The organism is Bradyrhizobium nitroreducens (genome assembly GCF_002776695.1).
GTDB lineage: Bacteria > Pseudomonadota > Alphaproteobacteria > Rhizobiales > Xanthobacteraceae > Bradyrhizobium > Bradyrhizobium nitroreducens.
This window is the reverse complement of the sequence record NZ_LFJC01000003.1, coordinates 7,802,467-7,858,430: the sequence shown is the minus strand read 5'-3', so window position 1 is coordinate 7,858,430 and position 55,964 is coordinate 7,802,467. Positions and strand designations below refer to the sequence as shown.

Genomic DNA, 55,964 nt, shown 5'->3' with positions numbered 1-55,964 from the left:
TGCCGCCGCGGTCGGCCTGCCGCTGCGGCCGACCGATCTCATCATCTTCGGCAACGCCAAGGGCGGCACGCCGTTGATGCAGCAGGCGCAAACCGCCGGCATCGACCTGCCGCTGAAGGCGCTGGTCTGGCAGGACGAGCAGGGTGCGACCTGGCTGTCCTACAACGATCCCGCCTATCTCGCGGAGCGTCATGGCGTCGGCGAGCCGGCGAAGGCTGCCGTCACGGCGATGACCGGCGCTCTGCATGCGATCGCGACCAAGGCCACAGCGCCCTAAGCGTGAGGTGACGGCCGCGCGAGGAGAGGTTCATGAACGACACTGACGGACAACCGGCGTCATCCACGCCGCAAGGTGGCAAACTCACCAGATGGCTGGTCGTTGGGGGGCTATGCGCGATGCTCGTCGCAGCGAGCGTTCTCGGTTATCTCGGCTGGACCAGCACCGATACCAGCGTGCCCGCATCGGGCTATGTCGCGCTGGTGCTCGGCGTCGTGTTCTCGCTGGTCGTCGGCGTCGGCCTGATGGCGCTGGTGTTCTACAGCAGCCGCAAAGGCTATGACGAGCCCGCCGTGCTGATCGAGGAGCCGGAGAGCGATCCGGACGATGGCCAGGCCCGCTCGCGCTGACGGGGAAGTCTACGCAGCTGTGAACAACTGAGTCCCTCGTAACCGCGTCGCGGTGGTTTCGCCGCTCAAGCCGTCTCTCGTTGCCGCAGGCGTCCGATCCAGATCGTGAGCCGGCCGCAGTCCGGGTCTTCCACCACATGGTCGACGACGTCAAAACCATTGCTGTCGAGCAATTGGCGATATTCCGCCGGGGCGAGGCTGGCATGGTAGAGCGGCTCACTCTCGAACGTTCCGATGGCCTCTCCGGCTGATGGACCGCTCGTGAACATCAGCGCTGCACCATCGGCGGCGTGCCGACCAAAGATCGGAAACATCTGGCGCTGTTGCTCGGGAGCCAGATGGAAAAAGCTGTTCCAGGCGAGCAGGCCATCGAACGTTTCGTTCAGTTCCAGGGATCGCATGTCAGATACACGCCAGGTCGCGCCGGGGAATTGCCTCTTTGCGATGTCGATCATTTCCGGAGCGGCATCGATGCCGGTGACGTCGCATCTGGCCTCGAGCAGGTAGCGCGCGATTGGCTCTCCGGTGCCGCAACCGATATCGAGCACCCTGGCCCTCGCAGGCAAATGCGCGATGAAACGGTCGAGCCATTTTCGTTCCGTCAGATCTCGCCCGCGCAGGCGCGCCCACGCAGTGGCGTGTCGGCGATACAGTCCAACGATGTTGTCCGCATCAGAGTTCATTTTCGTTCCGCCTGACGCAGCCGCTCGCGACACAGGCAGCTGTCGCTCGCGGGCCGTCGTCGCTGTTTTGGGTGATGGGTCAATCGGGTTGCCGTCAACGCCCCCCGCAAGCCATTGATTTTACAAGCCCCGTCTACTGTGCATGGGGTTGTTTTCGCATTTTTTGTTGTGGGAGGGCCGCTAGCCGGCGCCGAGCGCCACCGCGACATTGTAGGTGAGCAGGCTCGCGGCATAGGCCAGCACCAGCATGTAGGTGAAGGTCACGGCCATCCAGGTCCAGCTGCCGGTCTCGCGCCGGATCACGGCCAGCGTCGAGGCGCATTGCGGGGCGAAGATGTACCAGGCCAGCATCGACAAGGCGGTGGCGAGCGACCATTTCGTCGCCAGCACCTGGCCGATCTGCTCGGCCGCTTCCTTGCCGCCCTCGATCGCGTAGACGGTGCCGAGCGCTGCGACCGCGACCTCGCGCGCCGCCATGCCCGGGATCAGCGCGACCGCGATCTGCCAGTTGAAGCCGACGGGCGCGAGCAGCGGCTCCAGCGCCTTGCCGATGATGGCGGCGAGGCTGAAGTCGATGGCGGGCTCGGTGGCACCCGCCGGCGGCTGCGGGAACGAGGCCAGGAACCAGATCAGCACCATCATCGAGAAGATCGTGGTGCCGGCGCGCACCAGGAACATCTTGGCCCGGGTGTAGATGCCGATCACGATCGATTTCAGCCGCGGCATCTTGTAGTCCGGCAGCTCCAGCATGAACGGCGCCGGCGCATAGTCGCGCAGCATGAAGAACTTGATCAGGAACGAGACGGCAAGCGCGCTGATGATGCCGGCGGCGTAGAGGCCGAACATCACGAGGCCCTGCAAATTGATGAAGCCCCAGACGTCCTTGGCCGGAATGAAGGCGGAGATGATCAGCGTGTAGACCGGAATGCGCGCCGAGCAGGTCATCAGCGGCGCGATCAGGATCGTGGTGAGCCGGTCGCGCTTGTTGTCGATCACGCGCGTCGCCATGATGCCGGGAATGGCGCAGGCGAAGCTCGACAGCAGCGGAATGAAGGCGCGGCCGTGCAGACCGGCGCCGCCCATGATGCGGTCCATCAGGAACGCGGCGCGCGCCATGTAGCCGAAATCTTCCAGCAGCAGGATGAACAGGAAGATGATGATGATTTGCGGCAGGAACACGATGACGCTGCCGACGCCCGAGATCACCCCGTTCTGCAGGAAGCTCTGCATCAGGCCGGCGGGCAGGGTGGCGTGCACGAACTCGCCGAGCATATCGAAGCCGGAGTTGAGCAGCTCCATCAGCGGCTGCGCCCAGGCGAACACCGCCTGGAACATCACGAACAGGATCAGCGCCAGCACGACGAGGCCGCCGACGGGATGCAGCACGACCGCGTCGATCCGCGCGGTCCAGGTGTCCGGACGGCTCGGCAGGCTGACGCAATCTGCAATGATGCGATCGGCCTCGCGCTGGGTCGCGCGCAGTTCGGCGACGCTGAGCGCGCGCCAGCTGTTCGCCTCCGCCTCGGCGGCGAGCTTGGCCGAGATCTCATCGGTCAGCTTCAGGAGGTCGGCGGTGCCGCCCTTGCGCACCGCGATCGAGGTGACCACCGGCAGGCCGAGCTCCTTGGCGAGCCGGTCGACATCGACCGTGATGCCGCGGCGGGCGGCGATGTCGAACATGTTGAGCACCAGCACCATCGGTCGTCCGGTGCGCTTGAGCTCGAGCAGCAGGCGGATGGTCAGCCGCAGATTGGTGGAATCGGCCACGCACAGCACGAGATCGGGCACGGCCTCGCCGGAGGCCTTGCCGAGCACGAAGTCGCGGGTGATCTCCTCGTCCGGGCTGCGGCCACGCAGCGAATAGGTGCCGGGCAGGTCGACCACCGAGACCTGGCGTCCCAGGGGCGTGACGAAGAAGCCCTCCTTGCGCTCGACGGTGACGCCGGGATAGTTCGCGACCTTCTGCCGGCTGCCGGTCAGGGCGTTGAACAGCGAGGTCTTGCCGCTGTTGGGCGTACCGACCAGGGCGAGATGCAGCAGGGGTAATTCCATGTGATCAAAGGCCTGGCAACGGCTTGGCAAGGGACTCGGGATGAGGCGTCCGGTCGCGATCTTAAGCGACGATGATGGCCATGGCTTCGCGGCGGCGGACGGCGATCGTGATGCTGTCGACCCGCACGGCGATCGGGTCGCGCCCGACCAGCCCCTCATGCAGGACCTCGACCCGCGCGCCCTCGACGAAGCCGAGCTCGATCAGGCGGCTTTCGAGCTCGATGTCCGAGAGCGCCGAGCCCGCCTGGCGAGCCGAAAGTTGTTGGATGACGCCGGTATAGCCTCGCTGGGCCAGACCCAGCGGCATGTGCGGGCGCGTGTCATTGGTGTCGGTCATGCCCTGTATTTTCAACGCAAGGCAGTGAGGTCAAGCGCGCGCGCTCGCTGAAACCGCACCTTAGAGCGATTTTAAAGTACGGGTGGCGGAGCGCCGTCGAAGGCGTCCCCCGCGTTTGGGTTGGCTACTGGGCCGGGACCTTGTCCGGCTGGGGGGCCATGGCCCGGCTCTTGAAGTAGTCCAGGACGAACAGGCGGATCGCCGACGACAGATTGCCCTGCTGGCGGTTGTTGTCGATCTCGCCGACCAGCTCGGACAACGTCATGTTGCGCAGGCCGGAAATCTCCTTCATGCCGTTCCAGAACGCCTCTTCCAGGCTGACGCTGGTCTTGTGCCCGGCGACGACGATCGACCGCTTCACGACGGGCGACTTCATGGCTGCTCCTCGCGATCGATCTGATGCTGATCCAGGTGCGCCTTCGCCTTGTCCGCGCGCGTCTCCTCCGCCGACCGTTCCGCCTTCGTGCGACCGAACTTCGTCCGGTTGGCGTCCGCCTGTTTCGCCGAGGCTTCCCGCTCGGCGCGCTTCCTGAAACGATTCAGGTTGATGACGTTCCCCATGCCGCGTCTCCATCATCCGATCCTCTTCAGGCTGGACGAAACATTCCGAAACAGGGTGCCGCGTTGCACCCCAAAAGACTTGATCGCCATTCGCTCGTCCTCGTCAATCGGGCCCTAAGGCCATCAAACGATGAATTTGACCCCCGTCGAGGGGCGGAATGACTGCGTAGCACGCCGTTCCGCCGGAACATTGACGGTAATCAAATCCCGCCCCCAAAGCCGCACATTTCTGGGGCGCCTGGCGTCCGTATCATTACGGATGGCAATCGGAATTCGGAATTTTATCCCGGGCTGGTCATCTTTTCAGGGCGCACCAGGCGATCGAACTCCTCGGCCGAGACGAAGCCGAGCCGCAGCGCCTCCTCCTTCAACGTGGTGCCGTTGGCATGGGCCGTCTTGGCCACCTTGGCGGCGTTGTCGTAGCCGATCTTCGGGGCGAGCGCCGTCACCAGCATCAGCGAGCGCTGCATCAGCTCGTTGATGCGCTTTTCGTCGGCGCGGATGCCGCTGACGCAATGCTCGGTGAAGGATCGCGCGGCGTCCGCCAGCAGGCGGATCGAGTGCAGCATGTTGTAGGCCAGGACGGGCTTGTAGACGTTGAGCTCGAAATGGCCCTGGCTGCCGGCGACCGTGATCGCCGTGTGATTGCCGAACACCTGGCAGCACACCATGGTCATTGCCTCGCACTGCGTCGGGTTGACCTTGCCCGGCATGATCGAGGAGCCCGGCTCGTTCTCCGGCAGGATCAATTCGCCGAGGCCCGAGCGCGGGCCCGAACCGAGCAGGCGGATGTCGTTGGCGATCTTGAACAGGCCCGTCGCCACCGAATTGATGGCGCCGTGGGCCAGCACATAGGCGTCGTTCGAGGCCAGCGCCTCGAATTTGTTGGCGGCGCTGGTGAAGGGCAGTTTCGTGATTGCGGCAACGTGCTTTGCGAACAGTTTTGCAAAGCGCGGCTTCGAGTTGAGCCCGGTGCCGACGGCGGTGCCGCCCTGCGCCAGCGGATGGAGGTCCTTCACCGCAATCTTGAGCCGGGCGATGCCGCTTTCGACCTGCGCGGCATAGCCGGAAAATTCCTGGCCGAGCGTCAGCGGCGTCGCATCCTGGGTATGGGTGCGGCCGATCTTGACGATCCCAGCGAACGCCTTCTCCTTCTTGCGCAGCGCGCCAAGCAGCTCACCGAGGGCGGGAACGAGATCGGCATGGATGCGGCTTGCGGCTGCGATATGCATCGCGGTCGGGAACGAATCGTTCGACGACTGGCTCATGTTGACGTGGTCGTTGGGATGCACCGGCTTCTTGGCGCCGAGCTCGCCACCCAGGAGCTCGTTGGCGCGGTTGGCGATCACCTCGTTGAGGTTCATGTTGCTCTGCGTGCCGGAGCCGGTCTGCCACACCACGAGCGGAAAATGATCGTCGAGCTTGCCCTCGATCACCTCGCGCGCGGCGCGAATGATGGCGCCGGCGCGGCGCCGGTCGAGCAGGCCGAGCTCGAGGTTGGTCTGTGCGGCGGCGAGCTTGACGATGCCGAGCGCGTGCACGAGGGAGATCGGCATGCGATCGGTCCCGATGCGGAAATTCTGGCGCGAGCGTTCGGTCTGCGCGCCCCAATAGCGATCGGCGGGGACCTCGATGGGACCGAAACTGTCGGTCTCGGTGCGGGTCGCGGGGCGGGCGGTCTTTGAGGTCGTGGGCTTGGAGCGGGAAGCTTTGGCCATGAGCACATCCATTCCGCCGCGCGAGGTGCCGCGCGGCCTCTTCATGTGCTCTTCTATATAGTCAGTCTGGCCGGGCGCGACCGTTTCGCGGCCAACCTAGATCATTTCTTGCGGAAACGATCGAGCCGCACCACTTCGGCGCCGCCCTGGTTCGGCGGGGTCGGCTCTTCCGCAGTCTCCGCCTTTTCAGCGGCAGCGGCGGGCACCGATACGGCCGAAGGGGCAGGGGCCGCCGGCAAATTCTCCGGCGCGACCTCGGCGACATCGGACGTGTCGAACTGGAGGCCGAACTTCACGGACGGATCGAGGAAGCTCTTGATGGCGCTGAACGGCACCACCAGCCGTTCCGGAATGCCGCCGAAGGACAGGCCGACCTCGAAGCGGTCCTCGAGCACGGTCAGATCCCAGAATTGATGCTGGAGGATGATGGTCATCTCTTCCGGATACTGCGCGAGCAGCCGCGACGACAGCTTCACGCCCTCGGCCTTCGACACGAAGGTGATGAAGAAATGGTGCTCCCCCGGCAGGCCATGGGCCGCGGCATCGGTCAGCACCTTCCGCAGCACGCCGCGCAGCGCGTCGCGGGCCAGCACATCGTATCGGATATGATCGGTCGCCATGGTGGTCCTGTTGCATCCCCGAAGCCGAACCAGCCGGCTCGACTCGCCAAGCCGCAATAATATCGCGCCTGACGGGTGAGCAGGAGTCCCCGCCGGGGAAGAAATGAAGCTAAGTGGAGGCTTCTGTTGCCAGGTGCCTCCGAACCCCGCCTAGCGGAGCTTAACCCGCTAGGACTTTAGAGTGGTCTTTCAAACTGCGTTACGCAGCCTGAGCAACCGGAGCAAAGTTGTCGTTGGCAACTATTGCAGTAGCCCGATAACGGCGGAACAATACCGGGAAAAAGTTCGCCCTTTACGCCCTCGTCGATCCTATTTCGCCCCCGCCAAAACCCGCTTTGGGCTAGCCCACACATGGGCTTTGGTGGAGGCGCCGGGTACCGCCCCCGGGTCCGAATGGTTTATTGCGACGACCGTTTATTTCCATAGCCGGCGAACCGGCATCCTCAATATAGGGGGCAAAGGTTTAGAAAAACAGAGGTTTCGAGCGGGGAAGTCCCGGTTCCCTTTGGATAGGTTCGACGTGGGCCTGCGCCCGACCTTGGCCGCACCGCAGGCCACGTTCTAAGCTCCTGACATGTCCCCGGATTCCGCACCGGCCGCCCAAGAGCCGGATATCCCCACCGCGCACGCCGCTCCGCCCGGCCTGCTGGACCTGTTTCTGGCCTTCGCCCGGATGTCGCTGGCCGGTTTCGGCGGGGTTTTGGTGTTTGCCCGGCGGGCCATCGTCGAGCAGCACCGCTGGATGACGGCGGACGAGTTCAACGAGACCTTCGCGCTCTGTCATTTCCTGCCCGGGCCCAACATCGTCAACCTGTCGGTGGTGTTCGGGTCGAGGCTGCGCGGCATTGCCGGCGGGGTTGCCGCTTTTGCCGGACTGCTGCTGCCGCCGACGCTGATCATGACGGTGCTCGCGATCGCCTACGCCCGTTTCGGCGACCTCGACGTGCTGCGCCGCAGCCTCGCCGGCATCTCCTGCGCGGCGGTGGGGCTGTTGATCGCGGTGGTCTTCCGCATGATGACGCCGCTGCTGAAGCGGATGGATCCCCTCGCACTGATCCTGATGCTCGGTGTTTTCCTCGCCATCGGCGTGCTTCGCCTGCCGCTTCCGGCGGTGCTGCTGGTTGCGATCCCCGTCAGTATCGGCGCCACTTATTTCCTGCGGCGGAAAGTAGCAGCATGAATGCCGAGAACCCGATCTGGGCGCTGATCTCCACCTTTGGACTGATGTCGCTCTTTGCGGTCGGCGGCGCTGCGGCGGCGGTGCCCGAGATGCACCGCATCGCGGTCGAGGTCCATCACTGGATGACCGACAAGCAGTTCTCCGATGCCTATGCGATTGCGCAGCTCTCGCCAGGTCCAAACGTGCTTATCGTGACGTTAATCGGCTATGCGGTCGCCGGAATTCCCGGCGCGCTGGCAGCAACGCTGGCGATGTGCCTGCCGACGGCGCTGCTTGCCTATTATGTCAGCCGGCTGCTGAACAGGCCCAGCCAATCGCGCTGGCCCGGCCTGATTCAGGCTGCACTGGTTCCGCTCTCGATCGGATTGATGGCCGCGAGTGCTCTGATCCTGGTCCAGTCGACCGATCGTACGATTGCTGCACTGCTTCTGACCGCAATGGTTGCGGTGATCGCATCCGTCTCGCGCATCAATCCACTCTGGCTCCTGCTCGCCGGCGGGCTGTTTGGTTTTGCTGGCATTGTGTGATGAAAATGGCTAGGCAGTGATCGGGCGGGGGATCCATTTCCAGCCGATTTAGAACAACAGTGCTCGTGACTTACAGGTCGCGGAGGAGACATGCATGGCCGATACGATGGGCCACTCGGCGACTGCCACTCGAAACACATCGGTGGCACTCGGCTTCTGTCTGCTGGCGATAGCGCCGCAGATTTTCGAATTCATCTGGTCGATAGGGACGATTTTCGGCTGGGGCGCGGGCCGCGGCCCGGCCGCGGTGGTGGTTGCCCACGCCACGGCGCTGTTCGCCGGTGCGCCCGGCGCGCTGATCGGCGCGGCCAGCGGTGACACCAAGAAGGCGTCGTCCGAGGTGCTGCTTGCGCTGATCTACTCCTATCCGCTCCTTGCGGTGGCGATCGTCACGCTGTTCATGACCATCAGGTCGGCCCAGGACTATGTCGGCGGCGTCATCCTGATGGCGCTGGCCCTGTTCGCGCTCTGGGCTTCCAGCGATCTGCAGGGCATGCGCGGCTTCTCCTTCGGCGCCGGCACCGCACCGCGGATGTTCGGCGGACTGCTGGTCGCCTTGTCCGCGGGCATTGCCCTGACCGGTCTTCTGACCGACGGGCCGGGGATGTCCCATTATGCCTGGCGCGGACCGCTGTTCGTGATGGCCGCGATCCTGTTCTTCGCGCTGTCGATCCGCTCGCTCGGCCTCGTGGTCACGGCCTTTGCGAGCTTCATGATCGCGGCGACGGGATCGAACGAGACGCGTTGGGTGGAGGCTGCCATCGTCGGCGCCTGCCTGACGATCGGCTGCGCCATCCTCTTTCCCTACGTGCTCGGGTTGCCGATGCCGATGTTTCCGCGCTTCCTGAACCAGTGAGGGTGTAATGGATATCTTTGCCAACCTCGCTCACGGTTTCGTCGTCGCGCTCTCCCCGATCAACCTCCTGATGTGCCTGATCGGTGCGCTGGTCGGCACGCTGGTCGGCGTGCTCCCGGGCATTGGCACCATCGCCACGGTCGCGATGCTGCTTCCGATCACCTTCGGACTGCCGCCGGTCGGTGCGCTGATCATGCTCGCCGGCATCTATTACGGTGCACAGTATGGTGGTTCGACCACCTCGATCCTGGTCAATATTCCAGGTGAGGCGACATCGGTCGTCACCGCCATCGACGGTCACCAGATGGCCAAGCAGGGCCGCGCCGGCCCGGCGCTGGCGATTGCGGCGATCGGCTCGTTCTTCGCCGGCTGCGTCGCGACGATTTTGATTGCAGTTCTCGGTGCGCCGCTGACCAAGCTCGCGCTGGCGTTCGGTCCGGCCGAGTATTTCTCGCTGATGGTGCTGGGCCTGATCTTCGCGGTCGTGCTGGCCAAGGGCTCGGTGCTGAAGGCGATCGCGATGATCGTGTTCGGCCTGTTGCTCTCCATGGTCGGCTCGGACATCGAGACCGGCGCCTCGCGCATGGCCTTCAACATTCCGGAGCTCGCCGACGGTCTCGGCTTCGCGACGGTGGCGATGGGTGTGTTCGGCTTCGCCGAGATCATCCGCAATCTCGACGCCGGCGCCGAGATGAACCGCGACCTCGTGCAGCAGAAGATCACCGGCCTGATGCCGACCAAGAAGGATCTGATCGACTCGGCGCCGCCGATTCTGCGCGGCACCGTGCTCGGCTCGATCCTCGGCATCCTGCCCGGCGGCGGCGCGGTCATCGCCTCGTTCGCGGCCTACACGCTCGAGAAGAAGCTGGCGAAGGACCCGAAGCGGTTCGGTCGCGGCGCGATCGAAGGCGTGGCGGCACCGGAAAGCGCCAACAACGCCGCGGCGCAGACCTCCTTCATCCCGCTGCTGACGCTCGGTATCCCGCCGAACGCGGTGATGGCGCTGATGGTGGGCGCGATGACCATCCACGGCATCGTGCCGGGCCCGCAGGTGATGCAGAAGCAGCCCGACCTCGTCTGGGGCATGATCGCCTCGATGTGGATCGGCAACCTGATGCTGATCATCATCAACCTGCCGCTGGTCGGAATCTGGGTCCGCCTGCTCCGCGTGCCGTACCGGCTGATGTTCCCCTCGATCGTGATCTTCTGTGCGATCGGCATCTACTCGGTGAACAACGCACCGGTCGACGTCATCCTCGCCGGCGTGTTCGGTCTCGTCGGCTATTGGCTGATCAAGCACGATTTCGAGCCGGCGCCGCTGCTGCTCGGCATGGTGCTGGGACCGCTGATGGAAGAGAACCTGCGCCGTGCGCTGCTGATCTCGCGCGGCGACTGGAGCGTGTTCCTGACGCGGCCGCTGTCGGCGGTGCTGCTCGCGATCGCGGCAGGCCTGCTGCTGCTCACGGTGCTGCCGGCGCTCCGGTCGAAGCGCGACGAGGTGTTCACCGAATCCGAGAACTGAGCGACGCGCCCAGCGTCGTCGCCGCGCCCTGCGTCGTCGCCGCGCCCTGCGTCGGCGCGCCGCATCCGGAAGTCGGATCGACTCGTGTTACGGCTTCGTGAAATGAAAATGCCGGCCTTTGGGCCGGCATTTGTTTTTGTCCAAGGGGATCGACATGACCTTGATTCGCGCGCTCACGGGCGCATGTGCGGCAGCGCTCGCATCGCTGGGCATCCTCATTGCGCCGGCCGAGGCGCAGACCTATCCGACGCGCAGCATCACCATGATCGTGCCATTCGCGGCCGGCGGGCCGACCGACGTGGTCGCGCGCATCGTCACCGGGCACATGGCGCAGACGCTCGGACAGAGCATCATCATCGAGAACGTGGTCGGCGCCGGCGGCACCACCGCGACCACGCGCGCCGCGCGGGCGGCCAATGACGGCTACACGCTGATCACCGGGCATATGGGCACCCATGCTGCCTCCGTGCCGCTCTATCCGAAGCTCGCCTATCACCCCGAGAAGGATTTCGAGCCGATCGCGCTGCTCGCGGGCACCCCGATCCTGATTCTGGCGCGCAAGGACTTTCCGCCGAAGGACCTGAAGGAGTTCGTCGCGTATGTGAAAGCCAACGCCGAGAAGGTGAACGCTGCCCATGCGGGCGTCGGCTCGGTCTCGCACGTCTCGTGCGAACTGCTGCACTCGATCCTCGACATCAAGCCGGTCGGTGTGCCCTTCAACGGCACGGGCCCCGCGATGAACGCGCTGGTGGCGGGGCAGGTCGACTACATGTGCGACCAGATCGTCAACGCCGTGCCGCAGATCAATGCCGGCACCATCAAGGCCTATGCGATCGCGACGCCGGAGCGCAATCCGTCGCTGCCCAACGTGCCGACCACCGCGGAAGCCGGTCTGCCGAAATTCCAGGCCCAGGCCTGGAATGCGATGTTCGCGCCGAAGGGAACTTCGCCTGCGATTGTCGCCAGCCTGAACGCCGCCGCCAGCAAGGCGCTCGACGACGAGACGGTGAAGAAGCGCCTGCTCGAGCTCGGCAGCGTCATCCCCACCCCCGCGGAACGCACGCCGGAGGCGCTGGCCACCCTCGTCAGGAACGAGATCGCGAAGTGGACCCCGGTGCTCAAGCCGGCAACTTAACCAGCACTTTCAAGTCGATAGGTGAGGGGTGGGACGCAAGTTCCGCCCCTTGTCGTTTGCGCCGGGATGCTCATTTTTCAGGGTATAATCGGTGCGGACAGCGAATCGCCGCTGTCGCAGCGCGGGGGTGGCCGCTAAGTTCGCCGCCTCCCCAAAGGCTCAGTCGCACATGCACCAGTATCAGGACCTGCTCGAGCGGATTCTTTCAGACGGCGCCGAGAAGACCGATCGGACCGGTACCGGCACGCTCTCGGTGTTCGGCCATCAGATGCGCTTCAATCTGTCGGTCGGCTTCCCGATGCTGACCACCAAGCGGCTGCCGCTGAAGGCGATCGTGCATGAGCTGTTGTGGTTCCTGAAGGGCGACACCAACATCAAATATCTGCGCGACAACGGCGTCACCATCTGGGACGAGTGGGCCGACGCCAATGGTGATCTCGGCCCCGTCTACGGGCATCAATGGCGCTCGTGGCCAACGCCTGATGGCGGCAGCATCGACCAGATCGCCAAGGTCATCGACATGATCAAGCGCACCCCGGATTCGCGCCGGCTGATCGTCACCGCCTGGAATCCGGCCGACGTCGACAAGATGGCGCTGCCGCCGTGCCATCTGCTGTTCCAGTTCTATGTCGCGAACGGCAAGCTGTCGTGCCAGCTCTATCAGCGCTCGGCCGACGTCTTCCTCGGCGTGCCCTTCAATATCGCGTCCTATGCATTGCTCACCATGATGGTGGCGCAGGTCACCGGCCTGAAGCCCGGCGACTTCGTGCATTCGTTCGGCGACGCCCATCTCTATTCCAACCATCTGGAGCAGGCCCGGCTTCAGCTCAGCCGCGCGCCGCGTGCGCTGCCGGTGATGCGGATCAATCCTGAGGTGAAGGACATCTTCTCCTTCCGCTATGAGGATTTCGAGCTCGTCGGTTACGATCCGCATCCGCACATCAAGGCGGAAGTCGCGGTCTAGCGCATGATCCGGAAAAGTTTGCAGCGGTTTTCCGATAAGATCATGCGGGCACTTTAAACGATGTCGCTCAACATCCGCCGTGCGCAGCCGGGAGAAGCCGGGCTCGTTCTGTCCTTTGTCCGCGAGCTCGCCGACTACGAAAAGCTCGCGCACGAGGTGGAGGCGACCGAGGCTGACATCGCGGACGCACTGTTCGGCGAAAGGCCGCGGCTCTATTGCGCGATCGCCGAGTGGAACGGTGAGGCCGTCGGCTTCGCGGTCTGGTTTGCGAATTTCTCCACCTTCAGCGGCCGCCACGGCATCTATCTCGAGGACCTCTATGTGCGGCCCTCACATCGCGGCAAAGGTCTCGGCAAGGCGCTGCTGGTCTATCTCGCGAAGGAGTGCGTCGACAACGGCTGGGCGCGCCTGCAATGGGCGGTGCTCGACTGGAATGCGCCGTCGATCGCGTTCTACAAATCGCTCGGCGCCGTCATGATGGACGACTGGACGCTGTGCCGCGTCACCGGGCCTGCGCTGACGCGGCTTGCCGGGAGCTCTGCCTGATGGAGATCGTCTTCGTCGTCGCGATTGCGGAGAACGGCGTCATCGGCGCGGGCAATGCGATGCCGTGGCGATTGAAGGCCGATATGGCGCGCTTCAAGGCGCTGACCATCGGCAAGCCCGTGATCATGGGTCGCAAGACCTTCGAATCCCTGCCCCGCCGTCCGCTGCCGGCCCGCACCAATATCGTCATCACGCGCGATGCGGCCTATCGCGCCAATGGGGCCATCGTCACGACATCGGCCGCGGATGCGGCCGCGGTTGCGCGCGGCGATGCCCTGCGGCGTTCCGTCACCGAGATCGCCGTGATCGGAGGCGCCGAGATCTTCCGGCAATGGCTCGATCGCGCCGATCGCCTCGAGATCACCGAAGTGCATGCGCGGCCCGAAGGCGATACGCATTTCGACATCGACAGGGCGGAGTGGGACGAGGTGGAACGTATCCGCCATCCCGCCGGCCCCGACGACAGCGCCGACTACTCCTATGTGACATATCGTCGGCGGCGCGGCCATTAACCGCTTTCGCCAATGTTTACATTGACTTTTTCGTGCCCGAGCATAGCTCGGAAGACGACGAAGGCTGCGTTGTAAGGGACCTGCCTGTCCCCTATAAAGCGGACCGGACAAAGCGGGCGGGGGCAATTCCACCCTGCCGAGGAGAGCGTCGAATGCCGTGGAAGAATCAGGGCGGTGGCCCATGGGGCTCGGGTCCAAAGGGACCATGGGGCTCAGGCCCGCAACCGGTCGGGCCGAGGCCGCCGGATCTGGAAGACCTTCTGCGGCGTGGCCAGGATCGCCTCCAGCAGATCATGCCGGGCGGCTATTTCTCCGGCATCGGCATCACGCTGATCGTGCTGCTGATCGTCGCGTTCTGGCTGCTGTCGGGCTTCTTCCGCGTGCAGTCCGAAGAGCTCGGCGTCGTGCTGCGCTTCGGCAAGCATGTCCGCACCGTGCAGCCGGGCCTGAACTATCATCTGCCCTATCCGATCGAGACCGTGCTGCTGCCCAAGGCGCTGCGCGTCAACACCATCTCCATCGGCATGACGCTGATCGACGATCCGGCGCGGCGCGGCCGCTCCATTCGTGACGTGCCGGAAGAGAGCCTGATGCTGACCGGCGACGAGAACATCGTCGACGTCGATTTCACCGTGCTGTGGCGCATCAAGCCTGATGGCGTCGGCGACTTCCTCTTCAACATCCAGAATCCCGAAGGTACCGTGAAGGCGGTCGCCGAGAGCTCGATGCGCGAGGTGATCGGCCGCTCGCAGATCCAGCCGATCCTCACCGGTGCGCGCAACGTCACCGAACAGGGCGTGCAGGAACTGATCCAGAAGACCCTGGACAGCTACGGCGCCGGCATTCAGATCAGCCAGGTGCAGATGCAGAAGGTCGATCCGCCGGCGCAGGTGATCGACGCCTTCCGCGACGTCCAGGCGGCGCGCGCCAATCTCGAGCAGTTGCAGAACGAGGCACAGACCTACGCCAACCAGGTGGTGCCGCAGGCGCGCGGACGTGCGGCGCAGATCATGCAGGCCGCCGAAGGCTACAAGGAGCAGGCGGTTGCCGAGGCCAAGGGCCAGAGCTCGCGCTTCCTGAAGGTTTACGAGGAATACAAGAAGGCGCCTGACGTGACGCGTGAACGGATCTATCTGGAGACGATGGAGCGCGTGCTCGGCGGCGCGGACAAGCTCGTCTATGACGGCGGGCCCTCGGGCCAGGGCATCGTGCCTTACCTGCCCCTCGGCGAACTGACGACCAAGCGGCCGCCTGCCACCGGTCCGCAGTCGAGCGGAGGCAACCGATGAGGTCTCCGGTCACAGGTATCGTCACGCTGCTCGGGCTCCTGCTCGTCGTGATCGTCGGCTACATGTCGTTGTTCACGGTTGCGCAGACCGAGCAGACCATCGTGCTGCAGTTCGGCCGCCCCGTCGACGTCGTCACCGCGCCCGGCCTGCACTTCAAGGCGCCGTGGAACTCGGTGATCAACATCGACAAGCGGATCCTCGATCTGGAGAACCCGTCGCAGGAAGCGATCGCGTCCGACCAGAAGCGGCTCGTGGTCGACGCCTTCGCACGCTATCGCATCAAGGACGCGCTGCGCTTCTATCAGAGCGTCGGCTCGATCCAGGCTGCGAACATCCAGCTCACCACGCTCCTGAACGCGGCGCTGCGCCGCGTGCTCGGCGAGGTCACCTTCATCAACGTGGTGCGCGACGACCGCGAGAAGCTGATGCAGCGCATCCGCGACCAGCTCGATCGTGAGGCCGACGGTTACGGCATCCAGGTCGTCGACGTCCGGATCCGCCGCGCCGACCTGCCGGAGCAGAACAGCCAGGCGGTCTATCAGCGCATGAAGACGGAGCGCGAGCGTGAAGCGGCCGAGTTCCGGGCACAGGGCGGCCAGAAGGCGCAGGAGATCCGCTCCAAGGCTGACCGCGAGGCGACCGTGATCGAGGCGGAAGCCAGGTCGCAGGCCGAGCAGACGCGCGGCGTCGGCGACGCCGAACGCAACCGCCTGTTCGCCGAAGCCTACGGCAAGGATGCCGACTTCTTCGCCTTCTACCGGTCGATGACGGCCTACGAGAACGGGCTGAAGTCGAACGATACCCGCTTCCTGCTGCGGCCGGACTCGGATTTCTTCCGGTACTTTAGCAACCCGTCCGGCAAGACGCCGGCGAAACCTTAAGCTAGACAACGGGCGGCGAATCTCGCCGCCCTTTGTTCAGACAAGAACACCACAAACGGGAGGTTCCCATCCGATGAGGTCCATTGCGTTCGCCGACTTCCTCATCGGCCTGGGCATCCTGTTCGTGCTGGAAGGCCTGATGTTCGCAGCCAGTCCGAACTGGATGCGCAAGGCCATGAAGAGCGCCATCGCCACGCCCGACAACGTCCTGCGGGTGGTCGGGATCGGTTCGGCCGTCGCCGGCCTCGTCCTGATCTGGGTTATGCGGCGTCCGGTCTAAATCTTGCGCCAACGTCAAAGTGAAGGCGAAAGACCGGTTTTCGCCGTATTGTCGGGGTGTTGAGACCCGTTAAGCTCCGCGCTTGCGCCGTCCCCCCGTTCGAGCGCAGTCTGGACGGCGAATCCTTATTCTCTGGAGATACCAATGACCGCTGCCACCATTGCCCCGACCCGCTTGCGTTTAGGGCTGGCTGCGCTCGCCGTCGGTGCTTTCGCTGCGCTTGGCACGCCGGCACAGGCGCGCGGACCGGAGGGCATCGCCGACGTCGCCGAGAAGGTGATCGACGCGGTCGTCAACATCTCGACCTCGCAGACCGTCGAAGCCAAGGGCGGCGGCGGCAACGCCATGCCGCAATTGCCGCCCGGCTCGCCCTTCGAGGAGTTCTTCGACGACTTCTTCAAGAACCGCAAGGGTCCCGGCGGCGGCAGCAAGGGCGGCGATAACAACCCGCCGCGCAAGACCAACTCGCTCGGAAGCGGCTTCATCATCGACACGTCAGGCGTCGTCGTCACCAACAACCACGTCATCGCGGACGCCGACGAGATCAACGTCATCCTCAACGACGGCACCAAGATCAAGGCCGAGCTGGTCGGCGTCGACAAGAAGACCGACCTTGCCGTGCTGAAGTTCAAGCCGACCAAGCCGCTGATCGCGGTGAAGTTCGGCGATAGCGACAAGCTGCGTCTCGGCGACTGGGTGGTCGCGATCGGCAACCCGTTCAGCCTGGGCGGCACGGTGACGGCCGGCATCGTCTCGGCCAAGAACCGCGACATTTCCTCGGGTCCCTATGACAGCTACATCCAGACCGACGCCTCCATCAACCGCGGCAATTCCGGTGGTCCGCTGTTCAACCTCGATGGCGACGTCATCGGCGTCAACACGCTGATCATCTCGCCCTCGGGCGGCTCGATCGGCATCGGCTTCGCCGTGCCGTCGAAGACGGTCGCGGGCGTCGTCGACCAGCTCCGTCAGTTCGGCGAGCTGCGCCGGGGCTGGCTGGGCGTGCGCATCCAGAGCGTCACCGACGAGATCGCCGAGAGCCTCAACATCAAGCCGCCGCGCGGCGCGCTGGTTGCCGGCGTCGACGACAAGGGCCCGGCCAAGCCCGCCGGCATCGAGCCCGGCGACGTCGTCGTCAAGTTCGACGGCAAGGACGTCAAGGATCCCAAGGATCTGTCCCGCGTCGTCGCCGACACGGCGGTCGGCAAGGAGGTCGACGTCGTCATCATCCGCAAGGGCCAGGAAGAGACCAAGAAGGTCACGCTCGGCCGCCTGCAGGATCCCGACAAGGTACAGACCGCGGCGAAGACCGACGAGCCGGCGCCGGAGAAGCCGGTGACGCAGAAGGCGCTCGGCCTCGATCTCGCCGCGCTGAACAAGGATCTGCGCACGCGCTACAAGATCAAGGAGAGCGTCAAGGGTGTCGTCGTCACCAATGTCGATGCCAACTCCGACGCCGCCGAGAAGCGCCTCTCCGCTGGCGACGTCATCGTCGAGGTCGCGCAGGAGGCGGTGTCGAGCGGCGCCGATATCCAGAAGCGGGTCGACCAGCTCAAGAAGGACGGCAAGAAGTCGGTGCTGTTGCTGGTCTCGAACGGCGACGGCGAGCTGCGCTTCGTGGCGCTGAGCGTGCAGTAGAGGCCGCACGGTCCCGCAGCGCGGCACGGTCTCGTAGGGCGGGCAAAGCGACTTGTCCGCCGTAGCTCGAAGAGCGAAGGCGGAAGCGTGCCCACGCCTTTCCATCGTTGCGACAAACAGTGGTGGGCACGGCGCAAATCCGCCTCCGCCCACCTGACCGCTGCGGAGTGTGCAGCGAGAGGTTAAGCCTCCACGAACTCGGCCCGCCGATAGCCCTGCGCATAGAGCAGCGCGGTAAGATCGCCGTGGTCGATCCGTGCAGCCGCCGCCGCGGCCACCGCCGGCTTGGCGTGATAGGCGACGCCGAGGCCCGCCGCCTGGATCATCGCGAGATCATTGGCGCCGTCGCCGACTACGACGGAGTCGATGTCGTCGAGATCGAACGACTCCATCAGATCCACCAGCGTCGCGAGCTTCGCCGCGCGTCCCAGGATCGGCTCCTTCACCTCGCCGGTGAACTTGCCGTCGCGCACGACGAGCTGGTTGGCGCGGTTCTCCTGGAAGCCGAGCTTGGCGGCGACCGCGCTGGTGAACAGCGTGAAGCCGCCGGAGACGAGGCAGGTATAGGCGCCGTGGGCGCGCATGGTCGCGACCAGTTCACGGCCGCCCGGGGTGAGCGTGATGCGCTTGGCCAGGACTTCGTCGACCACGCTGGCGGGCAAATCCTTCAGCAGCGCGACGCGCTCGCGCAGTGCCGGCTCGAACTCGATCTCGCCGCGCATCGCACGCTCGGTGATGGCCGCGACATGGGCCTTCATCCCGACCAGGTCGGCGAGCTCGTCGATGCATTCCTGGCCGATCATGGTCGAATCCATGTCTGCCAGAAAAAGCTTCTTGCGCCGGGCCTCGACTGGTTGCACGACGATGTCGATAGGCAGGTCGCCGCGAAGCTCGCGCAGCCGCTGCTCGATGGCGTGGCGGTCGGCTTCGAGGTTATTGTCGGCGCCGAAGGGGATATCGACCGCAACCCCGTCGAACAGCCAGTGCGCGGGAGCGGCCTGCGGCAGCACCGCGCGGGCGCCGTCGACGATGGTGGTGTCGAGCGCGGGATTGTCGGGATTGCAGATCAGCGTGGCGACGAGGGACATTTGAGGTTTTCGTGAGCGAGAGGCAAGTCGGCAGAAGGCCTGTTGGCGAGGCCGTGCTTATCGCAGGCCCGACCGCCAGCGGCAAGTCGGCCCTGGCGCTCGAGCTGGCCCTCAGCGCGGGCGGCGTCGTCATCAATGCCGATTCCATGCAGGTCTACCGCGATCTGCGCATCATCACGGCACGGCCGACACATGACGAGGAAGCCCGCGCTCCACACCGTCTCTACGGCCACGTCGATGCGGCCGTGAACTTCTCGGCGGGCGCCTGGGTGGCTGACGCGGCAAAGGCGCTCGACGAGGCAAAGGCGGAAGGCCGCCTGCCGATCTTCATCGGCGGCACCGGATTGTATTTCAAGGCGCTGACGGCGGGGCTCTCCGTGGTGCCGCCCATTCCTGCCGAGGTGCGAGAGGCCGTGCGCACGCGGCTGGAGCGGAATGGCCCGGAGGCGCTGCATGCGGAACTCGCACGCCGCGATCCGCGCGCGGCCGAGCGACTGAACCTGCGTGACCGCCCCCGGATCGCGCGCGCGCTCGAAGTGGTCGAGGCGACCGGCCGCTCGCTGCTCGACTGGCATCGGGAGGGCCAGCCGCCGCTGCTGCCGAATGGCAGTTTTCGCGCGGTGTTTCTCGCCCCCGACCGCGACGCGCTTTATGCGCGGATCGATGCCCGTTTCGATGCCATGCTCGGCGCTGGCGCCTTGAGGGAGGTCGAGCACCTCGCCGCGAGACACCTCGATCCGCTCCTGCCGGCCATGAAGGCCCACGGCGTGCCGGCCCTGATCCGGCATTTGCGCGGCGAACTCAGCCTGGACGAGGCGGCCACCATCGGTCGCGCCGATACCCGCCACTACGCCAAGCGCCAATTCACCTGGTTCCGGCACCAATTGCCGGAGTTCGAATGGGTCAAGCCGGCCGAGGCGAAGGGATGGCTGGCGGCCGTCGTGAGTGCGGCGCGGGACCGGGGATGACAACCTCCCTCCGTCGTCAGTCCGGGGCGCGCGTAGCGCGCGCCCGGAATCCATAACCCCAGGCGCCCGTGTGGCGACGGCTTTTGGGCCACCATCTCACGAGCCAACGCGTCCTATGGCGATGGATTCCGGGCTCGATGCTTCGCATCGGCCCGGAATGACGGTGGGCTGACCCGCTTTTCTGTCCGGGTTCCCGAATTTACCTCTCGCCGAACCCGGGGAACACCGCTACACTGCCAAAATCGCGCGGGAACGGCCGCATTGCCTTGACATCCGGGCTTTGGCCGCTATGTTTCGCGCAACCTTTGGGAAGCCGAGCGCCTGCCATGCGTAACATTATTACCAAACCCCTTATCGCCGTCGTACCCAGGCACACCGCCGGGGGTGGCTAGCTGCCATCCACATGACAGGCGGTGTGCATGGGCCCTCTTCGGGGCCTTTTTTATTTCCCGAACCCGACACGTACGAAGCCGCTGACAACAGCGCATCCGGAGCAAGCCAATGAGCGACAAGAGCCACGATCCGAACCAGATGACCGGCGCCGCGATGATCGTCCGCGCGCTCATCGATCACGGCGTGACCGACATTTTCGGCTATCCCGGCGGCGCGGTGCTTCCGATCTATGACGAGATCTTCCAGCAGAGCGAGGTCCAGCACATCCTGGTCCGCCACGAGCAGGGCGCGGGCCATGCCGCCGAGGGCTATGCGCGCTCGACCGGCAAGCCGGGCGTCGCGCTGGTGACCTCCGGCCCCGGCGCCACCAACATGGTGACGCCGCTGACCGATGCGCTGATGGACTCGATCCCGCTGGTCTGCATCTCCGGCCAGGTGCCGACGCATCTGATCGGCAACGACGCCTTCCAGGAATGCGACACCGTCGGCATCACGCGTCCCTGCACCAAGCACAACTGGCTGGTGCGCGACGTCAACGATCTCGCTAAAGTCCTGCACGAGGCTTTCTACGTCGCCACCTCCGGCCGTCCGGGCCCGGTGCTGGTCGACGTGCCCAAGGACGTGCAGTTCGCGACCGGCACCTATCATCCGCCGCGCAAATCCGACGTGCACCGCTCCTATGCGCCTCGCGTGAAGGGCGATGCGACGCAGATCCGCAAGGCCGTCTCGCTGCTGGCAAACGCAAAGCGCCCCGTGATCTACAGCGGCGGCGGCGTCATCAACTCCGGCCCCGAGGCGACGAAGCTGCTGCGCGAGCTGGTCGAGTTCACCGGCTTCCCGATCACGTCGACGCTGATGGGCCTCGGCGCCTATCCGGCATCGGGCAAGAACTGGCTCGGCATGCTCGGCATGCACGGCACCTACGAGGCCAACATGACCATGCATGATTGCGACGTCATGCTGTGCGTCGGCGCGCGTTTCGACGACCGCATCACCGGCCGCGTCGATGCGTTCTCGCCGAACTCGAAGAAGATCCACATCGACATCGATCCGTCCTCGATCAACAAGAACATCCGCGTCGACGTGCCGATCATCGGCGATTGCGGCAACATCCTCGGCGACATCCTGCAGGTGTTCAAGGCGGAGGCGAAGAAGCCCGACATCAAGTCGTGGTGGCAGCAGATCGCGCAGTGGCGCGCCCGCAACTCGCTCTATTACAAGAAGAGCAACGACGTCATCCTGCCGCAGCATGCGATCCAGAGCCTGTTCGAGGCGACGCGCGGCAGGGACACCTACATCACGACCGAAGTCGGCCAGCACCAGATGTGGGCGGCGCAGTTCTACGGCTTCGAGGAGCCGCATCGCTGGATGACCTCGGGCGGTCTCGGTACCATGGGCTACGGCCTGCCGGCGGCGGTCGGCGTGCAGGTGGCCCATCCCGACAGCCTCGTCATCGACATCGCGGGCGATGCCTCGGTGCAGATGACGATGCAGGAGATGTCGACGGCGGTGCAGTACGAACTGCCGATCAAGATCTTCATCCTGAACAACCAGTACATGGGGATGGTGCGGCAGTGGCAGCAGCTGCTGCACGGCAACCGCCTGTCGCATTCCTATTCGGAGGCGCTGCCGGATTTCGTCAAGCTCGCGGAAGCCTATGGCGCCGTCGGCCTTCAGGTGCACAAGCCCGGCGATCTCGACGGCGCCATCAAGGAGATGATCTCGGTCAAGCGTCCGGTGCTGTTCGACTGCCGCGTCGCGGCGCTCGAAAACTGCTTCCCGATGATCCCGTCCGGCAAGGCGCACAACGAAATGCTGTTGCCGGAGCAGGCCAATGACGAGGCGACCGCGAAGGCGTTCGCCGGCGGCAAGGCGCTGGTGTGACGAGAGAGATTTGAGGGGACGACAATGAACCAGCCCGCTTCCGCCTACTTCATCGAAGAGCGCCACGACCCGAACGAGACGCACACGCTTGCGGTGCTCGTGCAGAACGAGCCCGGCGTGCTCGCGCGCGTCATCGGCCTGTTCTCGGGCCGCGGCTACAACATCGAAAGCCTCACCGTCTCGGAGACCGAGGCCCAGAAGCATCTGTCGCGCATCACCATCGTCACCACGGGCACGCCGATGGTGATCGCGCAGATCAAGAACCAGCTCGACCGCATGATCCCGGTCTACCAGGTCGTCGACATGACCCAGACCCGGCGTTCGATCGAACGCGAGCTCGCGATGGTGAAGGTGCGCGGGCAGGGCGAGCACCGGGTCGAAGCACTGCGGCTCGCGGATGCGTTCCGCGCCAGGGTGATCGACGCCACCACCGAGAGCTTTGTGTTCGAGATCACAGGCAACACCGACAAGATCAATCAGTTTATCGACCTGATGCGCCCGCTCGGCCTCGTCGAGGTGTCGCGCACCGGCGTTGCCGCGATCGGCCGCGGGCCTGAAGGGATGTGAACCATGCTGGCGCGCGACTGGTATTACAACGAGCGGAACCGGATGGGGATCGGGCCCGCCGTGGCCTCGATCTACGACGCCCATGACGATGCCGATCTGCGGGCGCGCGCCGCACTGAAGATGCTGGGAGTCCAGCGCGGCTGGCGCATCGCCGACATCGGCTGCGGCAACGGCGTGCTGGCGACCGAAGCGGCGCTGATGGGTGCCGAGGTCGATGCCATCGACATCTCGCCGGCGATGCTGGCGCTCGCCGAGATCTACGCGCGCGATCGCAAGGCGCCCGTGCGCACCCAGTCCGCCGGCCTGCTCAGCTTCGCCTATCGGCCGGAATCCTACGATCTGATCGTCAGCGAGTTCACGCTGCACCATTTGCCGGATTTCTGGAAGGCGGTGGCGATGTCGCGGATCTTTCGCGCACTCAAGCCGGGGGCGACGTTTTACCTGCGCGACATCGTCTACGCGTCGATGCCGGATGCGATCGAGCGCGACGTCGAGCAATGGGCCGACTTCCAGATCAAGAACCACGATTTCGCACGCGAGAGCGTGGTGACGCATATGCGCGACGAATATTCCACCTTCGGCTGGGTGATGGAGCGGATGCTGACCGACGTCGGCTTCACGCTGGTCTCGGCCGATTACCACGCGCCGATGCACGGCACCTATCTGCTACGGAAACCGAGAGCCGGCGAGCAAGGCTAGACCAACAACAACAGGGCTGTCCGGCAGGGCAGAACCGGGAACAACAATGAAGCCGGCCGATATCCTCATCGCCATCCTGGTGGCGATCATCTGGGGACTTGCCTTCGTGGCGAGCCGGATCGCGCTCGACGAGTTTTCGCCGGAGCTGATGACGGCGATGCGCTTCGGCATTGCGGCGGTGCCGTGCCTGTTCATTCCCAAGCCGAAAGTCGCCTGGTCGCTTCTGATCGCGATCAGCCTCACGCTGTTCCTCGGCCAGTTCCTGAGCCAGGCCTACGGCATCGCCCATGGCGTGCCGGTCGGGCTGACCAGCGTCGTCGTGCAGAGCCAGGCGCTCTTCACCATCGGATTCGCCGCGATCGCCTTCGGCGAACGGCCGACGCCGGTGCAGACGCTCGGCGTCGTCATCGCGGCCGCGGGCCTGCTCATGATCTGCGGCACGGTCGGTTATGATTTCAGCGTCGGTGCGTTCGCGGTGCTGATGATCGCCCCGATCTGCTTTGCCGTCGGCAATCTTCTGCTGCGCGGGGCTCGCGGCGCGCCGATGTTCGACCTGTTTGCCTGGCTCTGTCTCACGGCCGCAGTGCCGTTGTTTGCACTCACGCTGGTTGTCAACGGACCGGTGCCGACTGTGCAGTCGCTGATCCACATGTCGCTCAAAGGTCTCGTCTGTCTGCTGACGATCGGCGCGATCTCGACCAGCATCGCTTATTGGCTCTGGGGCCGGTTGTTGCGCGACTATCCCGCCGCGCAAGTGGTGCCGTTCGCGCTGCTGGTCCCGTTCATCGGCTCGGCCGCTTCCAGCATCGTGTTCGGCGAGCGGTTCGGACCCTTGCGGCTCGCCGGCATGCTGACCGTGATCGGTGGTATCGCGGTGATGGTGCTGGCGCGGCGCCCGCAAGTCCTGCCCAAGGCAGCGCGAAAGGCCGCGTGAGGTGAACATGTCCCAGTCGCTGTTCTATGCCTTCCTCATCTTCATGGTCGTGATGTATTTCACGCCCGGGCCGAACAACATCATGCTGCTGTCCTCGGGCCTGACTTACGGCTTCCGGCGCACCATCCCGCACATTGTCGGCATCGTCCTCGGCTTCGCCTTCATGGTCGCCGCCGTCGGCCTTGGGCTCGGCTCGGTATTCCTGGCCTATCCGATCCTCCAGACCATCCTGAAATATGCCGGTGCCGCTTACCTGATCTATCTGGCCGCCGCGATTGCCATGTCCGGCCCGACCAGGCCTGGGGAGGGGGATGGCCGCGGTCCCATGACCTTCTGGGGCGCGGCGATGTTCCAATGGATCAACGCCAAGGGCTGGGTGATCGTGATCGGCACCATCACCGCCTATGCGGCCATCGCCCAATTCCCGCTCAACATCGCGATCCAGACCCTGATCAGCCTGCTCGTCGGCACGGTCTCGACCGTGGTCTGGGCCCTGTTCGGCTCGGCATTGCGGCCGGTCCTGACCTCGGAGCGGCTGGTCCGCGCCTTCAACATCCTGATGGCGCTCCTGCTGCTGGCCTCCCTCTACCCCGTCTTCATGGATGCATGATGTCGCGGATTTCCATGCAGAAACGGGTTTCCCTACGGGCTGAAAATGCTCTAGACAGCCCCCGAAATCCGCAAATTTCACCCTTCGGACACTGACCATTGGCCGATTTCGGCCCTGAACGAGGAAACGACCCATGCGTGTTTATTACGATCGCGACGCCGACCTGAACCTGATCAAGGGCAAGAAGGTCGCCATCGTCGGCTATGGCAGCCAGGGCCATGCCCATGCGCTCAATCTGAAGGATTCCGGCGTCAAGGACGTCGCCATTGCGCTGCGCAAGGACTCGGGCTCGGTGAAGAAGGCGGAAGCCGCCGGCTTCAAGGTGATGGAAGTCGCCGAAGCCGCCAAATGGGCCGATCTCGTCATGATGCTGACCCCGGACGAGCTCCAGGGCGACATCTATCGCGAGCACCTGCACGACAACATGAAGAAGGGCGCGGCCCTCGTGTTCGCGCACGGCCTCAACGTTCACTTCAACCTGCTCGACCCGCGCGCCGACCTCGACGTTCTGATGATCGCGCCGAAGGGCCCCGGCCATACCGTGCGCTCGGAGTATCAGCGCGGCGGCGGCGTGCCCTGCCTGATCGCGATCGCCAAGGACGTCTCTGGCAACGCCCATGACCTCGGCCTGTCCTACGCTTCGGCTGTCGGCGGCGGCCGCGCCGGCATCATCGAGACCACCTTCAAGGAAGAGTGCGAGACCGACCTGTTCGGCGAGCAGGTGGTGCTCTGCGGCGGCCTGGTCGAGCTGATCAAGGGCGGCTACGAGACCCTGGTCGAAGCCGGCTACGCGCCGGAGATGGCTTATTTCGAGTGCCTGCACGAAGTGAAGCTGATCGTCGACCTGATCTATGAAGGCGGCATCGCCAACATGAACTACTCGATCTCCAACACCGCCGAGTACGGCGAGTACGTCACCGGCCCGCGCATCATCACGGACGAGACCAAGAAGGAGATGCGCAAGGTTCTCGCCGACATCCAGGGCGGCAAGTTCGCCCGCGACTGGATGCTCGAGAACAAGGTCAACCAGACCTCGTTCAAGGCCACCCGCGCCAAGCTCGCCGCGCACCCGATCGAGGAAGTCGGCGCAAAGCTCCGCGACATGATGCCCTGGATCAAGAAGGGCGCGCTGGTCGACAAGAGCAAGAACTAAGTCGTTGTGCCCCGGACGCAGCGCATCACTCGAGTGATGCGCTGCTGGTCCGGGGGCCAATGCGGCTGCTGGGTCCGGCGCTTCGCTGCGCTTGCCCGGGACACGGGCAAGAATCCCAGGCATGATCGCGGGAACTCCAGGGAGGGGACCATGCGATCCGTCGTCATTACCGGTGCGTCCACAGGCATCGGCTGGGCTACTGCAAAATTCCTGATCGGGCGCGGTTATCGCGTGTTCGGCAGCGTCCGCAAGCAGGCCGATGCCATCAGGCTGAAGGGCGAATTCGGCGCCAATTTCACCCCACTGCTGTTCGACGTCACCGACGAGGCCGCGGTCCTCGCGGCTGCGCGGGACGTGCGCGCGGCGCTGAATGGCGAGACGCTGGCGGGCCTCGTCAACAATGCCGGCGTCGCCGTCGCCGGCCCCGTGCTCGAATTGTCGGCCGACGATTTCCGCCGCCAGATGGACATCAACGTCATCGGCCCGGTGATCGCGACGCAGGCGTTCGGGCCGCTGCTCGGTGCCGATCCGTCGTTGAAGGGGCCGAAGGGGCGGATCGTGATGATCAGCTCGGTCGCCGGCAAGAACGGCAATCCGCTGTCGGCACCCTATTGCACCTCCAAGCACGCCATCGAGGGGCTGTCCGAAAGCCTGCGCCGCGAGCTGATGCTGTTCGGCATCGACGTCATCATCGTCGCCCCCGGCGCGGTGAAGACGCCGATCTGGAGCAAGGCCGAGGAGATCGACCTGTCCGTCTACCAGAACTCGCCCTATCTGCCGGCGCTGAACAAGGTGATGGCCTTCATGATGGACCTCGGGGCGAAGGGCCTGCCGGCCGAGCGGATCGCCGAGGTCGTGTTCGAGGCGCTCACCGTGGCGAGCCCGAAGGTGCGCTATCAGATCACGCCCGATCCGATGCGCCACCTGATCACGGCGGTGCTGCCGAAGCGGACGCTCGACCGCATCATCGCCAAGCGGCTCGGGTTCCTGCCACAATAGGCCGGGCGCTTCATCCCGCCACAACAGTCTGGCCGCGCGGATGGCGCGCCATCGCGATCATGCGCAGCGCCATCACGACCAGCAGCGGAATGAGGAACGCCGCGTAGAGCGGCATCGCCGGCACGCGCTTGCCGAACGACACCATGAACTGGAGCCAGAGATAATAACCGCCGGCGAGGTGCAGCGTTCGCCAGGCGCGCGGCCCGATCAGCGCGACGGTGCGGTCGAACGAGGTCGCGCTCATGACGATGATGAATGCATAGCCGATGCCGCCGAAGACGTAGGAGGCGGGCGAGGTGGCCTCCGCGAAGCCGGCCGGATCCATCTGGGCGAAGGCGATGATCGCGACGGCATGGATGGCGTGGGAGGCGGCGAAGCTCAAGCCGAGATAGCGGCGGTTACGACGCTGCCAGCGCGTCCAGGCGTTTGGCCAGAGGCGCGCGAGTGCCGCGGCGCTGAAGGCGAGGCAGTACAGTGTGAGCGAGCTGCGTGCCGTGAAGCGGATCACCATCCGTACACCCTCGACCTCGAACTGGCGCATCGAGGCGATCCACAGGCTGAGGACGACCAGGCTCAGGGTGAGGGCGGCCAGCAGCCGCCAGCCTTCGAGCCAGCCTTGACGTTGCGACATGATGATCTCCCTTCGTTATGTAATCATCGATTACATTTCGACGCGCGCGGGCGGTCAATGGTGTAATCGCTGCTTACATTCACGTTCGGGTGATGCTAGGAAGCATCATGCCTGCCCGTCAGCCCTCCAAGCCGCGCGTTCGCCGCCCCGGAGCCGAACCCCGGCCGTATCACCACGGCGACCTTCGCCGCGTCCTGATCGATGCTGCGTTGCAACTCGCGGCGGAGGGAGCGGAGGTCTCGGTCCGCGAGGCCGCGCGCCGGGCCGCGGTGTCGCCGGGGGCGCCGTTCCGGCACTTTCCGAACCGCGATGCCCTGATGGCCGCAGTGGCCGAGGAAGCGCAGCGGCGTTTTCGCATCGAGATCGAGGTGGCGCTGGGCAAGGCCCCCGCCGCCGGCCCGCTCGCCCGCTTCCGCGCCTTTGGCCTTGCCTACCTGCGCTGGGCGATGCGCAATCCCGCCCACTTCGAAATCATCTCCACCGGGCGCTATTTTGCCCATGGCAGCTCCGCCGAGCTGACCCGCGACAACGCCGAGCTGATCGCCCTGACCGAGGGAATCCTCACTGAAGCGGCGGAGCAGGGCCTGCTGCGCCCGGGCGATCTCAAGCAAGTCCAGATCGCCGGCCGCGCGCTGGTCTACGGCTTCGCCCGGATGAATCTCGACGGCCACTTTCCCCGCTGGGGCGTCGCAGAGGACGAGATCGAGCGGATGGCGGAAGCGGTGATCGATCTGTTCATCGCTGGGATCGCCAAGGCCTGATCTTGCAGGCGGCTCCGTGCGGCGCTTCGCCGCCTCCTGACAATAAGCGAACGTCGCATCACGGCATGCGTTGCCTGTCCTTGACCGTTCCGTTACAGTTTTATGACACGGTGCAGGCTTCCGGCTGCGCCGGATGCCTAGCCGCCCTCTTTCCACCCTTGGGCCGGCCAGACGGCTAGGCAATACATTGCGCCGGACCAGCTGTTGCGTGTCGTCGATGGCGTCCGCGCCTAATCCAGGTCCTTCTGCCACGACTGCCGTGCTCGCCAGCGTCGCCGCGCTCGGCATCTGGCGGTTGCTCGCCGTCGTCGCGCCGCATTTGGCCGCGGTCGCGCTGATGTACCAGACCGAGACCGATTTCGGCTCGCGCCTCTCCTTCGCGCTGGCTTGGGGCATTCTCAACTTCTTCTGGATCACGCTGTTGCGCCGGCCGGCGCTGTCGGGCGCGCTGTCGCTGACCATGGTCGTCGTGCTGGTGCTGCTGTCGCGGCTGAAGCACGACGTCGTTCAGATGACGGTCAACTTCATCGATCTGATGATGATCGACCGCGATACCGTGGCGTTCCTGTTCACGATCTTCCCGAACTTGCGCTGGTCGGTGATCCTGGCCGGCCTCGTCACGCTGCCGCTGATGTACGCGCTGTGGTGGCTCGATCCGTTCCGCATCCGCCGCCTGCCGGCGCTCGCCTGCAAGCTGGCATGCCTTGCCGCGCTGGTCGGCTATTCGCTCTATCGTCCGGACGAAGCCTGGCGCGGCTATTACGACGACGGCTATCTGTCGAAATTCTTTCGCTCCGGCGTCAGCTCGGTCTCCGACTTCGTGCAATACGGCTTCATGGAATCGGCCGCTGCGACCAATGAGCGGCTCAACATGCCGCTGGTCGATTCCTGCCACCCTGCCGGGCGCCGGCCGAACATCATCATGATCCATGATGAATCGAGCTTCGACATCCGCGCCGCGCAAGGGATCAAGGTGCCGCAAGGCTATGGCAGCCACTTCAAGTCCTGGGACGGCAAGCAGCGCACGTTCCTGGCCGAGAGCAATGGCGGGCCGAGCTGGTTCACCGAATACAACGTGCTGGCGGGGCTTTCCTCGCGCTCGTTCGGCCGCTTCGCCTATTTCGTGACACGCATCGCCTCAAATCGCGTCGAGCGCGGGCTGCCGCTGGCGCTGCGCCGCTGCGGCTACGACACGATGTCGCTCTATCCCGCCTATGGCGGCTTCATGGCCGCCCGCAGCTTTCAGATGACGACCGGTATCGAGCGCTTCCTCGACTCGAAGGATCTCGGCGCCAAGGACGTCGAGCCCGACAGCTTCTTCTACGACAAGGCGCTTCAGCTGATGGGCCAGCAGCCGCCCAACAAGCCGCTGTTCACCTTCATCTATCTCGGTGCCAATCACTTCCCCTGGGAGACGCGTTTCCGTCCCGAGCTGCTGCCGAACTGGCGCGCGCCGGGCAATGTGGCATCCATCGACGAATATCTGCGCCGGCAGGCGATGAGCGCCGAGCAGTACAAGGCGTTTGTCGCGGGCCTCAAGAAGACCTTTCCCGGCGAGCCCTTCCTGATCGTGCGCTATGGCGATCATCAGCCGGAATTCGCGCCTGCCATCCTCGAGCCCGGGCTCGACGAAGGCGCCATCGGCAAGAAGCTCGACGCCTACGATCCGCGCCTCTATGCGACCTATTACGCGATCGATGCCGTCAATTTCGAACCGGTGAAGAGCGACGCCGTGATGGACACGATCGACGGTCCCTATCTGCCGCTGGTGATCCAGGAGGCCGCCGGCATCCCGCTCGACCCGTCCTTCGCCGAGCAGAAGGAGATCATGCTCCGCTGCAAGGGGATGTTCTATGCTTGCAAGGACGGCGCCGAAGCGCGGCGGCTGAACCGCCTGCTGATCGAGGCCGGGATGATCCGGGGGCTGTAACGCGATCGCTTGGATCTCGGACACAACTCCTCGACCGTCACCCTGAGGCGCTCATCAAGCGGCAAGCCGCTTGGTGAGCCTCGAAGGGCGACAGCCCGGATGCATCGCGGCCGCTCATCCTTCGAGGCTCGCCGCACGGTGCTATGCACCGCGCAGCTCGCGCCTCAGGATGACGGATCCTGCAGCTGACCTACTGCTTGATCTTCCCCCACAACCACTTCGCGACCGCCTCCGGCGAGGAGTTCGCGTCATTGCCGCTGGCGCGCAAATTCGCCTCGCGCATGGTGGCGATGTCGATCTTGCCGAGCAGCGGTTGCAGCGCCGTCTTGAGCCGCTCGTCCCCGGCGCGCTTCGGCGCGAGCAGCAGGATCGCGTCGTAGGGCGGGATCGCGTGCCTGGGATCGTCGAGCGCGACCAGGTCGTATTTCGCGATCAGGCCGTCGCTGGTGTAGCCGGCGATGACGTCGACCTCGCCGCCGGCGACCGCCGCGTACATGAAGTCCGGCTGCATCTGGCGCTGGGCGCGGAACTGGAGCCCATAGGCCTTTTGCAGCGCTGCCCATTCGGGGCGCGAGAAGAATTCGTAATCGCCGGCAATCGACAGCGTCGAGGCATGTGCGGCGAGATCGGCGATGGTGCGGATGCCGAGCGCCTCGGCCTTCTTCTTCGGCATCACCAGCGCGTAGGCGTTCTCGAAGCCGAGCTCACCGAGCAGCGTGATGTTCTCCTTTGCCAGCGCGGTCTTCAGCTCTGCGACCAGCTCGGCGCGCGGCTTGATCTCGGTCCGATGCAGCTGGTTGGCCCAGAGCGTGCCGGAATAATCGACATAGAGATCGATGTCGCCGGCCTTCAACGCCTCGAAGATCACGCTGGAGCCGAGGCCGGAGCGCGCCGTGGCCGAGAGGCCCGTCGCCTGGAGGCGGTCCCTCATCAACGCCGACAGCACATATTGCTCGGCGAAGGTTTTTGCGCCGACCACATAGCCTGACGACGAGCGGCCCATCGTCGGCACCAGCGTCGCCGCGACCAGTGCCGCGATTCCCGCGGCGCCGAACGCGGTACGAGCGCGGCTGCGCTGGCGCAGACCGCTCTCGATCAGGCCGAGCAGCTGATCGACAGCGAGCGCGAGCAAAGCCGAGGCAAAGCAGCCGAACAGCACGAACACCCAGTTCTGGGTCTGAAGCCCGGCAAAGATGTAATTGCCGAGGCTGGTCTGCCCGATCGGCGTCGACAGCGTCGCGGTGCCGATCACCCACACGGCGGCGGTGCGGACGCCCGCCATCATCACCGGCAGCGCCAGCGGCAGCTCGACCATCACCAGCGATTGCCGCGCGGTCATGCCGACGCCCTTGGCCGCCTCGATCAGCGCGGGATCGATGCCGTTGAGCCCGGCGATGCCGTTGCGCAGCACCGGCAGCATCGAATAGAGCGCCAACGCCAGCATTGCCGGCAGGAAGCCGAACGCGGAGAAGGACACGCCGAACCAGGCTAGCGTGACCGAGGCCGCAAGGAGCAGCAGCGGATAAAACAGCGCGAGCAGCGCCAGGCCCGGCACGGTCTGCACGATGCTGGCGAGCGCGAGCAGGATGCCGCGCGGCGCCGGACGGTTGCGCGTCAGGATCGCCAGCGGCAGGCTGACGGCAAGGCCGAGTGCGAGCGCGGCGAGGCTCACCCGCACGTGGTTGCCGAGATAATCGGGCAGATGCGCCAGTGCCTCGCCCCAGCGCGGATCGGCAAGGAAGCTCATGCCGCACCGCCCTGCGGCAGCAGTGCGTTCAGCCGCTCGACCTGGCGGCGCGGCGTGCGCAACAGCTCCAGCACGTAAGCGTCGCTGCTGTTCGAGAGCTCCGCAGGCGTGCCCTGGGCGAGCAGCTTCCCGCCGCGCATCACCGCGATGCGGTCGGCGAGCAGGATCGCCTCCGTCATGTCGTGGGTGATCATCACGGTGGTCAAGCCGAGCTTGCGATGCAGCGAACGATAATCGTCGCCGAGCGCATCGCGGGTGAGGGGATCGAGCGCGCCGAACGGCTCGTCCATCAGCACGATGCGGGGCCTCGCCGCGAGCGCCCGCGCCACGCCGACGCGCTGGCGCTGGCCGCCGGAGAGCGCCGCGGGCAGGCGGTCGCGATGCGCGTTCCGGTCGAGCTGCACGAGCTCCAGCAGCTCGTCGACGCGCCGTGCGATCGCCGCTGCCGGCTCTCCCAGCAGTTTTGGCGTGATGCCGATATTGTCGGCGACGCTCAGGTGAGGGAACAGTCCGCCGCTCTGGAAGACGTAGCCGATCCGCCGCCGCAGCGCGACGGGATCGACGCTTTGCACATCCTCGCCCTCGACCGTGATTGTGCCGCCGTCGGCCTCGATCAGCCGGTTGGCGAGCCGCAGCAGTGTGGTCTTGCCGGAGCCGGAGCCACCGACGATGGCAAGAAACTCGCCCTCGGCAATGTCGAGCGAGACGTCGTCGACGGCCTTGAGCGCGCCGAAGCTCCTGGTCACGTGGACGTAGCTGATGGCTGGCTTCGAAGGCATCGACGCGGCTCATTCCTCCTTACCCTCCCCTGGAGGGGGAGGGTCGATCGCGCGCAGCGCGAGCGGGGTGGGGTGATCTCTCAACACGGGTAGTGTTGGACGTGGAAAGACCGTCACCCCACCCCGCTGTGCATTTCGCTCCGCTACATGCCCAGCGACCCTCCCCCTCCAGGGGAGGGTACGAGCGCCCGGCAATCCATGCGTAGCACGCTTGGCGGCTTGATTGAACTTGGCCGCGCGAGCGGCTAAGGCATCAAGCGAAATTCGGAGGAAGCATATGTCGACGCCCACGGCAGTGGCGCTGGAAGATGCCAAGGTCGCGTTCCGGCTCGGGGACGGGCGGGTCTATACGGCGGTGGAGAAAGCCCATCTTGCGGTCGCGCAGGGCGAGTTCGTCGCCATTGTCGGCCCCACGGGCTGCGGAAAATCCACGCTGCTCAACGTCGCGGCCGGGCTGCTCAAGCCCGCCGCCGGCAGCGTCAGGATTTTCGACCGGCCGCTCGCCGGGCTGAACCGGGAGGCCGGCTATCTGTTCCAGGCCGACGCGCTGTTCCCGTGGAAGACCGCGCTCGACAATGTCGCGATCGGGCTCGAGATCAAGGGCACGCCGCGGGCTGACGCGCTGCCTCAGGCGCAAAAATGGCTGACCTCCGTCGGCCTCGGCGCGTTCGCTGGCCGCTTTCCGCACATGCTCTCCGGCGGCCAGCGCAAGCGCGTGGCGCTGGCGCAGGTGCTGATCCGCGATCCGAAGATTCTGCTGATGGACGAGCCGTTCGGGCCGCTCGATGCGCAGACCCGGCAGGTCATGGGCAATCTGCTGCTCGACTTGTGGAACGCCGACCGCAAGGCGGTGCTGTTCGTGACCCATGATCTGGAAGAGGCAATCGCGCTCGCCGACCGTGTCGTGATCATGTCCGCCGGTCCGTCCTCGCGCATCATCGGCGACTGGCGCGTCAGCCTCGCCCGCCCGCGCGACATCTTCGAGGTGCGGCTGGACAAGGAGTTCCACGAGCTCCATCGCGAGATCTGGAGCGTGCTCAAGGACGAGGTGATGAAGGGCTACGCCCAGTCCACGCAAGCGGTGGAGGCGGTGTGATGTCGCGCCCAACGCTGTTCGCGCTGCAAGTTCTGGTCGCGGTCGTCTGCATCGTGCTGTGGCAGGTGCTGTCGACCGTCCCCGTGTTCGGCAAGATCCTGCTGCCGCCGTTCTTCTTCTCCAACCCGCTCGACGTGTTCAGCCAGATCGTGAAGTGGTTCGTCTCCGGCGTGATCTGGAAGCATCTCGGCATCACGCTGACGGAATCGATCCTGGCCTTCGTGATCGGATCGGCTGGCGGTGTGCTGGTCGGCTTCTGGTTCGCGCGCCAGCCGCTGGTCGCCGCCGTGTTCGATCCCTACGTCAAGATGGTCAATGCGTTGCCCCGCGTGGTGCTGGCGCCGATCTTCGCGCTGTGGCTCGGCCTCGGCATCTGGTCCAAGGTCGCGCTCGGCGTCACCTTGGTGTTCTTCATCGTCTTCTTCAACGTCTATCAGGGCGTCAAGGAAGTCAGCCGCACCGTGCTCGACAACGGCCGCATGCTCGGCATGAGCGAGCGGCAGCTGATGCAGCACGTCTATTGGCCGTCGGCGCTGTCCTGGATGTTCTCCTCGCTGCACACCTCCGTCGGCTTCGCCGTGGTCGGCGCGGTCGTCGGCGAATATCTGGGGTCGGCAGCTGGCCTCGGCTACCTCATCCAGCAGGCCGAGGGCGTGTTCGACGTCGCCGGCGTGTTCGCCGGCATGTTCGTGCTGTCGGCCTTCGTCATCCTGATCGACTACGGCGTGACGTTGGTCGAGCGGCGGCTGCTGGTGTGGCGGCCGACCGCGTCGGACGGGCGCGGCTAGCCACATCCGTCACCTGCTGACTTTTATGTGATTGGCCGTTCGGAATAGAACGCGCGCCCGCGCGTCATACCCCCATGCAACCGCCTGCATGGGAGTTCAGCATGCACTCGTTACAGTTTCGCTGCGTCGTTACGGCGCTCGTAAGCCGATGCCGATGGCCCAGGCCCGGCCTCGGCACGGCATTCCTGGCCGCGCGCATTCTGGTCGCGTTCGCGGTGCCTCCGCTTGCGTTCGCGCATGAATCCCATCCTGCCGCTCCGCCAGCTGCGGTGAGTACAGAAGAACGGGCGTTCCTGGAAGAAAACGAAGCCGCCATGACCAAGATGATGAACGACATGGCGGCCAAGCCGACCGGCGATGTCGATCGCGACTTCGTAGCAATGATGACCCCGCATCATCAGGGCGCGATCGACATGGCGGTGATCGAACTGCGCTACGGCAAGAACGAGCAGCTGAGGCGTATCGCCCAGGAAATCATCGTCGACCAGATGCAGGAAATCGCGGCCATGAAGCTCGCCATCGGCGAGCCAGCCACGGATACGACGCCTGCTCCGACCCAGTCGCCACCCGCTCCCGTCGCAGCCGGTCCTCATCGTCCGGGCATGCAGATGGACATGTCCAATGTAATGAAGAAGTAGGAGCCGCAGATGACCACGTCACGAAGCAATATGATCAAGAGCATCTTCCTTGCAGCCACGATGCTGGCGACCGGATCCGCGGCATGGGCGGGGCAGGCACCGGGCGCGTTGTCCGCACCCGATATTCCGATCAGCCACCACGACCGCGTCTACGCCGCAGAACAGTTCTCGAATACGGTTTCGGTCACCGACCCCGTCGACAACAAGCTGCTCGGCGTGATCCGGCTAGGCGACCCGCAACCCGGCAATTTCAGTCCGCTCTACAAGGGCCAGGTCCTCGTGCATGGCATGGGCTTCTCGCCTGATCACAGGACGCTTGCCGTGGTGTCGATCGGCTCGAATTCGGTGACGTTCATCGATACCGCGACCAATGCGGTCAAGCACACGACTTATGTCGGGCGGTCGCCGCACGAGGCATTCTACACCCCCGACGGCAAGGAGGTCTGGGTCACGGTTCGCGGTGAGAACTACATCTCGGTCATCGATGCGAAGAGCTTTGCGGAGAAGTCCCGCATCACGACCCCGAACGGGCCGGGCATGCAGATCTTCTCGCCCGACGGCAAATACGGCTATATCTGCTCGTCGTTCAACCCCGAGACGGACGTCGTCGCGGTCGCCGAGCACAAGATCATCGCCACGGTGAAGCAGGAGAGCCCGTTCTGCCCGAACATTGCGGCGACACCGGATGGAAATCAGGTGTGGTTCACGCTGAAAGATGTCGGTCGCATCCAGGTGTTCGACGCGAAGCCGCCGTTCAATCTCATCAAGACGATCAACACCGGGCCGATCACGAACCACGTCAACTTCGCGCATACGGCCAAGGGGACTTTCGCTTACGTGACGGTCGGTGGTCTGAACCTTGTGAAGGTCTTCCGGACCGACGATTTCTCGCAGGTTGCGGCGATCCCGGTCGGGAATCTGCCGCATGGCGTCTGGCCGTCCGGCGACGGCACGCGGATCTATGTCGGGCTCGAGAACGCCGATGCTCTCGCGGCGATCGACACCGCCACCAACAGCGTCGTGGCGAACGTCCCGGTCGGCCAGGCCCCGCAGGCGATCGCGTATGTTCCAAACGCCGCGCCGAACCCGGACGACCGCCAGAACCTGCAGGCGCTCGGCGTTGCCGGCCAAGTCGCTCATCTCTCGCTCACGTCGAAAGACGGTGCGAGGGACGGCAAGGCGCCGACCAGCGTGTCGCTGTTCGATCAGGGGCTGATCCAGATCTTGCAGGCCTCGGTGACCGGGCTTCAGCCCAAGCAGAAATATGTGCTTGCACTGGCGGAACGCGGTGACGGGACTGGTCCCCTGCAGCCATTGGCGGCGTTCATGACCAATCCGGCCGGATCGGCTATCGTCAACGCCGCCGGCCCGATCCGGCAGATCGTCGACCAACCGACTGCTGCAGCAAAGCGCTATCTGGTGATTGCCGCCGGCGACGCCGCGATGCCGGGCGAGGCGGTTCAGATCGAGGCGCAATGACTTCGGTCGGGACGACATCGGAAAGATGGCGGAGTGCCTTATGAAGGACATGCTGGTTCAGGTCGAACCACTGATCCCCGCGCTCCGCCGCTATGCGCGTGCACTCATGCGCGATCGCGCTGCGGCTGACGATTTGGTCCAGGACTGCCTGGAGCGCGCCGTCAGCCGCTGGCATCAGCGGCGTGACGGCAGCGTGCGCGCCTGGCTGTTCACCATCCTCCACAATCTGGCGATCACCCAATTCCGCCAGGCCACGGCGCGAGGCAGGCATATGCCGATCGACGATGCGGGCGAGCAGGAGCTCGCCAGTGCGGCAGCTCAGGAACAGAGGTTGATCTATCAGGATGTCCTGAGCAAGCTTGCAAAACTCCCGGAAGAGCAGCGGTCCGTGCTGTTGCTGGTCGCAGTCGAGGATCTTTCCTACGCGGACGCCGCGGCAGTTCTCAACGTCCCGGTCGGCACGGTGATGTCACGCCTGTCACGGGCACGGGAGCGGCTCTTGCAGGAGATGGATGGCGTCGCGCCAGGAAACGTCGTGGTATTGCGGAGCTTGAAATGAACCAGCGACCGATCACAGAGGACGATCTGCACGCCTATGTGGACCAGGCGCTCGAGCCAGAACGCCGCGCGGCGGTCGCATCCTATCTGGACAATCATCCCGACGTCGCCGGGCGCGTCGCGGCCTTCGCCACGCAGCGGGAGCAATTGCGCGGCGCACTGGCGTCAATCGTTGACGAGCCCTTACCGGCAGAATTGAACCTGTCGCATATCATCGAGGGCCGAAAACGGCGTCCGCGATGGGCCGGGGGAATGGTCGCAGCCATGCTGCTCATTGGCCTCGGCGGTCTCGGCGGCTGGACCATGCATGGTCTGTTGCAGGACGGTTCGAACGGACTGTCCTCGTTGGCGCAGGAGGCCGCTTACTCCTATAGCGTTTTCGCCCCGGACCACGTGCGGCCGGTCGAGATCAAGGCGTCCAACAGCGCCGAGTTCGCGCAATGGGCCACCACCCGGCTGAAGCAGCCGGTGAAGGTGCCCGATCTCTCGGCCTCAGGCTATCGGCTGATGGGAGGCCGCCTGGTTCCGACGTCGCATGGCCCGGCGGCGATGTTCATGTACGACGACGATCGCGGCAACCGCCTCGTGGTGCTGACGCGCCCGATGAGCAACCGCGATCTGGCGACGCCGATGATGCCGCAATCGACCGGCGACGTCGCAGGCTTCGTGTGGGCGGAGGCCGGCATGGGTTACACGCTCGTCGGCCAGCTTCCGGGCGACACCCTCAAGCCGATCGCAAACGAGATCCGCAAGCAGGCGCGCCCGATCTAAGAGCGTTTTCGAGCGAAGTGGATAGCGGTTCGCGTCAAGAAAACGCGTCTAAACAAGAATCTAGAGCTCCGTTTCGATTCCATCGGAACGGGAAAGGGCTCTAGCACCAGGATGGACGAAACGGGCCCGCACGGCCGTGCGGGCCCGGTCATTCGACCAGGCCCGGCTTTCGGCCTCAATCCAGCAGCTTGACGTCGTCGGGCGCCTGCGGCGGCGTCTTGATCGCGATCGCCTTGACCTGGCCCGAGATCGGCTTGGTGCCGCCATGCGGCGTGCCCTTCGGGATGATGACGAGGTCACCCGGCTTGACCGTGACTTCCTTGTCGCCGAGCCAGATCGTTCCGGTGCCGTCGAGGATGTACTGGATCTCGTTGGTGTTGGGATGCAGGTGCTTGGGCACATTGCCGACCTGGATCGACACGGTGGCGCCGTCGGCGGTCATGAACGTCTTGGAGCGGTAGCCGACCTTGTTGGCGGGGCCCAGCGCGTCGCCTTCCATTTCACCGGTATGGATGATCTGTGCGGTGATGCTCTCGGCGGCAAGCGCCGGACCGAGCAGGTAGGTTGCGCCGCATCCGGCGATGAAGGCGGCCGTAATCGACAGCCCGGCTGTAATACGATTCATGGATGATCCTCCCCATCGAGAATTGTTCTTGTCTGGACATGCTATTGCGCCGAATGGCCGATGGCCAGTGCCTCCGGCAGTGCTTCTCAAGCCAGCCGGGCTGCTCTATGGTGCCGCCGGCCGAACGGAGGAAACCAATGAAGAACACGATTGCCAGGCTCGCCGGTGCGCTGCTCGCGCTGACGCTCACCACCGGTTTTGCCGCGGCGCAAAGCAAGGTCACCATCGCGGTCGGCGGCGGCTCCTGCCTGTGCTATTTGCCCACGGTGCTGGCCAAGCAGCTCGGTGAATACGACAAGGCCGGCCTCAATGTCGAACTCGTGGACCTCAAGGGCGGCTCGGACGCGCTGAAAGCCGTGCTCGGCGGCAGCGCCGACGTGGTCTCCGGCTATTTCGACCATTGCGTCAACCTGGCCGCCAAGAAGCAGGAGCTGCAGTCCTTCGTGGTCTATGACCGCTATCCCGGCCTCGTGCTGGTGGTCGCGCCCGCGCGCACCAACGACATCAAGTCGGTCAAGGACCTCGCCGGCAAGAAGGTCGGCGTCAGCGCGCCCGGTTCCTCCACCGACTTCTTCCTGAAATACATGCTGAAGAAGAACGGGGTCGATCCCACCAGCGCCGCCGTGATCGGCGTCGGCCTCGGCGCCACCGCGGTCGCCGCGATGGAGCAGGGCCAGATCGACGCCGCCGTGATGCTCGATCCCTCCGTGACCGTGCTGCAGGGCAGCCACAAGGATCTGCGCATCCTCTCCGACACCCGCACGCAAAAGGACACGCTCGAGACCTTCGGCGGCGAATATCCGGGTGGCGCGCTGTATTCGACCGCGGCCTGGGTTGCCAAGCACGAGAAGGAGACGCAGGCGCTGACCAACGCGATCCTCGCCACGCTCGCCTGGATCCATTCGCACAGCCCTGAGGAGATCATGGCGAAGATGCCGGAGGAGACGGTCGGCAAGAACAAGGACCTCTATCTCGCTGCGCTGAAGAACACGATCCCGATGTACTCGGAGACCGGCAAGATGGACCCGAAGGGCGCGGACGCCGTGCTCGCGGTGTTCAGCGTCGGCTCGCCCGAGGTGGCCAACGCCAAGATCGACGTCAGCAAGACCTTCACCAACACGTTCGTCGAGCAGGCCAAGAAGACGACGGGGAATGCCAAATAGCTGACGCGAAGATGTGGTAACCGTCCCTCATGACGACACCCATCATTCATCGCGTCACGACGCTTGATCTTGCCGTGCGGCCGATCGACTGGCCGTTCGCCCAGGAGCGTCGCGACGAGATCGCGGCGCATTTCGCCGAGAAGCAGCGCGAGCGGCCGAAGATCTGGAACGGCCGCGTCCTGCTCGGGCGAGATCCCGTGTTCGCGGGCGGCCATTTCACCTCGACCTATTTCGAGACCGATTTCGCAAGCTTCCTTGCCTGGCGCGACTGGGGCTTTCCCGGCCCCGCCGTGTTCAACGGTTTTGGCATGGGTGCGCTGCGCACGTCCGACGGCGCTTTCGTGATGGGCGAGATGGCGCAGCACACCGCCAACGCGGGCCGCATCTATTTCCCGTCGGGCACCCCCGATCTCGACGACGTCCGGGACGGCACGCTGGACATTCCCGGCAGCGTCGTCCGCGAGCTCGAGGAGGAGACCGGCCTGACGGCGGCGGATTTTCAGGCCGAGCCGGACTGGCATTGCATCGTCAGCGGGCCCACGATTGCGATGATGCAGGTGCTCAACCTGGATATGTCCGGCGAGGAGGCGCGCGCCCGGATCGAAGCCAACCTCGCCCGCGAGGACGAGCCCGAATTGTCGGCCATCCATCTCGTGCGCGGGATGAGTGACCTCAGGCCGACCATGCCGCGATTTGTCACGGCCTTCGTCGAGCAGCAGTTCGCCTCGCGCTGACGCGCGAGGCTTGACATCGCTGCGCTCTGCCCATGTGATGGGGGCAAGCAAGATCAAGACGAATGCAATGCACAATCGTCCAGGGAGGTTTTGATGCGCCTGCGCATGGCTGCCCGTTTGGTACGTGGGCTGTTGGTCGCGATATCGGCGACGGGCTTGGCGGTGTCCGCCAAAGCCCAGGACAGACCTCAGGACAAGAAGATCAAGATCGGCGTCGTCTTTGATTTGACCGGACCTCTGGCCGGCGGCGGCTCCGAGCTCAACTATGTCGGCACCAAGATCATCCTCGACCATTTTGCCAAGACCGGCGTCGAGGGCTACAAGATCGAGGCGGTCTATGCCGACGCGCAAAGCAAGCCCGACATCGCCATCAACGAATCCGTCCGCCTGCTGGAGCAGGAGAAGGTCGACATGGTGCTCGGCTTCTTCTCCTCGGCGCAGTGCGTGCCGGTCGCCGCCCGCGTCGAGCAGCTCAAGAAGTTCATGTGGATGACGACCTGCATCTCGTCGGCCGTGTTCAACGAGAAGGGCTACAAATACGTCTTCCGCCCGCAGGCGAGCGGCGACCAGTTCGGCATGATGACGATGGATTTCATCGCACAGAACGCCAAGGGGAAGTTCGGCAAGGAGCCGAAGGATCTGCGCGTCGCCATCATCCACGAGGACGGCGCCTATGGCGTCGACGTATCAAGAGGCAACGAGGTCGGTGCCAAGAAGGCCGGCTTCAACGTCGTGCTCAAGGAGGGCTATTCGGCGACTGCGCCGGATCTCTCCGCGCTGGTGACCAAGCTCAAGCGCGCCAAGCCCGACGTCATCTTCCACACCGGCTACAATCCGGACATCACGCTGCTGCTCCGCCAGGCCCGCGAGCAGGGCCTGAAGTTCGGGGCGCTGATGGGGCACGGCGCAGGCTATGGCGTCTATGAGAAGCTGAAGGAAGGCATGGGGGCCGACGCCACCTATATCTTCAACACCGACCCGATCTCGATCTGGCTCGCCAACCAGAAGACCATGGATCCGAAGCTCCCGGCCGTCATCAAGATGGTCGGCGAGGAGTTCGACAAGATCAAGCCGGGCGTCGCCATCCGTTCCGCCCATGTCGGCATCGGGGCGTCCAACACCTACGTGTTCATGGCGGATGTGCTGCCGCGGGCGATCAAGAAATACGGCGGCGTCGATCCCGACGCGCTGCGCAAGGCGGCGCTCGACACCGACATCCCCGAAGGCGGCACCATGCTCGGCTTCGGCGTGAAGTTCTACGGCGAGGGCACGCCCATGGCCGGGCAGAACGAACGCTCGTTCCCCGTCGTGATCCAGTATCTCGAGGACAAGTCCCACGTGGTGTGGCCGAAGAGCCAGGCGCAGCGCGAGGCCGTGCTGCCGCTGCCGAAGGGCACCACCTACAGCAACCAGTAGCGGCGGAGGGCCTTGGTGCTGGAAGTCAGCGGGCTGGTGAAGCGGTTCGGCGGCTTCACCGCCGTCAACAACGTGTCGTTCAAAGTCGATCAGGGCGAGATCCTCGGCCTGATCGGCCCCAACGGCTCGGGCAAGAGCACGATCTTCAACATGCTCTCCGGCACGCTGGCGCCGACGTCAGGCTCGATCCTGTTCGCCGGCTCCGAGATCGCGGGCCTTGCGCCGCACCGGATCATCAACAGCGGCATCGGCCGCACCTTCCAGATCCCGCGCCCTTTCCGCCGTCTGACCATCTTCGAGAATGTCGCGCTGGCCGGCTTCTATGGCCAGGGTCGCCACAGCCGCGTCAAGGCCGAGGAGGCGGCCGAGCGCTCGCTCGCCATGGTCGGCCTGCCGACCGATCGCCACGCCAGCGTCGATGGTCTCGGCGCGGCGGGGCTGAAGAAGCTCGAGCTCGCCAAGGCGCTTGCGACGTCACCGAAGCTGCTGCTCGCGGACGAGAGTCTCGGCGGTCTCGACGAAGCCGAGATGGGCCAGGCCGCCGACATGCTGCGCAACATCCGTGACGAGCTCGGCATCACCATCATCTGGGTCGAGCATATCATGGGCGTGTTGATGCGCGTCGTCGATCGCGTCATGGTGCTGGACCACGGCGAGAAGATCTCGGAAGGCCTGCCAAGCATGGTGGCGGGCGATCCGCGCGTCATCGAGGTCTATCTCGGCACCGATGCCGAGACCACGCAGGCCGCGGCCGCCGAGGCGCGCCGCCGCGCGGGAGGCGCGTGATGCTGGAGCTCCGCGGCGTCAATGCCGGCTACGGCACCTTCCAGGCGCTGTTCGACGTCGCTCTCGACGTCAAGGCCGGCGAGGCCGTCGGCGTCATCGGCCCCAACGGCGCCGGCAAGACCACCCTCATGCGCGTCATCTCCGGCCTGATCCGGCCCTCGCGCGGCGCGATCAAGATGGAAGGCATCGACGTCGTCGCGACACCGGCGCACAAGATCGTCAGCCTCGGCATTGCCCATGTGCCGGAGAACCGGCGGCTCTTTCCGCAGCTTACGGTCGACGACAATCTCAAGATGGGCGCTTTCATGAAGGAGGCGAGGGACCACTATGCCGAGCGGCTCGAGGTGGTGTTCGACCTCTTTCCGCGCCTGAAGGAGCGGCGCCACCAGATGGCCGGCACCATGTCGGGCGGCGAGCAGCAGATGTGCGCGATCGGCCGCGCGCTGATGTCCAATCCAAAGCTGCTGCTGCTCGACGAGCCGTCGGCCGGACTCGCGCCGGTCGTGGTGCAGCAGGTGTTCGAGCTGGTGAAGCGGATCCGGGCCAGCGGGCTGACCGTGCTGATCGTCGAGCAGAACGTGCAGCAGGTGCTGAAGGTGGTCGACCGCGCCTATCTGATCGAGGCCGGCACCATCCGCGCATCCGGCACCTCGGCCGAGATGCTGGCGAGCGACACGGTCAAGGAAGCTTACCTCGGGGTGTGATGTTCATGCAGGCGTTCCTGGACATTTTCGACATCTACCTGCTGGAGGCCGTCATCAACGGCATCCTGCTCGGCGGCGTGCTGGCGCTGCTCGCGCTCGGGCTCAACCTGATCTTCGGCGTCATCGACGTCACCTGGATCTGCTACGCCGAGCTCGTGATGATCGGCATGTATGGCATGTACTTCATGGTGCAGTACTTCGGCATCAACTATTTCATTGCGGCGCCTCTCACCATCCTGCTGGTCGCGATGCTCGGTGCGGCGCTGCATTACCTCGTGATCGCGCCGCTCCTGAACGCGCCGCCGATCAACCAGCTGCTCGCGACCGGCGGAGTTCTGTTCGTGCTGCAGAGCTTTGCCACCGTCGCCTTCGGCATCGACTTCCGCAATCTCGGCATCCGCCTGCCGGTGCTCGCCTTCGGCGACATGAACTTCAGCTACGCGCGGCTCTTGTCATTCTTGGCCGCGCTGGTCGGCATGGTCGCGGTCTATCTGTTCATGACGCGCACCTTCACCGGCACCGCGATCCGCGCCATCTCGCAGGATCGGCAGATCATGGCGCTGATGGGCGTCGACACAAAGCGGATCTATCTCATCACCTCTGCAATCGGCGGTGGGTTGGCGGGGCTCGCCGCCTGCCTGCTGGTGCTGCAATACGACGTGCATCCCTTCGTCGGCCTCTCCTTCGGGCCGATCACCTTCCTGATCTGCGTGCTCGGGGGCCTCGGCAATTTCATCGGCGGCTTCATTGCCGCCTTCGTGTTCGCCGAGATCATCTCGCTCGGCGGCCTGTTCTCCGACCTGGAATGGGGCTACGTGCTCGCCTTCGCCTTCTTCATCGTCATGATGTTCATCCGGCCCGCGGGCTTGCTTTCGAGGCGCCGATGATGGGGCAAGGGATGATCGGGCAAGGGCGGCTTGCAGCATGGGGGATCGGGCTGGCGGCGCTGGTCGCGCTGCCCTTCGTCTACCGTGATCCCTATCATCTGCACATCCTGGTGCTGATCCTGATCTGGTCGTTCGCCTACACGTCCTGGTCGATGATGGGGCGGTTCGGTCTGGTCTCGCTCGGGCATGGCGGCTTCATGGGGATCGGCGCCTATGTCACCGCGCTGCTCTGGAACCACCTCGGCGTGTCGCCCTGGATCGGCATTCCCGTCAGCATGGTCGCGGCGGGCGCGCTGGCGCTGATCGTCGGCTATCCCTGCTTCCGCTTCCGCATCACCGGGCACTATTTCGTGCTGGTGACGCTGGCGCTGTCAGGCATCGTGCTCCAGGTCATCACCGCGACGCGCGACTATACCGGCGGCTCGCTGGGCTATACGCCGAACCGGGCCTCCGGCAACAAGCTGCTGGCGCTGCAATTCGACGACAAGACCACCTGGTACCTGATCGCGCTCGGGGTCTGGCTGTTCGGCATCGTGGTCTGGCACTGGGTCGACCGCAGCATGGCCCGCTATGCGCTGGAAGCGATCTCGGAGGACGAGGACGCCGCGGCGGCCGCCGGCGTCGACGTGACCGCCGAGAAGCTGAAGATCACGCTGCTCAGCGCGCTGATGACGGCGCTCGCCGGCGCCATCTACTGCCAGTACCAGATGTTCATCACGCCCGACACGGTCAGCGGCATCGCGGTGTCGCTGCAGATGGTGTTCGCGGCCATCGTCGGCGGGCTGTTCGTTTCGCTCGGCCCGACCTTCGGGGCGGTGATCACCATTCTGCTCGCGGAAACCCTGCGCATCGGCTTCGGCACCAAGGCGGTCGGCTGGGACAACCTCGTCTATGGCGTGCTGCTCGTGCTTTTCATCATATTCCTTCCCAAGGGTATCCTTGGTAGCGTGCTCGACCGATTGAAGCCGCAACGCAAGGTTCCCCGCGCTCATGAACAAGAAGCCGTCCCAGTCGCTCGCCCAGGAGCTTGACCGCTACATCACGCCATTCCGCTACGATGGGTCGGGCAAGTTTCATCTCAAGGCGCACAAGACCGACGAGAAGGGCGATCTCGACAAGGAGAAGGCGCTGGCGCTTCTCGAGGCCAACAAGAAGCGGCTGACCGAATTCCAGGAGAAGCTCTACGCCCAGGACCGCTGGTCGCTGCTGATCGTGTTCCAGGCCATGGATGCCGGCGGCAAGGACAGTGCGATCAAGGCGATCTTCGAAGGCATCAATCCGCAGGGCTGTGAGGTCCATGCCTTCAAGGCGCCGAGCAGCAAGGAGCTCGACCACGATTTCCTCTGGCGCCACGTGATCGCGCTGCCCGAGCGCGGCCATATCGGCATCTTCAACCGCTCCCACTACGAGGAATGCCTGGTGACGCGCGTGCACCCGGAGCTCCTCGCCAAGGAGAAGCTTCCGCAAAAGCTCGTGACCAAGAGCATCTGGAAGGATCGGTTCGAGGACATCTCGGCCTTCGAGCGCTACCTCTGCCGCAACGGCACCGTGGTGCTGAAATTCTTCCTCAACGTCTCCAAGGACGAGCAGCGCGAGCGCTTCCTCGATCGGCTGGAGGACCCGTCCAAGCAGTGGAAATTCTCGATGGACGACATCAAGGAGCGTGCGCTGTGGCCGCGCTACCAGGCGGTCTACCAGGACATCGTCCGGCACACCGCCACGTCCCACGCGCCGTGGTATGTCGTGCCCGCCGACCACAAATGGTTCGCGCGTGTGGTGATCGGCTCGGTGATCAATGCTGCGCTCGAAAAGCTGGACCTGCGCTTTCCCCGCGCCGACAAGGCCTCGCGGGAGGAATTCGAGCAGGTGCGCAAGGCGCTGGAGAAGGAGGGGAAGGGGAAGCGGTAAGGCGCCGCGCGCGCCGACATGGCGCGGCGCGCAGCCGCTCCGCGGAACTGCCGCGTCCAATTGTGATCGCTCGCCCGATTGATCCCGCTTGACAGTTTTGTGTCACAGGAGGAGCATAGTCGCGGTCGCAAACAAGCGACGCGCAACGTCCACCTCGAGAGCAAGGGGAGGTCTATGACACCACCTCCGCAAATCCAGCCGCGTTAAGTGCGATGGAGCTCGTTCGGACTATCGCATAGCGGCAGAAACCGCGAACGGCACGCCGGGTCAAGGTTTAGTGGGCTCCATCAGTGAGGCAAAGCCCCTACCTTCCCGGCGCTGTATTTTGCATCACATCGATCGTGTCGGACGGCCGTGATGAGGCCGCCGCGCCGATGGCATTTTAACATCTCCGTTTCCTCCTCCTCCTTCCTCCACGCCGTCGTTCCGGGCCGACGCCCGGAACGACGGACGTGACCGCATGTCGCTCGCGGTGACGGCCTGAGCGCATACCCCGTCCTTCGAGACGCGCGCATGAGTGCGCTTCTCAGGATGGGGCTTATCGGCTCGGTGCTTGCTGGAAACTGTTGCCGAGCACTCCGTCCTCATCCTGAGGAGCCCGCGAAAGCGGGCGTGTCGAAGGATGGCCGCAGCAAGATTGCAGGCAACGGAGCTCCGATCTCGCGGGTTCCCCAATCTTCGCATTGCGGCAAATGCCAAGAGAATGTCGTCTCGGAGGCCAACTTCCGACACAGGCTCCGGGCGAATAGCGGCCATCCGACATGACGCATGCGCTTCGGCGGTGTCTCGACGCCGCCGGCGTATGCAATTTTGTTTCAGGGAATCCTCGTGTCGCATAAGCTTGCCTCGGCTTTCATTGCCGCTCTCTTCCTCGCAATCTCGTCTCTCTCCGGCGTCCGCGCCGAGCCGCCCCGGCCGACGACGAACAATGCGGCTGTGTTGTCGGCTGATGAAGCCAGGCGCGCGCTGGACACGCTCCAGGACGACAAGAAGCGCGTGCAGATGATCGACACGCTGCGCGCGATCGCCAATGCGTCCGGGCCGCAGCAGCCAGCGCCGCCCGCGCCCGAGCAGAAGTCGCCAATCCCGCTCTCCGCCGACGGTCTCGGTGCGCAGCTCCTGCTCACGGTGTCCGAGGAGATCGGCGACATATCGAGCCAGATCGCAAGCGTGGCGCGGACGATCACGCATTTCCCGGCGTTCTATTACTGGATCGTGCGGACTGCGAACGATCCTGCAGCCTATAACCTTCTGATCGAGATCGCCTGGAAGCTCGCATTGGTGGTCGGTTGCGCGCTCGCGGCCGAGTGGGTGCTGTTCCGCCTGATCCGTCGCCCGGTTGCGTTCCTGGAGGGACGCGTGCCGCAAACCGCGCATCTGCCGGCGCAGGTGTTGCCGATTGCCGATCCGCCGTCGTCGGTTGCCGACGTCACCCCCGCACCCGAGCTGAGCAAGCGCCGCCACAGCCTCGCGCGCGTCTGGCAGGTCATGCTGCGGCTGCCCTACGTGCTCGGCCGTCTCGTCCTCGAATTGCTTCCCGTACTTCTCTTCGTGGGCGTCGCGACGGCGCTGCTGGGCACGGAGATCGGCCAGCCCACCACCGTTCGACTCGTCATCCTTGCGGTCGTCAACGCCTATGCGTTCTCGCGCGGGCTCATTTGCGTGGTTCGGGCGCTGGCGGGGCCGTTCGGTCTGTTTCCGGTCCGCGCCGAGACCGCGGCCTATGTCGAGATCTGGGCGCGCCGCATCGTCGGCGTCGGCGTCACCGGCATCGCCTTCGCCAATGTGGCGCTGCTGCTCGGCCTGCACCGCGCCGGCTATGCCGCGTTGCTGCGCATGGTGATGCTGGTCGTGCACCTCTTCGTCGTCGTCATCATCCTGCAATGCCGCCGGCAGGTGGCTGAGGCCATCCGCGCGCCGGCCGAGCGGCAGGGCATCGCGGCGCGTCTGCGCGATCGCATCGCCGGCGGCTGGCATTATCTCGCCATCGCGCTCGATCTTGCGCTGTGGGCGGTGTGGGCGCTCAACATCCGCAACGGCTATTCGCTGCTGCTGCAATATTTCGTCGGCACCATCGCCGTCGCGCTGATCACGCGCGTCGCCATCATGGTGACGCTGGGCCTGATCGACCGCGGCTTCCGGATCAAGCCGGAGATCCTCCAACGCTTTCCGGGCCTGGAGATCCGTGCCAACCGCTATCTGCCGCTATTGCGCAAGACCGTCTCCGGCGTGATCGCCTTCATCGGCTTCGTGGCCGTGCTCGAGGTCTGGGGCGTGGATGCCATCGTCTGGTTCTATGGCGGCCAGATCGGCAGCCGGCTGATCTCGGCCGTGGTGACCATCGGCCTCGCCGTGTTCATCGCAGCGGCAATCTGGGAGGCCAGCAATGCGCTGCTGGACCGCCAGATCAACACGCTGTCGCGCGACGGGCACTACGCCCGCGCCGCGCGCCTGCGCACCTTCCAGCCGATGCTGCGCACCGCGCTGCTCTGCCTGATCGCCACGATCGTCGGCCTCACCGCGCTCAGCGAGATCGGCGTCAACGTTGCGCCGCTGCTCGCGGGCGCCGGCATTGTCGGCATCGCCATCGGCTTCGGCTCGCAGAAGCTGGTGCAAGATCTCATCACCGGCCTGTTCCTGCTGCTGGAGAATACGGTGCAGGTCGGCGACAATGTCAGCGTCTCGGGACTGTCCGGGGTGGTCGAGAACGTTTCGATCCGCACCATCCGCCTGCGCGCCGGCGACGGCGCCGTGCACATCGTACCGTTCAGCGCGGTCACGACCATCACCAATGCCAGCCGCGGCGCCGGCAACGCCTCAGTCAGCGTCAACGTGGCCTACAAGGAAGACACCGACCGCGCCGGCCAGATCCTCAAGGACATCGTCGAGGAGATGCGCCGCGAGCCGGATTTCCGCGCGCTGATCCGCGGCGACCTCGATCTCTGGGGCATCGACAAGGTCGACGGCGCGATGGTGTCGATCGTCGGCCAGATCCGCTGCACCGAAGCCGGACGCTGGCCGGTCCAGCGCGAATTCAACCGCCGCATGAAGCTGCGCTTCCAGCAGCACGGCATCAATGTCGCATCCGCCACCCAGACCATCCTGATGCATATCGCGCCGCCGGCCGATGGCGCCGCCAACCTGACGCCGCGGCGCGCGGCCGGATAGAAGCGCAATCAACTTCCCGCTTGCCTCGGCCAGCCTGGCAGCGTTCACTCACCCTCCAGCCCGCTGACGACATGCGGGCGGCAAAAAGGGTGGGAGAGGCTGATGCGGGGGCTGCGGGCTGTGTTGCGCGATCATGTGGTCGTCGTTGGCGCGTTGATCGGTTGCGCGATGTGGTGTGCACCGGCGAGCGCCCAGTCATCGCGCCCCGTCACCCTCATCGTACCGTTCGCGGCCGGCGGCCCGACCGACACCTTGGCACGGATCCTGTCGGAGCGGATCGCCGCCGAGCTGCACACCACGGTCGTGGTCGAGAACGTGGCCGGGGCTTCCGGCAGCATTGCCGGTGCCCGCGTCGCACGTGCGGCACCCGACGGTACCACGATCACGATCGGCCATTGGGGCACCCATGTGCTGAACGGCGCGATCTTCAAGCTGCCTTATGACGTGGTCACCGATTTCGAGCCCGTCGCGATGATCGCGATGGGAACGCAGCTCATCGTCGGCAGGAAGTCGCTCGAGGCGGGCAATCTGAAGGAGATGATCGCCTGGCTGAAGGCCAATCCCGGCAAGGCCACCGCCGGGACGGCCGGCGCCGGCACGGGCGCGCATGTGGCGGGCGTCTTCTTCAAGGACAAGACCGGCACCGATTTCCAGTTCGTGCCTTATCGCGGTGCAGGGCCCGCGATGATCGATCTCGTCGCCGGGCAGATCGACATCATGTTCGACCAGGCTTCGAACTCGCTGCCGCACGTCAAGAGCGGTGCGATCAAGGCCTTCGCCGTGACCTCGCCGACGCGGCTCGCGTCTGCGCCCGACGTTCCGACCGTCGACGAAGCAGGTTTGCCGGGACTTTATATTTCCTATTGGCACGGCATCTGGGCACCGAAGAACACTCCGAAGGAGATCGTCGGCAGGATCAACGCGGCGATCGTCGCCGTGCTAGCCGATGCCGCAGTCAAGCAGCGCTTTGCCGAACTGGGGCAAGAGATACCGCTGCCCGACCAGCAGACACCCGCAGCGCTCGCCGCTTTCCAGAAGGCCGAGACCGACAAATGGTGGCCGATCGTGAAGGCAGCCAACATCAAGCCGGAGTAGTTCGCCGCGTTAACCTTTGCGGCTCGCGCGACTGCCAGGCGTTCGCGCAAGTCTCGCTGCGGTGCGAGATCACAATCGGCGCCTCAGTGTCTACGTCCTTGATCTCGATGGAGCACTGGCCGACAATACGCGCGGTTCAATGTGAAGCTTCTTTGGGGGAATTCGTGAATAGACCTGCCCGGGTCGTTGCCCAATCGACCTCGTCCAATCCGCCGCAAGGCATGGCGCTGCTGCGCGATCCCCTGCTCAACAAGGGCACCGCCTTCACGGAATCCGAGCGCGCCGCACTCGGGCTGCGCGGCCTCCTGCCGCCTTGCGTGCTGACGATGGAGACGCAGGCTCAGCGCGTCCTCACCAATCTGCGCACGTTGCCCACGGACCTTGAGAAATATGTCGCGCTGAACGCGCTGCATGATCGCAACGAGGCGCTGTTCTTCCGCGTCGTCGTCGACAATATCGACGAGATCCAGCCGATCATCTACACGCCGACGGTCGGGCTCGCCTGCCAGAAATACGGCCTGATCTTCCAGCGGCCGCGCGGCATGTTCATCTCCTCGCGCGACCGCGGCCAGATCGCCGAACTCTTGAAGAACTGGCCCTATCAGGCCAAGCTGATCGTCGTCACCGACGGCGAGCGCATTCTGGGACTTGGCGATCTCGGCGCCAACGGCATGGGTATTCCCGTCGGCAAGCTGTCGCTCTATTCGGCCTGCGCCGGCGTGCATCCGGAAGCGTGCCTGCCTGTTGTCCTCGACGTCGGCACCAACAACGACGAGCTCCTGAACGATCCCTATTATCTCGGCCTGCGCGAGCGGCGGCTGACGGGCGAAGCCTATGACAGCTTCGTCGACGAATTCATGCAAGCCGCGCGAAAGACCTTTCCCGGCGTGCTGATCCAGTTCGAGGATTTCGCCAATCATTCCGCGTTCAAGCTGCTGCATAAATATCGCGACGAGGCCTGCGTCTTCAACGACGACATTCAGGGCACCGCGGCGGTGGCGCTTGCCGGCCTGTTCTCGGCGCTCCGTGTCAACGGCGGCAAGCTGAAGGATCAGAAGATCCTGTTCCTGGGGGCAGGCGAGGCGGCCACAGGCATCGCCGATCTCGTGGTGTCCGCGATGATGGCGGAGGGCGTAAGCGAGGCGGACGCGCTCCGGCGCAACTGGCTGGTGGATTCCCGGGGCCTCGTCGTCGGCGGCCGCCAAGGTCTCCACGGCCACAAGCTCCGCTACGCCCATGCCGACCAGGCGCCGATCGCCGACTTCCTCACCGCGATCAGGACGCTGAAGCCGACGGCGATCATCGGCGTTGCCGCGGTCGGCGGCGCCTTCACGCCCGAGGTGCTCAAGACGATGGCCGAGCTCAACGAGCAGCCGATCGTGTTCGCGCTCTCCAACCCGACCTCGAAGGCGGAATGCTCGGCCGAGGACGCCTATCGCTACACCGAGGGCCGCGCGCTGTTCGCCTGCGGCAGCCCCTATGATCCGGTGACGCTGAACGGCCGCAGCTTCGTGCCGCGCCAGGGCAACAACTCCTACATCTTCCCCGGCGTCGGCCTCGGCGTCATCGCCAGCGGCTCGAAGCTGGTGACGGACGAGATGTTCATGGCGGCGGCCCATACGCTCGCCGATTGCGTCGGCAAGGACGACCTCGCGCAAGGCAGTCTCTATCCGTCCCTGCCGCGCATCCGCGAGGTCTCGGTCCGCATCGCCGCGGCCGTCGCGGACGTCGCCTTTCAGCGCGGACTCGCGGATGGACCCGCACCCAACGACGTCAAGGCACTGGTTCAGTCCCAGATGTACGAGCCGCACTACTGAGGCTTCACCCCTTCGAGCCGAAGCCGTGGACAGAGCTCCTCACCCCACCCTCTCCCCGTAAGAACGGGGCGAGGGAGTGAGAGAGCGTGCCTTCCTAACCTCTCCCCGCTCTTTGCGGGGAGAGGTCGGATTGCCCCCGGCGATGCGTAGCATCGTCCGGCGCAATCCGGGTGAGGGGCAGGACACCCCGCCAGTCAGATCAAGAGTCCATCCGACTCGTAGAGTGTGTCTGATGGATCCGCGTTAGCTCAAGCCGCCGCCACCATCCCAAGTAGAATCGCCATTGTCTCGCGCGGCCCTATATGCGACAGTCTGTAGCGTTACAAGAAGAACTCAAGCCGCAAGGTCAGATGCCATGGACGATCGTTTGCCCGAACTGGGCGACCTCGAGCGTGAGGTCATGCAATTGGTTTGGGCCCATGGTCCCGTCACGGCCGAGATCGTGCGTGAACGTCTGTCGCGGCGGCTGAAGGAATCGACGGTCCGCACCGTGCTGCGGAGGCTGGAGGAAAAGGGCTACGCGAACCACACCGTGGACGGTCGCACCTATGTCTATCGCGCCGCCGAAGAGCGGGCGAAGGTGGCGGCCAAGGCGGTGCAGCGTATCGTCGACTGGTTCTGCAACGGCTCGATCGAGGAAGTCCTGGTCGGCATGGTCGACAACAAGATGCTCGACCAGCAGCAATTGCGGACGCTGGCCGACCAGGTGGCCAAGGCGAAGAAAGCGAGGGGAGTGAAGAAAGAATGATCGCAACTCTGGCGGAGGCGGCACTGCGCTCCCTTGTGCTGGGAGGCGTCGTCTGGTTCGGTCTCAACCTGTTTCGCGTGCGCAATCCGCACGTTCACATGACGGCCTGGGTCGTCGTGCTGCTGGCGTCGCTGGCGATGCCGTTCGTGATGCATTGGCCGACGCTCACGATCAGCCGTCTGCCTTTGCCGGTCGCCGTGCCGGATGATGTCCTGCCGGCCGAGCTCTCGATGCTGGAGATGCCGCAGCCGGCGCTGCCGGTCGCGCCCGGCATCGATGCCGCGCCGCAGGTTGCGAGGCGCGGGCTGTCGATCAATTGGTGGCCGGTCGCGACCATCGTCTATGCCGGCGTCGCCGGCCTGCTGCTGCTGCGGCTCGCGATCGGTCTGTGCCTGACCTGGCGGCTGGCGCGGGCGGCAACGCCGGTCGCCGGCGTTGCGATGACCGGCACCGACGTGCGCGTCAGCCGCGACATCGGCGGTCCCGTCACCTTCGGCTCGACCATTCTGGTGCCGCCGCAGTTCTCCGCTTGGGATGCCAAGAAGCGCCTTGCGGTGCTCGCGCATGAGGGCGCGCATGTCGCCAATCGCGATTTCTACGTCCTCCTGCTGGCATCGCTCAACCGCGCGGTGTTCTGGTTCAGCCCGTTTTCATGGTGGCAGCTCGCCCGCCTCGCCGAGCTCGCCGAGATCATCAGCGACGCCGAGGCGGTCGAGGTGATCGACGACCGGCTGTCTTACGCGGAAATCCTGCTCGATTTCGCCAGCACGGTGAAGCCAAGGCCGGTCGAGCTCGCGATGGCGCGGGCCTCGACCGTGCGTGCCCGCGTCGAGCGCATCGTCGCGGCGGCCGCCATGCCCGTCGCGGTCAGCTGGCGCAAGCGGTTCTGGATCGTGGCCACGATCGCACCGGCCGTGATCGTGTCCGCCGGCATGATCGCCTATCGCACGCCGGAGATGGCACCTGTCGCCGTGGATACTGGCGAAGTGCCGGCCCAGCATTACCGCCCGTTCGTCAATTTCTACGCCATGGGTCCGAGCTCGGTGTTCGCCATCTTCCGCGAGGGCGACGACCTCTACGGCCAGCTCACCGGCCAGCGTCGGTTGCCGCTGACGGTCGCAAAGGACGGCACGGCGTCCTACCCGGCCCCCTCCGGCGAGATCACCTTCGCGCTCGATGCGGAACGCCGCTCCTCCGGGCTGACGCTGCGCATGAACGGCCGCGATGTGCGCGCGGTTCGTGTCGCCGAGATGCCGGCCGCGGCAGCGGAGTCCGCGCCGCTCGATCAGTATGTCGGCTGGTACAGGCTGGCGCCGAACCGCGTGCTCACCGTACGCCGCGACGGCGACCGTCTCTCGTTGCAGGAGACCGGGCAGGGCGCAACGCAGGTGCTCGCCGAGGGCGCTGACGCCTTCTCGTTCCGCGGCGATCATCTGGTGGTCTTCCTGCGCGACGAGGAGGCGAAGGTCTCGCGCGTGCTGCTGCACAGCGCGGTCTTCGGTGCCCGCCTCGCGACCCGCGTCGATGCGGCAGTGGCGCAGACGATCGAGGCGGACTTCGCGCGCCGCCTCGCCAAGGTGTCGGACAGATTCAGGGAGCAGGTGCCGGCGGCCGGCAGCAAGGAAATGATCCTGCTCGGCATCGAGGGTTTGCGCCGCGGCACGCCGGACTACGATCGCATGAGCGCGCCGCTCGCGGCCAAGGTCCATCGCTATCTCGACGAAATGCACACGACCTTCGTGGCGCTCGGCGCGGTGGAATCGATCTTCTTCCGCGGCGTCGGCCCTGGCGGCTACGACATCTATGGTGTGAAGTTCGAGAACGGCAGCGCGGAATTTCGCCTGTTGATCGAGCCGGACGGCAAGGCCGGCGACGTGTTCTTCCGCGCCGACGGCAATGACGAGCTCGGCGGCATCGTGCCTTGTGCGGAAGAGGCGAGCGTTCGCGGCCGCGCCGGTACCTCGCCGATCAGGATCATGCTCTACAACGAGATGGGCAGCGACATCCAGGTCTCCAATCTCGATGCGGACGGCAACCGCAAGACTGAGATCGTCAGGCCGAATATGACCTGGGCCGCCACGACCACCGTGAACAATCCCTGGATGATCGCCGACAAGTCCGGACGGTGTCTGGAGATCGTGATGCCGGGCCGGCAGACCCGTTTCCACAATGTCGAGGCCTCGAATATCGGCGCGCGTCCGGGCCGCGCCGCGCGCCGTGCCGTTCCGATCGCCAATGGCGAGGAGATGCTGCGCCGCTATATCGAGGGCGTCGGCAAGGGACAGCCGGACTATGAGCGCATGACGCCGGAGGTGGCCGACATCACGCGTCAGCAATTGCCGTTCGACCAGGCGATCCTGGCGCGTCTCGGCGCGCTGCGTGCGGTCTCCTTCCGCGGCGTCACCGCGCTCGACAGCGACATCTACATCGCCCAGTTCGCCAACGGCTCGGCGGAATGGCGCATCGGCGTCAGGAACGACACGATCACGAAGATCGCGCTCGGGCCGAATTT

At 65.1% G+C, this 55,964-nt stretch carries 55 protein-coding genes and 1 other RNA gene (1 of these 56 running past the window's edge); 43 read left to right on the top strand and 13 right to left on the bottom strand.

Annotated elements, in window-relative coordinates; all coding sequences use genetic code 11:
• Positions 1 to 277: the 3' portion of a DUF302 domain-containing protein gene (locus TSA1_RS37175; protein ID WP_430649788.1), read on the top strand. It extends 125 nt beyond the left edge of the window; 277 of the gene's 402 nt are visible here — the last part of the coding sequence; its start codon lies beyond the left edge, outside the window; it ends in the stop codon at positions 275 to 277.
• A gap of 32 nt (positions 278 to 309) precedes the next feature.
• Positions 310 to 627 (top strand): hypothetical protein, encoded by a 318-nt coding sequence (locus tag TSA1_RS37170; protein WP_100180656.1) that lies wholly within the window; start codon positions 310 to 312, stop codon positions 625 to 627.
• A gap of 65 nt (positions 628 to 692) precedes the next feature.
• Here the strand turns inward: TSA1_RS37170 and TSA1_RS37165 are convergent, their stop codons facing one another.
• From TSA1_RS37165 to ssrA, 8 genes are all read right to left on the bottom strand, one after another.
• Positions 693 to 1,310: a class I SAM-dependent methyltransferase gene (locus tag TSA1_RS37165; protein WP_100180655.1), complete on the bottom strand. Its 618-nt coding sequence runs from the start codon at positions 1,308 to 1,310 to the stop codon at positions 693 to 695.
• Between the two features lie 180 nt (positions 1,311 to 1,490).
• On the bottom strand, positions 1,491 to 3,362 hold the full coding sequence (gene feoB, locus TSA1_RS37160) for a ferrous iron transporter B (RefSeq protein WP_100180654.1): 1,872 nt from the start codon (positions 3,360 to 3,362) through the stop codon (positions 1,491 to 1,493).
• A 61-nt stretch (positions 3,363 to 3,423) separates the two neighbouring features.
• A complete protein-coding gene (locus TSA1_RS37155; RefSeq protein WP_097663043.1) occupies positions 3,424 to 3,699 on the bottom strand; it encodes a FeoA family protein in 276 nt (91 codons plus the stop codon).
• A 124-nt stretch (positions 3,700 to 3,823) separates the two neighbouring features.
• Positions 3,824 to 4,075 (bottom strand): ribbon-helix-helix domain-containing protein, encoded by a 252-nt coding sequence (locus TSA1_RS37150; RefSeq protein WP_063202285.1) that lies wholly within the window; start codon positions 4,073 to 4,075, stop codon positions 3,824 to 3,826.
• Positions 4,072 to 4,260 carry a DUF4169 family protein gene (locus tag TSA1_RS37145; RefSeq protein WP_018640859.1) on the bottom strand — a complete coding sequence of 63 codons (189 nt, stop codon included), beginning with the start codon at positions 4,258 to 4,260 and terminating at the stop codon, positions 4,072 to 4,074. Before TSA1_RS37145 ends, TSA1_RS37150 begins: the two co-directional genes overlap by 4 nt.
• A gap of 281 nt (positions 4,261 to 4,541) precedes the next feature.
• Positions 4,542 to 5,990, bottom strand: a complete 1,449-nt coding sequence (gene fumC / locus TSA1_RS37140; RefSeq protein ID WP_100181554.1) for a class II fumarate hydratase — start codon at positions 5,988 to 5,990, stop codon at positions 4,542 to 4,544.
• A gap of 89 nt (positions 5,991 to 6,079) precedes the next feature.
• A complete protein-coding gene (locus tag TSA1_RS37135; RefSeq protein WP_100180653.1) occupies positions 6,080 to 6,598 on the bottom strand; it encodes an SspB family protein in 519 nt (172 codons plus the stop codon).
• A gap of 112 nt (positions 6,599 to 6,710) precedes the next feature.
• Positions 6,711 to 7,076, bottom strand: a transfer-messenger RNA (tmRNA) gene (ssrA, locus tag TSA1_RS37130).
• Between the two features lie 96 nt (positions 7,077 to 7,172).
• Here ssrA and TSA1_RS37125 point away from each other — a divergent pair.
• The 12 genes from TSA1_RS37125 to TSA1_RS37070 all read left to right on the top strand — a co-directional run bounded on the left by TSA1_RS37125 (position 7,173) and on the right by TSA1_RS37070 (position 17,928).
• A complete protein-coding gene (locus TSA1_RS37125; RefSeq protein WP_100180652.1) occupies positions 7,173 to 7,778 on the top strand; it encodes a chromate transporter in 606 nt (201 codons plus the stop codon).
• Positions 7,775 to 8,305, top strand: coding sequence for a chromate transporter (locus tag TSA1_RS37120; RefSeq protein ID WP_100180651.1), 531 nt, complete (start codon positions 7,775 to 7,777; stop codon positions 8,303 to 8,305). Before TSA1_RS37125 ends, TSA1_RS37120 begins: the two co-directional genes overlap by 4 nt.
• Before the next feature lie 94 nt (positions 8,306 to 8,399).
• On the top strand, positions 8,400 to 9,161 hold the full coding sequence (locus TSA1_RS37115) for a tripartite tricarboxylate transporter TctB family protein (protein ID WP_100180650.1): 762 nt from the start codon (positions 8,400 to 8,402) through the stop codon (positions 9,159 to 9,161).
• Positions 9,162 to 9,168: 7 nt separating this feature from the next.
• Positions 9,169 to 10,683, top strand: coding sequence for a tripartite tricarboxylate transporter permease (locus TSA1_RS37110; RefSeq protein WP_100180649.1), 1,515 nt, complete (start codon positions 9,169 to 9,171; stop codon positions 10,681 to 10,683).
• Positions 10,684 to 10,837: 154 nt separating this feature from the next.
• On the top strand, positions 10,838 to 11,818 hold the full coding sequence (locus TSA1_RS37105; protein ID WP_100181553.1) for a tripartite tricarboxylate transporter substrate binding protein BugD: 981 nt from the start codon (positions 10,838 to 10,840) through the stop codon (positions 11,816 to 11,818).
• Between the two features lie 169 nt (positions 11,819 to 11,987).
• On the top strand, positions 11,988 to 12,782 hold the full coding sequence (locus tag TSA1_RS37100; RefSeq protein ID WP_100180648.1) for a thymidylate synthase: 795 nt from the start codon (positions 11,988 to 11,990) through the stop codon (positions 12,780 to 12,782).
• 60 nt (positions 12,783 to 12,842) lie between these two features.
• On the top strand, positions 12,843 to 13,328 hold the full coding sequence (locus TSA1_RS37095; RefSeq protein WP_100180647.1) for a GNAT family N-acetyltransferase: 486 nt from the start codon (positions 12,843 to 12,845) through the stop codon (positions 13,326 to 13,328).
• The gene (locus TSA1_RS37090) at positions 13,328 to 13,840 is read left to right on the top strand and encodes a dihydrofolate reductase (RefSeq protein ID WP_100180646.1); all 513 of its coding nucleotides are present in this window, start codon (positions 13,328 to 13,330) and stop codon (positions 13,838 to 13,840) included. Before TSA1_RS37095 ends, TSA1_RS37090 begins: the two co-directional genes overlap by 1 nt.
• Before the next feature lie 152 nt (positions 13,841 to 13,992).
• A complete protein-coding gene (hflK, locus tag TSA1_RS37085; protein WP_100180645.1) occupies positions 13,993 to 15,129 on the top strand; it encodes an FtsH protease activity modulator HflK in 1,137 nt (378 codons plus the stop codon).
• Positions 15,126 to 16,010 carry a protease modulator HflC gene (hflC, locus tag TSA1_RS37080; RefSeq protein ID WP_100180644.1) on the top strand — a complete coding sequence of 295 codons (885 nt, stop codon included), beginning with the start codon at positions 15,126 to 15,128 and terminating at the stop codon, positions 16,008 to 16,010. The genes hflK and hflC overlap by 4 nt, the downstream gene beginning before the upstream one ends.
• A 73-nt stretch (positions 16,011 to 16,083) precedes the next feature.
• Positions 16,084 to 16,290: a DUF2065 domain-containing protein gene (locus TSA1_RS37075; RefSeq protein WP_100180643.1), complete on the top strand. Its 207-nt coding sequence runs from the start codon at positions 16,084 to 16,086 to the stop codon at positions 16,288 to 16,290.
• Positions 16,291 to 16,434: 144 nt separating this feature from the next.
• The gene (locus TSA1_RS37070) at positions 16,435 to 17,928 is read left to right on the top strand and encodes a Do family serine endopeptidase (protein ID WP_100180642.1); all 1,494 of its coding nucleotides are present in this window, start codon (positions 16,435 to 16,437) and stop codon (positions 17,926 to 17,928) included.
• A 182-nt stretch (positions 17,929 to 18,110) separates the two neighbouring features.
• Here TSA1_RS37070 and serB read toward each other — a convergent pair whose 3' ends face one another.
• A complete protein-coding gene (gene serB / locus TSA1_RS37065; RefSeq protein ID WP_100180641.1) occupies positions 18,111 to 19,016 on the bottom strand; it encodes a phosphoserine phosphatase SerB in 906 nt (301 codons plus the stop codon).
• A gap of 11 nt (positions 19,017 to 19,027) precedes the next feature.
• On the opposite strand from serB, the gene miaA reads away from it, so the two are divergent.
• The 8 genes from miaA to TSA1_RS37025 all read left to right on the top strand — a co-directional run bounded on the left by miaA (position 19,028) and on the right by TSA1_RS37025 (position 27,223).
• A complete protein-coding gene (miaA, locus tag TSA1_RS37060; protein WP_100180640.1) occupies positions 19,028 to 19,984 on the top strand; it encodes a tRNA (adenosine(37)-N6)-dimethylallyltransferase MiaA in 957 nt (318 codons plus the stop codon).
• 501 nt (positions 19,985 to 20,485) lie between these two features.
• Positions 20,486 to 22,261, top strand: a complete 1,776-nt coding sequence (locus TSA1_RS37055) for an acetolactate synthase 3 large subunit (protein ID WP_100180639.1) — start codon at positions 20,486 to 20,488, stop codon at positions 22,259 to 22,261.
• 24 nt (positions 22,262 to 22,285) lie between these two features.
• A complete protein-coding gene (gene ilvN / locus TSA1_RS37050) occupies positions 22,286 to 22,828 on the top strand; it encodes an acetolactate synthase small subunit (protein WP_028137987.1) in 543 nt (180 codons plus the stop codon).
• 3 nt (positions 22,829 to 22,831) lie between these two features.
• On the top strand, positions 22,832 to 23,527 hold the full coding sequence (locus tag TSA1_RS37045) for a class I SAM-dependent methyltransferase (protein WP_100180638.1): 696 nt from the start codon (positions 22,832 to 22,834) through the stop codon (positions 23,525 to 23,527).
• A gap of 46 nt (positions 23,528 to 23,573) precedes the next feature.
• Positions 23,574 to 24,461, top strand: a complete 888-nt coding sequence (locus TSA1_RS37040; protein WP_100180637.1) for an EamA family transporter — start codon at positions 23,574 to 23,576, stop codon at positions 24,459 to 24,461.
• A 7-nt stretch (positions 24,462 to 24,468) separates the two neighbouring features.
• Entirely contained in the window at positions 24,469 to 25,071 is a 603-nt protein-coding gene (locus TSA1_RS37035) for a LysE family translocator (RefSeq protein ID WP_174719246.1), read from the top strand.
• Between the two features lie 133 nt (positions 25,072 to 25,204).
• Entirely contained in the window at positions 25,205 to 26,224 is a 1,020-nt protein-coding gene (gene ilvC / locus TSA1_RS37030; RefSeq protein WP_100180635.1) for a ketol-acid reductoisomerase, read from the top strand.
• Between the two features lie 150 nt (positions 26,225 to 26,374).
• Entirely contained in the window at positions 26,375 to 27,223 is an 849-nt protein-coding gene (locus TSA1_RS37025) for an SDR family oxidoreductase (RefSeq protein ID WP_100180634.1), read from the top strand.
• Between the two features lie 10 nt (positions 27,224 to 27,233).
• Here the strand turns inward: TSA1_RS37025 and TSA1_RS37020 are convergent, their stop codons facing one another.
• On the bottom strand, positions 27,234 to 27,854 hold the full coding sequence (locus TSA1_RS37020) for a hypothetical protein (RefSeq protein ID WP_100180633.1): 621 nt from the start codon (positions 27,852 to 27,854) through the stop codon (positions 27,234 to 27,236).
• Positions 27,855 to 27,961: 107 nt separating this feature from the next.
• On the opposite strand from TSA1_RS37020, the gene TSA1_RS37015 reads away from it, so the two are divergent.
• Together TSA1_RS37015 and TSA1_RS37010 are read left to right on the top strand one after the other, a co-directional pair.
• A complete protein-coding gene (locus tag TSA1_RS37015) occupies positions 27,962 to 28,615 on the top strand; it encodes a TetR/AcrR family transcriptional regulator (RefSeq protein WP_245448504.1) in 654 nt (217 codons plus the stop codon).
• Between the two features lie 217 nt (positions 28,616 to 28,832).
• Positions 28,833 to 30,545 carry a sulfatase-like hydrolase/transferase gene (locus tag TSA1_RS37010; RefSeq protein WP_100180631.1) on the top strand — a complete coding sequence of 571 codons (1,713 nt, stop codon included), beginning with the start codon at positions 28,833 to 28,835 and terminating at the stop codon, positions 30,543 to 30,545.
• Between the two features lie 190 nt (positions 30,546 to 30,735).
• Here TSA1_RS37010 and TSA1_RS37005 read toward each other — a convergent pair whose 3' ends face one another.
• Positions 30,736 to 32,292, bottom strand: coding sequence for a glycine betaine ABC transporter substrate-binding protein (locus TSA1_RS37005; protein ID WP_100180630.1), 1,557 nt, complete (start codon positions 32,290 to 32,292; stop codon positions 30,736 to 30,738).
• The gene (locus TSA1_RS37000) at positions 32,289 to 33,071 is read right to left on the bottom strand and encodes an ATP-binding cassette domain-containing protein (protein WP_100180629.1); all 783 of its coding nucleotides are present in this window, start codon (positions 33,069 to 33,071) and stop codon (positions 32,289 to 32,291) included. The genes TSA1_RS37005 and TSA1_RS37000 overlap by 4 nt, the downstream gene beginning before the upstream one ends.
• Before the next feature lie 277 nt (positions 33,072 to 33,348).
• Here TSA1_RS37000 and TSA1_RS36995 point away from each other — a divergent pair, with 277 nt between their 5' ends.
• From TSA1_RS36995 to TSA1_RS36970, 6 genes are all read left to right on the top strand, one after another.
• Positions 33,349 to 34,167 carry an ABC transporter ATP-binding protein gene (locus TSA1_RS36995; protein WP_100180628.1) on the top strand — a complete coding sequence of 273 codons (819 nt, stop codon included), beginning with the start codon at positions 33,349 to 33,351 and terminating at the stop codon, positions 34,165 to 34,167.
• Positions 34,167 to 34,955 carry an ABC transporter permease gene (locus tag TSA1_RS36990; protein ID WP_100180627.1) on the top strand — a complete coding sequence of 263 codons (789 nt, stop codon included), beginning with the start codon at positions 34,167 to 34,169 and terminating at the stop codon, positions 34,953 to 34,955. Before TSA1_RS36995 ends, TSA1_RS36990 begins: the two co-directional genes overlap by 1 nt.
• 74 nt (positions 34,956 to 35,029) lie before the next feature.
• Complete coding sequence (locus TSA1_RS36985) at positions 35,030 to 35,593, top strand: DUF305 domain-containing protein (RefSeq protein WP_100180626.1); 564 nt, start codon at positions 35,030 to 35,032, stop codon at positions 35,591 to 35,593.
• A gap of 9 nt (positions 35,594 to 35,602) precedes the next feature.
• The gene (locus TSA1_RS36980) at positions 35,603 to 37,072 is read left to right on the top strand and encodes a YncE family protein (protein WP_100180625.1); all 1,470 of its coding nucleotides are present in this window, start codon (positions 35,603 to 35,605) and stop codon (positions 37,070 to 37,072) included.
• Between the two features lie 40 nt (positions 37,073 to 37,112).
• Positions 37,113 to 37,631, top strand: a complete 519-nt coding sequence (locus TSA1_RS36975) for a sigma-70 family RNA polymerase sigma factor (protein ID WP_100181552.1) — start codon at positions 37,113 to 37,115, stop codon at positions 37,629 to 37,631.
• Positions 37,628 to 38,401: an anti-sigma factor family protein gene (locus TSA1_RS36970; RefSeq protein WP_100180624.1), complete on the top strand. Its 774-nt coding sequence runs from the start codon at positions 37,628 to 37,630 to the stop codon at positions 38,399 to 38,401. The genes TSA1_RS36975 and TSA1_RS36970 overlap by 4 nt, the downstream gene beginning before the upstream one ends.
• Before the next feature lie 175 nt (positions 38,402 to 38,576).
• On the opposite strand, the gene TSA1_RS36965 is transcribed toward TSA1_RS36970, so the two are convergent.
• On the bottom strand, positions 38,577 to 39,026 hold the full coding sequence (locus TSA1_RS36965; protein ID WP_100180623.1) for a cupin domain-containing protein: 450 nt from the start codon (positions 39,024 to 39,026) through the stop codon (positions 38,577 to 38,579).
• Between the two features lie 137 nt (positions 39,027 to 39,163).
• On the opposite strand from TSA1_RS36965, the gene TSA1_RS36960 reads away from it, so the two are divergent.
• The 13 genes from TSA1_RS36960 to TSA1_RS36900 form a co-directional block, all read left to right on the top strand.
• Positions 39,164 to 40,189 carry an ABC transporter substrate-binding protein gene (locus TSA1_RS36960; protein WP_174719245.1) on the top strand — a complete coding sequence of 342 codons (1,026 nt, stop codon included), beginning with the start codon at positions 39,164 to 39,166 and terminating at the stop codon, positions 40,187 to 40,189.
• 29 nt (positions 40,190 to 40,218) lie between these two features.
• A complete protein-coding gene (locus TSA1_RS36955; protein WP_100180621.1) occupies positions 40,219 to 40,923 on the top strand; it encodes an NUDIX hydrolase in 705 nt (234 codons plus the stop codon).
• 93 nt (positions 40,924 to 41,016) lie between these two features.
• Complete coding sequence (locus tag TSA1_RS36950; protein ID WP_100180620.1) at positions 41,017 to 42,339, top strand: ABC transporter substrate-binding protein; 1,323 nt, start codon at positions 41,017 to 41,019, stop codon at positions 42,337 to 42,339.
• 15 nt (positions 42,340 to 42,354) lie between these two features.
• Positions 42,355 to 43,125 (top strand): ABC transporter ATP-binding protein, encoded by a 771-nt coding sequence (locus TSA1_RS36945; RefSeq protein WP_100181551.1) that lies wholly within the window; start codon positions 42,355 to 42,357, stop codon positions 43,123 to 43,125.
• Complete coding sequence (locus TSA1_RS36940; protein ID WP_100180619.1) at positions 43,125 to 43,829, top strand: ABC transporter ATP-binding protein; 705 nt, start codon at positions 43,125 to 43,127, stop codon at positions 43,827 to 43,829. The genes TSA1_RS36945 and TSA1_RS36940 overlap by 1 nt, the downstream gene beginning before the upstream one ends.
• A gap of 5 nt (positions 43,830 to 43,834) precedes the next feature.
• Positions 43,835 to 44,716, top strand: coding sequence for a branched-chain amino acid ABC transporter permease (locus tag TSA1_RS36935; protein WP_100181550.1), 882 nt, complete (start codon positions 43,835 to 43,837; stop codon positions 44,714 to 44,716).
• An 11-nt stretch (positions 44,717 to 44,727) separates the two neighbouring features.
• The gene (locus tag TSA1_RS36930) at positions 44,728 to 45,747 is read left to right on the top strand and encodes a branched-chain amino acid ABC transporter permease (RefSeq protein WP_100180618.1); all 1,020 of its coding nucleotides are present in this window, start codon (positions 44,728 to 44,730) and stop codon (positions 45,745 to 45,747) included.
• The gene (locus TSA1_RS36925) at positions 45,707 to 46,624 is read left to right on the top strand and encodes a polyphosphate kinase 2 family protein (RefSeq protein WP_100180617.1); all 918 of its coding nucleotides are present in this window, start codon (positions 45,707 to 45,709) and stop codon (positions 46,622 to 46,624) included. The genes TSA1_RS36930 and TSA1_RS36925 overlap by 41 nt, the downstream gene beginning before the upstream one ends.
• Positions 46,625 to 47,452: 828 nt before the next feature.
• Entirely contained in the window at positions 47,453 to 49,792 is a 2,340-nt protein-coding gene (locus TSA1_RS36920) for a mechanosensitive ion channel domain-containing protein (RefSeq protein ID WP_100181549.1), read from the top strand.
• 102 nt (positions 49,793 to 49,894) lie between these two features.
• Positions 49,895 to 50,887 carry a tripartite tricarboxylate transporter substrate-binding protein gene (locus TSA1_RS36915; RefSeq protein WP_100180616.1) on the top strand — a complete coding sequence of 331 codons (993 nt, stop codon included), beginning with the start codon at positions 49,895 to 49,897 and terminating at the stop codon, positions 50,885 to 50,887.
• Positions 50,888 to 51,051: 164 nt separating this feature from the next.
• Positions 51,052 to 52,704, top strand: coding sequence for an NAD-dependent malic enzyme (locus TSA1_RS36910; protein WP_100180615.1), 1,653 nt, complete (start codon positions 51,052 to 51,054; stop codon positions 52,702 to 52,704).
• 355 nt (positions 52,705 to 53,059) lie between these two features.
• Entirely contained in the window at positions 53,060 to 53,452 is a 393-nt protein-coding gene (locus TSA1_RS36905; RefSeq protein WP_100180614.1) for a BlaI/MecI/CopY family transcriptional regulator, read from the top strand.
• On the top strand, positions 53,449 to 55,964 hold a 2,516-nt coding region (locus TSA1_RS36900; RefSeq protein WP_100181548.1), incomplete at its 3' end, for a M56 family metallopeptidase. The genes TSA1_RS36905 and TSA1_RS36900, both read left to right, overlap by 4 nt.

Excerpts from the sequence above, each read along its gene's own strand:
- TSA1_RS37170 (WP_100180656.1), top strand. The coding sequence starts at position 310 with ATGAACGACACTGACGGACAACCGGCGTCATCCACGCCGCAAGGTGGC.
- TSA1_RS37165 (WP_100180655.1), bottom strand. The coding sequence starts at position 1,310 with ATGAACTCTGATGCGGACAACATCGTTGGACTGTATCGCCGACACGCC.
- feoB (WP_100180654.1), bottom strand. The coding sequence starts at position 3,362 with ATGGAATTACCCCTGCTGCATCTCGCCCTGGTCGGTACGCCCAACAGC.
- TSA1_RS37155 (WP_097663043.1), bottom strand. The coding sequence starts at position 3,699 with ATGACCGACACCAATGACACGCGCCCGCACATGCCGCTGGGTCTGGCC.
- TSA1_RS37150 (WP_063202285.1), bottom strand. The coding sequence starts at position 4,075 with ATGAAGTCGCCCGTCGTGAAGCGGTCGATCGTCGTCGCCGGGCACAAG.
- TSA1_RS37145 (WP_018640859.1), bottom strand. The coding sequence starts at position 4,260 with ATGGGGAACGTCATCAACCTGAATCGTTTCAGGAAGCGCGCCGAGCGG.
- fumC (WP_100181554.1), bottom strand. The coding sequence starts at position 5,990 with ATGGATGTGCTCATGGCCAAAGCTTCCCGCTCCAAGCCCACGACCTCA.
- TSA1_RS37135 (WP_100180653.1), bottom strand. The coding sequence starts at position 6,598 with ATGGCGACCGATCATATCCGATACGATGTGCTGGCCCGCGACGCGCTG.
- TSA1_RS37125 (WP_100180652.1), top strand. The coding sequence starts at position 7,173 with ATGTCCCCGGATTCCGCACCGGCCGCCCAAGAGCCGGATATCCCCACC.
- TSA1_RS37120 (WP_100180651.1), top strand. The coding sequence starts at position 7,775 with ATGAATGCCGAGAACCCGATCTGGGCGCTGATCTCCACCTTTGGACTG.
- TSA1_RS37115 (WP_100180650.1), top strand. The coding sequence starts at position 8,400 with ATGGCCGATACGATGGGCCACTCGGCGACTGCCACTCGAAACACATCG.
- TSA1_RS37110 (WP_100180649.1), top strand. The coding sequence starts at position 9,169 with ATGGATATCTTTGCCAACCTCGCTCACGGTTTCGTCGTCGCGCTCTCC.
- TSA1_RS37105 (WP_100181553.1), top strand. The coding sequence starts at position 10,838 with ATGACCTTGATTCGCGCGCTCACGGGCGCATGTGCGGCAGCGCTCGCA.
- TSA1_RS37100 (WP_100180648.1), top strand. The coding sequence starts at position 11,988 with ATGCACCAGTATCAGGACCTGCTCGAGCGGATTCTTTCAGACGGCGCC.
- TSA1_RS37095 (WP_100180647.1), top strand. The coding sequence starts at position 12,843 with ATGTCGCTCAACATCCGCCGTGCGCAGCCGGGAGAAGCCGGGCTCGTT.
- TSA1_RS37090 (WP_100180646.1), top strand. The coding sequence starts at position 13,328 with ATGGAGATCGTCTTCGTCGTCGCGATTGCGGAGAACGGCGTCATCGGC.
- hflK (WP_100180645.1), top strand. The coding sequence starts at position 13,993 with ATGCCGTGGAAGAATCAGGGCGGTGGCCCATGGGGCTCGGGTCCAAAG.
- hflC (WP_100180644.1), top strand. The coding sequence starts at position 15,126 with ATGAGGTCTCCGGTCACAGGTATCGTCACGCTGCTCGGGCTCCTGCTC.
- TSA1_RS37075 (WP_100180643.1), top strand. The coding sequence starts at position 16,084 with ATGAGGTCCATTGCGTTCGCCGACTTCCTCATCGGCCTGGGCATCCTG.
- TSA1_RS37070 (WP_100180642.1), top strand. The coding sequence starts at position 16,435 with ATGACCGCTGCCACCATTGCCCCGACCCGCTTGCGTTTAGGGCTGGCT.
- serB (WP_100180641.1), bottom strand. The coding sequence starts at position 19,016 with ATGTCCCTCGTCGCCACGCTGATCTGCAATCCCGACAATCCCGCGCTC.
- TSA1_RS37055 (WP_100180639.1), top strand. The coding sequence starts at position 20,486 with ATGAGCGACAAGAGCCACGATCCGAACCAGATGACCGGCGCCGCGATG.
- ilvN (WP_028137987.1), top strand. The coding sequence starts at position 22,286 with ATGAACCAGCCCGCTTCCGCCTACTTCATCGAAGAGCGCCACGACCCG.
- TSA1_RS37045 (WP_100180638.1), top strand. The coding sequence starts at position 22,832 with ATGCTGGCGCGCGACTGGTATTACAACGAGCGGAACCGGATGGGGATC.
- TSA1_RS37040 (WP_100180637.1), top strand. The coding sequence starts at position 23,574 with ATGAAGCCGGCCGATATCCTCATCGCCATCCTGGTGGCGATCATCTGG.
- TSA1_RS37035 (WP_174719246.1), top strand. The coding sequence starts at position 24,469 with ATGTCCCAGTCGCTGTTCTATGCCTTCCTCATCTTCATGGTCGTGATG.
- ilvC (WP_100180635.1), top strand. The coding sequence starts at position 25,205 with ATGCGTGTTTATTACGATCGCGACGCCGACCTGAACCTGATCAAGGGC.
- TSA1_RS37025 (WP_100180634.1), top strand. The coding sequence starts at position 26,375 with ATGCGATCCGTCGTCATTACCGGTGCGTCCACAGGCATCGGCTGGGCT.
- TSA1_RS37020 (WP_100180633.1), bottom strand. The coding sequence starts at position 27,854 with ATGTCGCAACGTCAAGGCTGGCTCGAAGGCTGGCGGCTGCTGGCCGCC.
- TSA1_RS37015 (WP_245448504.1), top strand. The coding sequence starts at position 27,962 with ATGCCTGCCCGTCAGCCCTCCAAGCCGCGCGTTCGCCGCCCCGGAGCC.
- TSA1_RS37010 (WP_100180631.1), top strand. The coding sequence starts at position 28,833 with ATGGCGTCCGCGCCTAATCCAGGTCCTTCTGCCACGACTGCCGTGCTC.
- TSA1_RS37005 (WP_100180630.1), bottom strand. The coding sequence starts at position 32,292 with ATGAGCTTCCTTGCCGATCCGCGCTGGGGCGAGGCACTGGCGCATCTG.
- TSA1_RS37000 (WP_100180629.1), bottom strand. The coding sequence starts at position 33,071 with ATGCCTTCGAAGCCAGCCATCAGCTACGTCCACGTGACCAGGAGCTTC.
- TSA1_RS36995 (WP_100180628.1), top strand. The coding sequence starts at position 33,349 with ATGTCGACGCCCACGGCAGTGGCGCTGGAAGATGCCAAGGTCGCGTTC.
- TSA1_RS36990 (WP_100180627.1), top strand. The coding sequence starts at position 34,167 with ATGTCGCGCCCAACGCTGTTCGCGCTGCAAGTTCTGGTCGCGGTCGTC.
- TSA1_RS36985 (WP_100180626.1), top strand. The coding sequence starts at position 35,030 with ATGCAACCGCCTGCATGGGAGTTCAGCATGCACTCGTTACAGTTTCGC.
- TSA1_RS36980 (WP_100180625.1), top strand. The coding sequence starts at position 35,603 with ATGACCACGTCACGAAGCAATATGATCAAGAGCATCTTCCTTGCAGCC.
- TSA1_RS36975 (WP_100181552.1), top strand. The coding sequence starts at position 37,113 with ATGAAGGACATGCTGGTTCAGGTCGAACCACTGATCCCCGCGCTCCGC.
- TSA1_RS36970 (WP_100180624.1), top strand. The coding sequence starts at position 37,628 with ATGAACCAGCGACCGATCACAGAGGACGATCTGCACGCCTATGTGGAC.
- TSA1_RS36965 (WP_100180623.1), bottom strand. The coding sequence starts at position 39,026 with ATGAATCGTATTACAGCCGGGCTGTCGATTACGGCCGCCTTCATCGCC.
- TSA1_RS36960 (WP_174719245.1), top strand. The coding sequence starts at position 39,164 with ATGAAGAACACGATTGCCAGGCTCGCCGGTGCGCTGCTCGCGCTGACG.
- TSA1_RS36955 (WP_100180621.1), top strand. The coding sequence starts at position 40,219 with ATGACGACACCCATCATTCATCGCGTCACGACGCTTGATCTTGCCGTG.
- TSA1_RS36950 (WP_100180620.1), top strand. The coding sequence starts at position 41,017 with ATGCGCCTGCGCATGGCTGCCCGTTTGGTACGTGGGCTGTTGGTCGCG.
- TSA1_RS36940 (WP_100180619.1), top strand. The coding sequence starts at position 43,125 with ATGCTGGAGCTCCGCGGCGTCAATGCCGGCTACGGCACCTTCCAGGCG.
- TSA1_RS36935 (WP_100181550.1), top strand. The coding sequence starts at position 43,835 with ATGCAGGCGTTCCTGGACATTTTCGACATCTACCTGCTGGAGGCCGTC.
- TSA1_RS36930 (WP_100180618.1), top strand. The coding sequence starts at position 44,728 with ATGATCGGGCAAGGGCGGCTTGCAGCATGGGGGATCGGGCTGGCGGCG.
- TSA1_RS36925 (WP_100180617.1), top strand. The coding sequence starts at position 45,707 with ATGAACAAGAAGCCGTCCCAGTCGCTCGCCCAGGAGCTTGACCGCTAC.
- TSA1_RS36915 (WP_100180616.1), top strand. The coding sequence starts at position 49,895 with ATGCGGGGGCTGCGGGCTGTGTTGCGCGATCATGTGGTCGTCGTTGGC.
- TSA1_RS36905 (WP_100180614.1), top strand. The coding sequence starts at position 53,060 with ATGGACGATCGTTTGCCCGAACTGGGCGACCTCGAGCGTGAGGTCATG.